We start from the raw sequence: 54167 nt of genomic DNA on the forward strand, positions 1-54167 counted from the left end.
AACGACCGCAAGATGCGCATCGAGGTCGGCTACGGCCTGGAAGGCACGCTGACCGACCTGCACACCAAGCTGATCATCGAAAACGACATGGTGCCGGCCTTCCGCGCCGGCGATTTCCCGGGCGGCATAACCAAGGCCGTCGACGACATGGTCATGGTGCTGGAAGGCAATCCAGAGGAACTGGAAGCGCGCGGCGCCCGTAACCCGGCTGACGACAATTCCGTCGATCCCATCGTCGTGCTGTTCATTATCGTGTGGGCGACGCTGTTTTTTGGCGGCCTGGCGATGGCGTTCCTGCCGCCGATCTTCGGCACAAAGCTGTCGCCGGGCGTGTATAAATGGCTGGGCATGACATTCCGTTATGGCCAAAGGCGTTCCTCGTCCTCGGGCGGCGCCTGGACAACCGGTACTGGACGCGGCTGGTCATCGGGCCGTTCCGGCGGCGGCTGGTCGTCGGGCGGTGGCGGCGGGTTTTCGGGCGGCGGCTCGTCCGGTGGCGGCGGTTCTTCAGGAAGCTGGTGAGACACGACATGGCAACACGACCGATCAGCCCCGAGGATCATGACCGCATCGCCGAAGCGATCCGCGTCGCCGAATCAAGGACGGACGGCGAAATCTACTGCGTGGTGGCGCATGCCAGCGACGGCTATTTTTTCCCGGCCGCCTTCATGGCGACGCTGGCCATGTTCTTCGTCAGCCTTGCCGTCGCCTATGGGCTGGAAGCCTGGTGGCTGTCTATCCGCGTGCCGCATTTCGTCATCGCCCAGCTTCTGGCGCTGGTCAGCGTGCTTGTCCTGTTGTGGGCAGTGCCCGGCTTGCGCATCCACCTCGTGCCGAGGCGGCTGCGCTACCGGGCAGCACACGCCAATGCGATAAAGCAGTTCCTCGCCCGCAACGTCCATCGCACGACAGCACGCACCGGCGTGCTGGTCTTTGTCTCGATTGCCGAGCGCTACGCCGAGGTGGTCGCCGACAGCGGCATCGACGCCCAAGTTGGCCAGGATGTCTGGGACGGCGTCGTCCGCGACCTGACCGCCCATGCCGGTGACGATCGTCTCGCCGACGGCTTCGTCAAGGCGATCGAAACGACGGGCGCGGTGCTGGCCGAGCATTTCCCGGTCTCGTCCAACGACAGCAACGAGCTCGACGATCATCTGGTCGAGATTTGAGTCGATCCCAAACGTGCCCTGACAGCATCTCTGCGGGCCTGTCGATCGCCTGTGCGAAAGCACCGCACCGGCTGACCGGACTCTTGCATTCGGGCGGCGCCGGTTTATGGTTAACCAATTATGAACACGCTGAGCATCGACATCAGGAAAGCCGAGCCGCGCGACGCGGATGCAATAGCCGACGTGCACCAGCAGGCCTGGCGCGGCGCCTATGCCGGCATCATTCCGCATCGCACGCTGACGTCGATGATCAACCGCCGTGGCGCCGCCTGGTGGGCGAATGCCATCCGTCGCGCCGCCACCGTCCTGGTCGTCGAGATCGGCGGCAAGATCGCCGGCTACGCCACGATCGGCAAGAACCGGGCCCGCGAACTCAGGCAGCAGGGCGAGATCTACGAACTTTACCTGCGCCCGGAATATCAGGGCATTGGGCTCGGCAGCCGGCTATTCTCAGCCGCACGGGCGCGACTGGCGGATCACGGCCTGAAAGGCATGGTGGTGTGGGCGCTGGAGGACAACCAGGGCGCGCTCGCCTTCTATGCCGGTGCCGGCGGCCGCGACGTAGCCGAGGGCGTCGAAATTTTCGAGCAGAAGGCGCTGAAGAAGGTCGCTTTCGTCTGGGAATGATGGCCCGGCATTCCTCTCCATAGGCTCTCAGTCTGCCTCAGCACCATTCGCCGCATTGCACCATGCGCCGCCGCCCGCTATCGATCTCCAATCGAAAGAGGGACAAAGCCATGCGTATCCAAGCCATAGCCACCGGAAAGAACCCGCCGGAGGACGTCAACGTCATCATCGAGGTGCCGATCGGCGGCGAGCCGATCAAGTACGAGATGGACAAGGAGGCCGGCACGCTGTTCGTCGACCGCTTCCTGCACACCTCGATGCGCTATCCCGGCAATTACGGCTTCGTGCCGCACACGCTGTCGGGTGACGGCGATCCGATCGATGTACTGGTCTGCAACACGCGCGCGCTGGTGCCGGGTTGCGTCATCAATGTGCGGCCGATCGGCGTGCTGGTGATGGAAGACAATGCCGGCCTGGACGAGAAGATCATCGCGGTGCCTTCACCCAAGCTGACGCTACGCTACGAGAACATCACCGAATACACGCAACTGCCTGACATCACGCGCGACCAGGTGCAGCATTTCTTCGAACACTACAAGGATCTCGAACCCGGAAAATGGGTCAAGATCGAGGGCTGGCACGGTGCCGCCTACGCCAAGAAGATGATCGTCGAGGCGATCGAGCGGGCCAAGGCGAGCAAGTAGGCAAAGCACCCAAAGTCGGCGGGACAGCGCCCCCCTCTGCCCTGCCGGGCAGAGGGGGGCGTGAAGGATCGCCGAAGGGCGGCCGTTGCCGCGCACTTCCTCAGCACCACTAATTGTCGACGCGGCCGAAATCCGGTGCCTTGCCGATGACGACGCGCTTGTCCTTGCCGCAGGCAAAGGTCCGCGCCTTCTCGTCGGCGAGCCTGCGTGCCTGGTCGTTGGCACTGGGGTCGCCGGTGGCCAGCACCAGGCCGACGGTGCAGCCCTCGTAGGTCTCCGGCTGGGCTACCTTGGCGACGATCAGCACTTCGGTCGGTTTGTTCTCGTCTTCGGGGTTGCTGATCGAGCGACGGTGGATGACCGCGAAAGGAACGGCGCGATCACCGTTTGTCTCGATGCGCCATTCGATTTTGGGGCCAGCCGAATTGAAACCGATAAAGCTTTCCCAGACAGTGGTCATGTCGCTGGGCGGAAATCCGTAGAACAGCGATTCGCGGGCATCGTCGTAAGCGATCAGCACCGGGTACCCGCGATAGCCCGAGCAGGCGAGACTGGCCCAGTCGCCGTCGCCTTCCTCCGCCTGCGCGTAGGTCACGCAGTCCTTCTTCCCGTCGAGATCGGTGTAGGCGCTGGAAATGTCGCCGGCCTGGGCCGCCTGGCAGAGGCCGGCAAGGGCTAGCGGGATCAACAGGGTACGCATGGCGGGCATCTCCATTCTCGGGCTGCCCAGCGTATCGTCTAACGCTATTTCTTCAAGCTCGCCCCGATCAGCAGATCGGCATTCCTGGCCACCGATTGCGCCGGCCCGCCGAGCCCGAACAACTGGCCGCTGATATAGGCGCCCTCGATCAGGAGCAGCAGCCCGTCGCCCAGCGTGTCGGCGTCGGCGGCGCCCATCGCGGCGGCCATGGCGCGCAGGCGGCGGCGCAATTCCTGTTTGTTGGCCTCGCTCACAATGCGGGCCGGGTGGCCGTGCTCAGGATATTCGACGGCCGCGTTGGTCATGCCGCAGCCGCGATAGTTGGCTTTTTGCGTGCGCTTGCCGATGCGGGTCAGGAAGGCGGCGATCTGCGCGCGCGGATCACCGGGATGGGCAGCCACCGCCTCATCGAAGCGGCCCCAGAACTCGAGGTCGTATTGCCGGAGATAGGAGGCGGCCAGCTCGTCCTTGGACGGAAAACTGCGGTAGAGGCTGGGCTTGGTGACGCCGGCACGCCGCACGATCTCGTCGACGCCGATCGCCCTGATGCCTTGCCGGTAGAACAGGTCACGCGCCACGCCAAGGATCTTCTGAGCGGCCCGGGGTGGTGACGCCACATCATTCGCGTTGATCGTCGGTTCAATGCTTTTCATTCTCGACATAGTGTTGTCCGGTTGACAATGTTACCGAGCGGTACGTATACCTTTGATCCATCTGCAACGTACCGGTCAGTAACATGATAGCCCACTCCCGTCCGTTTGGCCAGCGCTACGCTTTCGTCGTGGTCGCCGTCATTTTCCTCTGTCTGCTGATCGCGGCGGGCCTCCGGTCGGCGCCGGCGGTCATGATGCTGCCGCTGGAGGAGAGCTTCGGCTGGCGGCGCGACGTCGTCTCGCTCGCCGCGGCCATAGGCATCTTCCTCTACGGTCTGACCGGGCCGTTTGCCGCGGCCTTGATGGAACGGGTCGGGCTGCGCCGCACGCTGCTGGCGGCGCTGGTGCTGATGTCGGGTTCGACGGCGCTCAGCCTGATGATGACCGAGCCATGGCACCTGCTTCTCACCTGGGGCGTGTTTTCCGGTGTCGGTTCCGGCGCGGTCGCCACGGTGCTTGGCGCCACCATCGTCAATCGCTGGTTCAAGACCAATCGCGGCCTGGTGATGGGACTGATGTCGGCCTCCGCCGCTACCGGCCTGCTGGTGTTCCTGCCGCTGCTTGCCGCGCTCGCCCAGTCGGGCGGCTGGAAGCCGGTCGCCATCACTATCGCGGTCGCCACCGCCAGCCTGCTGCCGCTGGTCTATCTGCTGGTGCCGGAGCGCCCGGCCTCGATCGGCATGGTACGCTACGGCGCTGAGGCCGACGACGTGCCGCCGGTTCCGCCGGCCTCGCAGGGCAATTTCCTGATGCACACGCTCAACACGCTGCGCCGCGCCGCCGGCACACGCGTGTTCTGGTATCTGTTCGCCACCTTCTTCATCTGCGGCTTCACCACCAATGGACTGGTTGGCACGCACCTGATCGCGTTTTGCGGCGACATGGGCATCGGTGAGGTGCAAGCCGCCGGCCTGCTGTCGCTGATGGGCATCTTCGACCTGATCGGCACGACGCTGTCGGGCTGGCTGACCGACCGCTTCGATCCGCGCAAGCTGCTCGGCGTCTATTATGCGATCCGCGGCCTGTCGCTGATCTATCTGCCTTACTCCGGCTTTTCGTCGACCAGCCTGATCATCTTCGCCGTGCTCTACGGATTGGACTGGATCGCCACCGTGCCGCCGACGCTCAGGCTGTCGAACGAGGCGTTCGGCGACCGCAGCGGGCCGATCGTCTTCGGCTGGATCGTCGCCGGTCATCAAGTGGGCGCTGCGACCGCAGCCCTCTTCGGCGGCACCATGCGTGAATTGCAGGGCAATTACGAACTTGCCTTCCTCATCGCCGGTATGACCGCGATAGCCGCAGCCTGCATCTCGCTGTTGATCAACACCAGCCGGCCGGCCTTCGAGCCGGAACCGCAGGCGGCGTAGGGCACGCGACGGCTGAGCGCTAATCTCCCCCCTTGAGGGGGAGATGGCCGCGAAGCGGCCAGAGGGGGTCGGTCCGACCGGGCTCGGCCCCTTATCGCAGACGCAGGAGGTCGGCGCTCCACGCGAGACGACCCCCTCTGTCGCCTTCGGCGACATCTCTTCCTCAAGGGGGGAGATTACCTGTCCACTGTTATCAAACCTTCATGATTTCGAAATGCGCCTGAAACATTGACGCTGGAGCTTGGTGGCGACGTTCAACGCCATCCAGGAGACAGCCATGAACAAAATTTCGATGACGCGGCGCGCTTTTGTCACGTCGGCGAGCGCCGTTGGCCTCGTCGGCGCCTCGGGCCTCGCGCTTCCATACTATTCCCGCGCCAATCAGCGGCCGGCTTTCACCCATGGCGTCCAGTCCGGCGATGTCGACGCCACCAGCGGCATGGTCTGGACGCGCACCGATCGCCCGTCGCGCGTCATGTTCGAAGTGTCGTCGACGGAGAATTTCGCCAACGCCGTTCGTCTTGCGCCGCTCGATACGTCGCCTGCCAGCGATTACACGGTCAAGCGGCTGCTCACCGACCTCGCCTCCGACCAGGACATCTTCTATCGTATGATTGCGGCCGATCTCGCCGACGTCAACGCCGTCTCCGAGCCGATCGTCGGCCGCTTCCGCACGGCGCCGGCTTCGAAGCGCGACATCCGGTTCGCCTGGTCGGGCGACACCGCCGGCCAGGGCTGGGGCATCGACGAGACCGGCATGAAGACCTACGCCACGATCGGCAAGCATACGCCCGACTTCTTCCTGCATTCGGGCGACACCATTTATGCCGACGGCGCGATGAAGGACGAGGTCGACCTTCCCGGCGGCGGCAAGTGGAAGAACACCGTCCTCATCGACGAAAAGCGCAAGGTTGCCGAGACGCTGGACGAATACCGGGGTCAGTGGAAGTACAACATGATGGACAGGAACGTGCAGCGGCTCAACGCCATCTGCCCGACCTTCTACCAGTGGGACGACCACGAGGTGGTGAACAACTGGTCGGATTCGAAGGACCTGAGCGCCGACGACCGCTATTCGGAAAAGTCCATCCATGTGCTGACGGCGCGCGCGGCGCGCGCCTTCCACGAGATGACGACGATCCGCTACGAGCCATCGGAACCCGGCCGTGTCTATCGCAAGATCGCCTACGGGCCGCTGCTCGACGTGTTCTTCCTCGACATGCGTTCCTATCGTGGCCCCAATAGTCCGGGTATGCAGGATACGGTGACGCCGCAATCGCGCATTCTCGGCGAACAGCAGACGCGGTGGCTGAAGCGCGAACTGGCAAACTCCAACGCGACCTGGAAAATCATCGCCGCCGACATGCCGCTCGGTCTCATCGTCTGGAACGACGCCACCAAGAAGGCTGGCGCCGAGGCCGTCAGCAATGGCGACAATGGCCCAGCCAAGGGCCGCGAGTTGGAAATTGCCGACCTCCTTCGCTACATAAAGAATGCCGGCATCGACAACACCGTCTGGCTGACCGCCGACGTGCATTACACGGCGGCGCACTACTACAATCCTGACAAGGCGCAGTTCCAGGACTTCAACCCGTTCTGGGAATTCGTCTCAGGTCCGCTCCACGCCGGCACATTCGGTCCCAACGATTTCGACATGACCTTCGGCCCGGAGCTGAAATTCATCAAGGCGCCGACCGCCGAGCAAGGACAGAACGTGCCGCCTTCGGCCGGGCTGCAGTTCTTCGGTCTCGTCGACATCGACGGCGCCACCGAACAGATGACGGTGCGGCTGATGGATCGCGACGACAACGAACTCTACAAGGTCACGCTCGATCCGGTGCAGTCGGCGTGAGGCCGTTCACCCTCCCCCTTGTGGGGAGGGTCGGCGAGGCGGCTTCGCAAAGAAGCCGGCGAGACGGGTGGGGGTGAAGCGCCGGCATAGGTGGGGGACCCCAACCCCGCTCCGCTTCGCGGATCGACCCTCCCCACAAGGGGGAGGGTAAAGTGTCAGTCCAGATAGCAGACGGTTGGAATGTTGGGCCAGACCGCGCTGTCGCAGCCGGCGTTTTTCTGCCTCTGCTTGAAGGCGGCGCTGACCGGCCCGGTCACCACCGGGTCGACGCCATCGGGAGCATCGGCAAAAAGCTGCTCCGCCGAACGCGTATCGGACGGCAGGGCAGGGCGTGCCTCGTTGAGGGTCGCCGCCGATTGAGCGGCGCCTGCTGCAAGGAGCACGCCTAGGGCAGCCCATGCGAAGATTGGCCGGTATCTGATGCCCGTTTTGGTCATGAAATTTGAACTGCCCCGACCGTGAAAGGTTCCGCATTGGTTAATAATTTCATTTCATACCAAGACGCTTAAGATTTGGTGACCATGTATTTGGTGACACGCCTCCTCTTTCGCAATTGCGAAAAACCCTGTATGAGCCGCGCAACCGAAAGAGGCAGCGCCTTTTGGCTTGCTGCCTGCAACGCTCCCGAGACCACAACATGAACCTCCGCAATATCGCGATCATCGCGCACGTCGACCATGGAAAAACCACCCTCGTCGACCAGCTCCTGAAGCAGTCCGGCTCCTTCCGCGACAACCAGCGCGTCGCCGAACGCGCCATGGATTCGAACGACCTCGAAAAGGAACGCGGCATCACCATCCTGGCCAAGGCGACCTCGGTCGACTGGAAGGACACCCGCATCAACATCGTCGACACCCCCGGCCACGCCGATTTCGGCGGTGAAGTCGAGCGCATCCTGTCGATGGTGGATTCGGCCATCGTGCTGGTCGACGCCGCCGAAGGGCCGATGCCGCAGACTAAGTTCGTCGTCGGCAAAGCGCTCAAGGTCGGGCTGAAGCCGATCGTCGTCATCAACAAGATCGACCGGCCCGACGCCCGCCATGTCGAGGTGGTGAACGAGGTGTTCGACCTGTTTGCGGCACTCGACGCGACCGACGAGCAGCTCGACTTCCCGATCCTCTACGGTTCCGGCCGCGACGGCTGGGTCTCGGAAAATCCGGAAGGTCCGAAGGACCAGGGCCTTGCGCCGCTGTTCGATCTAGTCATCAAGCATGTGCCGGCGCCGACCGTCCACCCCGGCCCGTTCCGCATGATCGGCACCATCCTGGAGGCCAACCCCTTCCTCGGCCGCATCATCACCGGCCGCATCGAGAGCGGAACACTGAAATCCAACCAGGCGGTCAAGGTGCTGCACCATGACGGCACCCAGGTCGAAACCGGCCGCATCTCGAAGATCCTTGCCTTCCGCGGGCTTGAGCGCCAGCCGATCGACGAGGCGCAGGCGGGCGACATCGTCGCCATTGCCGGCCTGTCGAAAGGCACTGTCGCCGACACGTTCTGCGACTCGTCGGTGACCGAACCGCTGCATGCGCAGCCGATCGATCCGCCGACCGTGACGATGTCGTTCCTCGTCAACGACTCGCCGCTGGCCGGCACCGAGGGCGACAAGGTGACCAGCCGCGTCATCCGCGACCGCCTGCTGCGCGAGGCCGAGGGCAATGTCGCGCTGAAGATCGAGGAATCGCCGGACAAGGATTCGTTCTTCGTCTCCGGACGCGGCGAATTGCAGCTTGCCGTGCTGATCGAGACGATGCGCCGCGAAGGTTTCGAGATCGCCGTGTCGCGGCCGCGCGTCGTCATGCAGCAGGGCGACAACGGCGAATTGCTGGAGCCGGTCGAGGAAGTCGTTATCGACGTCGACGAGGAGCATGCCGGCGTCGTCGTGCAGAAGATGTCGGAGCGCAAGGCCGAGATGGTCGAATTGCGCCCGTCGGGCGGCAACCGCCAGCGCATCGTCTTCCACGCGCCGACGCGCGGCCTGATCGGCTACCAGTCGGAACTGTTGACCGATACGCGCGGCACCGCGGTGATGAACCGGCTGTTCCACGCCTATCAGCCCTACAAGGGCGAGCTGCCGGGCCGCACCAACGGCGTGCTGATCTCCAACGAACAGGGTGAATCGGTGGCTTACGCCATGTGGAACCTGGAAGACCGCGGCCCGATGGTCATCGACCCGGGCGTCAAGGTCTATCAAGGCATGATCATCGGCATTCATTCACGCGACAACGACCTCGAAGTCAACGTGCTGAAGGGCAAGAAGCTGACCAACATCCGCGCCGCTGGCAAGGACGAGGCGGTGAAGCTGACGCCGCCGATCCGCATGACGCTGGAACGCGCGCTGGCCTGGATCCAGGACGACGAGCTGGTCGAGGTGACGCCGAAAACCATCCGGCTGCGCAAGCTCTATCTCGACCCGAACGAGCGCAAGCGTTTTGAGAAGTCGGCGAAAGTGGTCGGCGCGGCGTAAGCCACTTTTTCTTAGCGATTATGAGGGAGGGAGCACGCGCGTGCTCCCTCCCTTTTTGTTTATCCGCCGGCAGCCGAGATAATGGCTCCCCGATCGGATTCGCCGGCCAGATCGATGCGGATCACCGTTCCCGTTCGGGCCGGCTTGCGCAAGGCTTTGGCATCGTGCGGATCGACAAGCAGCCGCCGCTTCCCTTCCCAAGCCTGAAGCCGCGATCGTGAGATACCGAGTTCGCTGGCGAGCAGCCGGTCGAGCCGTAGCGCTGTCGGCATTTCGAGCCCGAGCTGGAGTTCGAGAGCGGTGGTGTTTTCCGGCCTGTCACCGAGCACCTCCTTATGAACGGCGGCTTCGGGAAACTCCTCGACGCGCCCGATCCTGCTCCGCAGTGCGACAACATCGAAGGCATGCCGACACGCCAGCGCCGAGTCGTTGCTTTCGAGCGCCCGCAGCAGCGCAGGCTCGATGTCGTGGCGGTTGCACCGCTCCAGAATGCCGAAATTCCAGGAATTGTCGCAATCGATGCAGCGGTAGATCAGCCACGCATCGATGCGTTTGCCATTGGCGTTGACGCGGAATTTCCCGCTGCAGCGGTAAGCCTTGAAGGCGCCGCAGCGATTGCAGTTGATGTGAGGTCGAGGCGCGGTTTTGGGCACGATCGCCCAGCGGATACGCAGTATCGAAGACATGCCGAAAAGCCCTTCCCGTCGGGAAGTTCGTCAGATCGGCGATGTCGAGATGCCCATGCGGGCACGGCGTGGCGAGAGGCTGCGGTGGTCGGAAATCAGGCGTCGCGGGTGATTGCGCGACAGCGGTTCAGCGGTGCCAAACCGGTCTCGAACCGCCACCCTGAGGAACACGTGAAATGAAACAGACGTCGCCAATGCGGCGCCATGCAATGTGTCGGGGGAGTTGACGAGACCGGCGGTTACGTTGGCAAAGTGAAGCTCGAAATTGTGTCGGGGGCGAAACTACTAGCCGTGAGGTGCCGGGCCGGCAAGACTCTTATTTCTCGAACGTTGGCGCCGCCCCTCATCCGCCTGCCGGCACCTTCTCCCCGTGAAGGACGGGGAGAAGGGATCAGCCGCAACGCTGGCGACCCCCCTCTCCCCGTTTTTCACGGGGAGAGGGTAAGGGTGAGGGGCGGCATCAACACAAGCGATTGTCTTGCCTTTGCCAAAGCTTCCGCTGTTGGGCTAATATTGAGCGGTCAACGTCCCAACCAAAGATCCCGGTCATGCACTTCACGTCGCTTCTGATCTTCGCCGCCGCCCTTTTCGTCGCCGCCGGCTCGCCAGGCCCCTCGATCGCCGCGCTGGTGGCGCGGGTCATCGCAAAGGGCTTTCGCGACGTGTTCCCGTTCCTGCTCGCCATGTGGATCGGCGAGGGCATCTGGCTGTCGCTGGCGGTGTTTGGGCTGGCGATGGTGGCGCAGACCTTTCATCTCGCCTTCGTCGTGTTGAAATGGGTCGGCGTCGCCTATCTCGGCTACCTCGCCTGGAAGATGTGGACCGCACCGGTCGAGGCGCGCGAGGGCGAGATGCCGCGCGAGGAGTCGGCCGTCAAGCTGTTCTTTGCCGGCATGGCTGTAACGCTCGGCAATCCCAAGATCATGATGTTCTATCTGGCGCTGCTGCCGACCATCATCGATCTCGCCTCGGTCAGTGTCATCGGCTGGGTCGAGCTGACGGCGACCATGGCCGTGGTTCTGGTCGCCATCGATCTGGCCTGGGTGCTCGCGGCAGCGCAGGCGCGAAAACTGCTCAGGAGCAAGCGGGCAATGAAGATCGCCAATCGCGTCAGCGCCACCACCATGGCCGGTGCCGCGGCGGCGATCGCGGCGAGATCCTGAGCGATCACATCATCTCGATGATCGGCGCGATCTCGACGCTGAAAGCCGGGTCCGTCAGGATAGGACAATCCTTGGCCTTGCCGACGGCATCGTCGATGTCTTTCGCTTCGATGATTGTGTAACCGGCGGTCGGATTACTGCCGCCATTGTTCTCGACTTTGCCGCCGGGCAGCACGGTCTTCGACATGCCGACCGGATTGCCACCGTCGACCACGGCCGAGCCAAGCTTGCCGTACCAGCCGTTCCAGGCATCCATCGCTGCTTTCCGTTCGGCCTCCTCGGTCGGCATCTTGCCGGAGCCGTGATAGACATAGAGAAACTTCGCCATGTTCTCCTCCCTTGATCCGCGGCATCGAACCGGCATGCGGCCACGCCGCACACCGATCATCGGATCAAACCGGTAAACAAGCAACGAAAATGCGAAGCAGCTAATATAAGGCGCGGTTGGTTCGCACCTCACCTTGCCATCGCGTGGTATTCATCGTTCGGCCGCATGTCGACTGCCGCCGCCACCCGGTTCGACATGTTGAAGAAGGCGGCGGTCGAGGCGATGTCCCAGATGTCGCGGTCGGAAAAGCCGGCCTCACGCAGCGCTGCCCGGTCGGCCTCGACGATCTTTGCCGGCTCTTCGGTCAGCTTCACCGCGAATTCGAGCATCGCCTTCTGTCTGTCGGAAAGGTCGGCGGCGCGGAAATTCATCACCATCATCTCGCCGAAGGCCGGGTCCTCTGAAAGCTGGCGCACCGCCGCGCCATGGGCGGTCAGGCAATAATAGCAGTGGTTGATGGAGGAGACGGCCACCGCGATCATCTCGCGCTCCAGCTTCGACAACCCCGACTCGCCCAGCATCAGGTCATTGTACATGTCGGTGAAGGCACGCAGCTTCTTCTCGTCGAAGGCGTAGGCCAGAAGCACATTGGGAACGAGGCCGAGCTTCTCCTCGCATTTGGCGAAATAGGCTTTCGTCGCTTCGCTCAGTTCCGCGGGTGCGAGATCGAGTGCGGTGATTTTTCCGGCCATGGGGTGTTTTTCCTCGTTCGTCGGTGATTTGCTGCCGAATTCCGACATTTCGTCGCTACCGTCAAACCTTTGTCGCCAAATAACGGTCATCTGCTACCATAGTCGCAAAAGCATGTGACGGGAGGGAATTAGCGCCATGGCCAGCCTGAAATCAGCAAGCCAGTTGAAAAAGATGAGCACGGCCAAGGGCAGCGAAAAGCCCGGCAGGCTTGCCGATTACCTGCTGGCCCGAGCGCCGGCTGAAGATGTCGCCGCCTATGATGTCGGCGACCTCGAACGCGCCGCCGATCTCGCCGGACGCGCCGTCGCCCGGCACAGGAAGGGCGATTGCGTCGTCGCCATAGACGTCGATTCCGGCGTTGTCCGCCAGGGCAGGGCGATGACCGTGATCACCGTCGTCAACGACAACATGCCGTTCCTGTTCGATTCCATCCTCGGCGAGATCACCGAGAGCGCCGGCGAGCCGCTGGTCGTCACCCATCCGGTCATCGTCGTGAGGCACGGCAAAAGCGGGGTCGACGAAATCCTCGGTGATGGCGGCTTTGCCAAGGGCGATCACAATTATGAACGGCTGAGCGTCATTCACGTCCATATCGGCCGACTTTCGGCCGAGCAGGCCGAGGCCTTGGCAGGGCGGCTGAAGAAAATATCGGGCCAGGTGCGCGCCGCCGTCACCGACTGGAAGCCGATGCTGGCCCGTCTCGACCAGGCGATCTCGGAGTTCCGCTACGCTCCGGTGCCGCTCGACAAGGCCCACGTCACCGAGGCGATCGCCTTCCTCGAATGGCTGCGCGACGACAATTTCACCTTCCTCGGCATGCGGGAGTTTAAATACACCGGCGGCGAGAAGAGCGGCACCCTGGAGCGCACCGAAAAACCCGGCCTCGGCATCCTCTCCGATCCCGACGTGCTGGTGCTGCGGCGCGGCACCGAAGCCGTGACGACGACGCCGGAGATTCGTGCCTTCCTATACGGGCCGGAACCGCTGATCGTCACCAAGGCCAATGCCAAGTCGGCGGTGCACCGCCGCATCTATCTCGACTACATCGGCGTCAAGACCTACACAGCCAAGGGTGCGCTTGCGGGTGAGCTACGCATCGTCGGCCTGTTCACCTCGACCGCCTATACGCGCTCGGTGATGAAGATTCCTTACCTCAGGTCGAAGGCCGAAACCATCATCGCCAAGTCCGGTTTCAACCCTGAAGATCATTCCGGCAAGGCGCTGATCAACGTGTTGGAGAGCTACCCGCGCGACGAGCTGTTCCAGGTTCCGGTGCCAATCCTGCGCAAGCACGCCGAAGCCATTCTGGGGCTTGTCGAACGGCCGCGTGTCAGGGCATTGGTGCGTGCTGATCAGTTCGACCGCTTCGTCTCGATCCTCGTCTTCGTCCCGCGCGACCGTTACGACAGCGTGGTGCGCGAGAAGATCGGCGCCTATTTGAAGACCGTGTTCGAAGGCCGGCTGTCGGCCTACTACCCGGCCTTCCCGGAAGGCGGGCTGGCTCGTGTCCACTTCATCATTGGCCGTTCCGGCGGCAAGACGCCGAAGATCGACCAGGCGACGATCGAGGCGGCGATCCGCGCCATCGTGCGGACCTGGGACGATGCGCTGCGCGAGACCGCGGCCGAGACCGGCGCCGATGCAGCGCTCACGGCGATCGCCGCGCGCTTCTCGGAAAGCTACCGCGACAGCTTCTCGCCGGCCGTCGCGCTGGCCGATGCCGGGCGTATTGCCAAGATCGATGCGGCCAATCCGATCGCCATCGACTACTACCGTCATGCCGACCAGGAGCCGCATCAGGCGGCGCTGAAGATCTATCACCATGGCAGCCCGGTGGCGCTGTCGCGACGGGTGCCGGTGCTGGAGAACATCGGTTTCCGCGTTATCAGCGAGCGCACCTTCGAGGTCGGCGACGAAGCATTCGGCATGGTCTTCATCCACGACATGGAGCTCGAAAACAGCTACGGCCAGCCGATCGACCTTGGCAATGGCGGCGCGCTGTTCGAGGACGCGTTCCTTTCCGTCTGGCGCGGCGACATCGACAATGACGGGTATAACTGCCTTGCCCAGACCGCCGGCCTGTGGTCGGACGAGGTTACCATCCTGCGCGCCTATGGCCGCTATCTGCAGCAGGCCGGCATCCCGCAGAGCCAGGATTTCATCGCCGCCGCGCTCAACCGCTATCCGGAGATCGCGCGCGGCCTGCATGCGCTGTTCGTTGCACGCCTCGGACCGACGGCCGAGACGGAAGGCGTGGTCGCGGCCAAGCATCTCAAGGCCAAGATCAAGGATGCCTTGGAAGAGGTTCCCAATATCGACGACGATACTATCATACGCCGCTATCTCAACCTGATCGAAGCCTCGCTGCGCACCAATCATTTCGTTGCCGATACGAAGGAGAAGGGCCAATCGCTGGCGATCAAACTCGATTCGCAGGCGGTCGACGGTCTGCCGGCGCCGCGGCCGTGGCGGGAGATTTTCGTCTACGGTTCCGAGGTCGAAGGTGTGCATCTGCGCTTCGGCCCGGTCGCACGTGGCGGCCTGCGCTGGACGGACCGCGCCCAGGACTACCGCACCGAGGTGCTCGGCCTGGTCAAGGCGCAGCAGGTCAAGAATGCGGTGATCGTACCGGTCGGCGCCAAGGGCGGTTTCTATCCGAAGAAGCTGCCGACGGGCGCCGGTCGCGATGCCATCTTCGAAGCCGGCGCATCCGCCTACAGGAACTACGTCTCCAGCCTGTTGTCGATCACCGACAATATCGGCATCGACCAGGTCATCCCGCCGGCCGGCGTGATCAGGCGCGACCAGGACGATCCCTATTTCGTCGTCGCCGCCGACAAGGGCACGGCGACCTTCTCCGACACCGCCAATGCCATCAGCGAGAAGCATGGCTTCTGGCTCGACGACGCCTTCGCCAGCGGCGGCTCGGCCGGCTACGACCATAAGAAGATGGGCATCACCGCCAAGGGCGCCTGGGAAGCGGTCAAGCGGCATTTCCGCGAGATGAACCGCAACATCCAGACCACACCTTTCACCGTCGTCGGCGTCGGCGATATGTCGGGCGACGTGTTCGGCAACGGGATGCTGTTGTCCGAGCAGACCCGGCTGATCGCTGCGTTCGACCATCGCGACATCTTCATCGATCCCGACCCCGACATGGCCGCTTCGATGGCCGAGCGCCGGCGCATGTTCGCCCTGCCGCGATCGAGTTGGCAGGACTACGACAAGACGAAGCTGTCCGAAGGCGGCGTCATCGTCTCGCGCAGCCAGAAATCGATCACGCTGCCGCCGGCCGCGGCCGCGGCGGTCGGCCTTGGCAAGACGACCGCCTCGCCGGTAGAGATCATGAATGCCATCCTCAAGGCGCCGGTCGACCTTTTGTGGTTCGGCGGCATCGGCACGTATCTGAGGGCATCGACAGAAACCAACCAGGATGTCGGCGATCGCGCCAACGATGCCATTCGGGTGACCGCGCTCGACGTGCGCGCCAAGGTCATCGGCGAGGGCGCCAATCTCGGCGTGACGCAGCGGGCGCGCATCGAGTTTGGGCTGAATGGCGGGCGCTGCAATTCCGACGCCATCGACAATTCGGGCGGCGTCAACTGCTCCGACGTCGAGGTCAATATCAAGATCGCGCTGGCTTCCGCCATGCGCAAGGGGGCGCTGACCCGCCCAGTACGCAACAAGCTTCTTGCCGAGATGACCGACGAGGTGAGCACGCTGGTGCTGTCCAACAATTACGAGCAGACGCTGGCGCTGTCCCTTGCCCGCAAGCGCGGCCTCGCCGACATCGCCCATCAGAGCCGATTCATGACGACGCTCGAAGCGCGCGGGCTGCTCGACCGCGCGGTGGAGACGCTGCCGTCGCCGGCAGCCCTTGCCGAGCGCGAGGCGCGTGGCGAGCCGTTGACCAGGGCCGAGCTCGGCGTGCTGCTCGCCTATGCCAAGATCGTGCTGTTTTCCGACATCGTCGCCAGCGACGTGCCGGACGATCCGCATTTCGACCGTGACCTGATGGGCTATTTTCCAGACCGTATGGCGAAGAAATACGCGGCCGAGATCCATGGCCATCGCCTGCGCCGCGAAATCATCGCCCGTGTCGTCGCCAACGATCTGGTCAATCGCGGCGGTCCGACCTTCGTCGACCGGCTGCAGGAAGCGACCGGCCGCAGTGTCGCCGACGTGGTTCGGACCTTTGCCCTGGTGCGGGACGGCTTCGGCTTGCCGGCACTCTATCGCGAGATAGACGCGCTCGACAACCAGATCGACGGGCAGGTGCAGCTCGACCTTTATCAGACCGTTAGCCGGCTTATCTATGTGGCCAGCGGCTGGTATCTCAAGAACGATGGCAGCACCGCACCGCTCGGCCAACGGATCGCCGAATTGCAGGACGCGCGCAAGGCACTGGAGCCGAAGCTCGTTTCGCTGCTGCCGGCCTTCTCTCGCGAACGGATCGAGGAGCGGCGGCACGGCCTGTCCAAGGGCGGCGCGCCCGAAAGGCTGGCCGAACAGCTGGCGCTGACCGACGTGGCGGGCCTCGTCCCCGACATCGCGCTGACGGCCCGGACCGCGAATGCCGATATCATCGCGGCCGCGAAGGCTTTTTTCGCGGTCAGCGATGCCTTCCGCATTCCGCGCGTCGAGGACGCTGCGCGCTCGATCATGCCGTCCGACTACTACGATCAGCTGGCTCTTTCCCGCGCCACCGACACGATCGGCGCCGCCAGGCGCGGCATCGCGGTGGCGGCGCTCACCGGTCATGCCAAGGCGGCGGACCCGGTGGCGGCATGGCTGGATGCCGGCGGCGACCGGGTCGGGCGTATCCGCGAGCAGCTGCAGGCGCTGACCGAGGGCGGCGACATCACTGTGTCGCGGCTGGCGGTGGCATCGGGGCTGATGAGCGACCTGACGGCGCTGTGAGAAGTCTTCCACATCGCGCAGGATTGCCGGCAAGAACTGCGCTATAGAGCGAAGCGGTTCCCCGCTTCGGGGCGCCGTTCGTGGGAGGGCAAATGGCCGAGGTAGCAGTGCAGCGAGCGCCCGAACGCGGCATCTGGGGGTGGATGCTATTCGACTGGGCAGCGCAGCCGTTCTTTACGGTCATCACCACCTTCATCTTCGGTCCCTATTTCGTCTCGCGCATGGCGAGCGATCCGGAGACAGGCCAGGCGGCATGGGGTTACGGCATCGCCGCGGCGGGGCTGGCCATCGCCGTGCTGTCGCCGATACTCGGCTCGATCGCCGACCAGACCGGCCCGCGAAAACCGTGGATCGCGTTCTTCGCCGCGATCAAGATCAGCAGCCTTTGCCTGCTGTGGTTCGCTGCTCCCGGTTCGAACCTCTTTCTGGTCGTGCTGCTCTTCTCGCTGGCCTCGGTCGCGGCGGAATTCTCGACCGTATTCAATGATTCGATGATGCCGCGCCTGGTGCCCAAGAGCGAAATCGGCCGAATCTCGAACATCGCCTGGGGGCTTGGCTATCTCGGCGGCATGATCGCGCTGATCTTCGTCGTCGCCTTCATGGCGGGCTCGCTGGAGACCGGCAAGACGATTGTCGGCCTCGACCCTATCCTCGGGCTAGACCCGAAACTCGGCGAGGACGCGCGGGCGACCGGGCCCCTGTCGGCGGCCTGGTATTTCCTGTTCATCCTGCCAATGTTCTTTTTCACACCGGATGCGATAAAAGGCCTTCCGATCGGTCCGGCGGTACGCGAAGGGCTGTCGGAACTGAAATCGACGCTGGGCGAAATACGCAAGCGCAGCGGCATCTTCCGCTTTCTCGTCGCCCGCATGATCTATCAGGATGGCGTCAATGCATTGCTTGCGCTGGGCGGTGCCTTTGCGGCGGCGATGTTCCACTGGTCGATCACCGAGATCGGCCTGTTCGGCATCATCCTCAATGTCGTCGCCATCGTCGGCTGCCTGGTTGCCGCGCGCCTCGATACGGCGCTCGGCTCCAAGACCATAGTGATGATTTCGCTTGTCCTGCTCAGCGTCGCCACGATCGGCATCGTCTCGACCGGGCCGGGCTATACGCTGTTCGGCGCCTGGATGATGCCCGGAGCGGATAGCGGCGGGTTGTTCGGCACACCGGCGGAAAAAGCCTACATCTTCTTCGGTCTGCTGATCGGGCTTGCCTTCGGGCCGGTGCAGGCATCGTCGCGCTCCTATATGGCGCGCAGCGTCACCGCCGCCGAATCGGGCCGCTATTTTGGCATCTATGCCCTGGCCGGACGCGCGACCAGTTTTGCTGCACCATTCATGGTGGCCACGATCACCTTGGCCAGCGGCTCGTCGCGGCTGGGCATGGCGGCAATTGTGCTGTTCCTCGGCGTCGGCCTGGCGATCTTGGTCAGGACACCGTATCCGGCGGACAACCGGTCGGCGGAGTGAGCTTATCCTCCCTCGATCCGCGAAGCGAAGCGGGTGGAGGCGCGGCGCTGCCCCTCCGTCTCACTTGCTTCGCAAAGATCGTTCGCCGACCCTCCCCACAAGGGAGGTAAGGCGCTCAATGCCTGAAGTGCCTCACGCCCGTAAACACCATGGCGATGCCGTGAGCGTCGGCGGCGGCAATGACGTCGTCGTCGCGCATCGAGCCGCCCGGCTGGATGACGGCGGTTGCGCCGGCTTCGATCGCCGACAGCAGCCCGTCGGCGAACGGGAAGAAGGCATCCGAGGCGACGACGGACCCCTTGGTCAGCGGCTCGGCCAGGCCGGCGGCTTCGGCTGCGTCGAGCGCCTTGCGCGCGGCGATGCGCGAGGAATCGACCCGGCTCATCTGGCCGGCGCCGATGCCGACGGTGGCGCCATCTCTGACATAGACGATGGCGTTCGACTTGACGTGCTTTGCAACGCGGAAGGCGAATTTGAGATCGGCCATTTCGGCCGGCGTCGGCGCGCGCCTGGTCACCACTTTCAGGTCGAGGTCGTCGACCACCGCATTGTCGCGGCCCTGGACCAGCAACCCGCCGGAAACGGATTTCACGGTAGTGCCGGCCGCGCGCGGATCGGGCAGGCCGCCGGTGACAAGCAAACGCAGATTCTTCTTGGCGGCGACGATGCGGGTCGCGTCTTCCGAGGCATCCGGCGCGATGATGACCTCGGTGAAGGTTTTGACGATCTCTTCGGCGGCCTCCGCATCGAGAATACGGTTCATCGCGACAATGCCGCCGAAGGCCGAGACCGGGTCGCAGGCAAGCGCCTTGGCATAGGCGGCCTTCAGCGAAGCGCCTTCGGCGACACCGCACGGGTTGGCGTGCTTGATGATCGCGACGGCGGCGGAGCGGGCCGGATCGAACTCACCGACCAGCTCGAAGGCGGCGTCGGTGTCGTTGATGTTGTTGTAGGAAAGCTGCTTGCCCTGAAGCTGGCGCGCCGTCGCGACGCCCGGCCGCTTGTCGCCATCGACGTAGAAGCCGGCGCTCTGATGTGGGTTCTCGCCGTAGCGCATCACCTGGTCCAGCCTGCCGCCGAAGGCGCGCCAGGTGGGATGCTCGATCTCCAGCGCTTCGGCGAACCAGCCTGAGATCGCCGCATCATAGGTGGCGGTGCGGGCGAAGGCCTTGGCCGCCAGTTTCCTGCGGAAATCCAGCGAGAGCGAGCCGAAATTCATCTCCAGTGCGTTGAGCACCGAGGCATAGTCCTCGGGGTCGGTGACGATCGCGACGTAGGCATGATTCTTGGCCGAGGCGCGGATCATCGCCGGCCCGCCTATGTCGATGTTCTCGACGATCGAGGCGTATGCGGCGCCGGAGCGGCGGACATCCTCAAAAGGGTAGAGATTGGAAACGACGAGATCAATCGGCTCGATGCCGTGATCGCGCATCGCCGCGGCGTGTTCGGGATCGTCGCGCACGCCAAGCAGCGCGCCATGCACGGACGGATGCAGCGTCTTGACGCGGCCGTCCATGATCTCTGGGAAGCCGGTAAGGTCGGAGACGTCGCGCACGGCCATGCCTGCCTCGGCGATCGCCTTTGCCGTGCCGCCGGTGGAGACCAGCTCGACACCGGCCAAGGCGAGGGCCCGCGCGAGATCGATGAGGCCGGTCTTGTCGAAAACAGAGAGCAGCGCGCGACGGACGGGAACGAGGTCGGGCGCGGGAATGTTCTTGGCGGCGACGGCCATGGGCTGGCGGCCTTTCACGGCTGGTTGGAAAGCGTCCGCGCGCCGTAGCACATGAGGCCCGGAAATCAAGCTGCAAGGCCAGCCGCAGTCTCAGCTTTTTTCCGGATGACCGGCGATCACCGTTCGGGTCAGCTGCCAATGGACTTCGGAAACCTCCGATGCCTTGAACGCAAGCACGATCTGACGGCTGCGGCGCGGGCCGCCAAGACCGGCGAAGTAGATGGATTCCTCGACCTCGGGCGCCACCTCGGCGCAAGTGAACACCCAGGTGTCGGCCTGGTCGGCGGTCAGCAGCAGGCGATCGTGCTCGTCCTGGAGCAGGCCTATGTCGGGATGGATGTGAAAGCGCACCGTGACGAAATCGCGGCCGTTGTTGCGGATCGCCGCGCCGCCGGGCCGCTGAAAGCGGTCCCGACCGGCAAGCACGTTGCCGTTGGCCGACAATTTCAGCTCGCGTTCATGCAGCAAGCCGAAGCGCGCGACATAGCCGTCGTGACGAGCCAGAAAACCCTGGCTGCCCTGCTGGTCGGTGCGCTTGCATGGCACCTGCTGCGGACCGCCGACCAACGGCGTACCAAGCAGATCGTTGACACGCAGCGAATGGCTGAAGCGCGCCGACGAGGTGTCGTTGATGGTGGCGGTCGAGTGGGCGGCCGTGGCGCGGGCAAGCGGCCGGAATTCAGCGGCGCCATAGGTGTCGACGCCAGCGTTGACGATATAATGCTGGCGGCCGGAGGACAGCTCGAAGGCCAAGCATCCGGCGTGCGCCGCGTTGGAAACATCGACGGGGGGCGGCGGGCCGGTATCGGCGATCACGGTGACGCCGCCCATGGAGAGGCGCTCATAGCCCGAATGCGGCGCGTGCAGCACCGGTGCACCGGCGGTGTCGTCATGGCGCAGAATGGTGGCGATGCGGTCGTGGATGGTCGCGCCCATGCCGTTGAAGCGGGCTAAGCTGCCGTCCTGGTGGCGGAAGAAGCGCAGCGCCGGCAGCATGCGGTCGATGGCGCCCATCAGCGCTGCTGGCGGCGTTTCGGCTTGATTGGCATAGGTCTGGCGCAGCGGCAGAAGGTCGGCGAGGATTTCGAGAACGGTCATTGGATTGCGGGAAATATGGCCACCATCCGGCAGAATCTGACGGTCGAGCTCCTCGGCGAGGTTGCGGGTCGCACCGCGCAGCGCCGATGCCGGCGCCGGCAGCGACAAGGCGGCGAAGGCGAGCGCGATGCGGGCGCGCAGCCTGTCCTTGCCGTTCGGCATCTCGCGTGCCATCGCCCTGAGATAGCGGATCTGCATGGCAAGCGATTTAAGGAAAGCCCGGTAGAAGGGAAATTCAGCGCCCTGCAGCACCACCGAGGAATGTTGCAGCCAGGCAATGACGCGCTTGGCCGTCGTTCCGGGCTCCCAAGCGACGCCGGAAATGTGGTTGCCGTGCATGGCGATCCAGTCGGAGACCAGCGCGCGGGCATTGGCGGCGGCGAGCTCGGTGCCGGCGGCGCGCATATGACGCAGCCAGCGAAAGCCGTGCAGGGTCTTCTGCCAGCCGGGATTGGGCACGGCGATCTGGAAGGGCGACTTGCCGCCGGTCTCGACCAGATGTCCCGACAGCGGATAGCGGCCATAATAGATTTCGAGCGCGATCTGCGGGTCAGCCAGGCGCAGGTCCGGCGGCGCGATCAAAACGCGTTCCGGCGTGCGGCCGGAATAGCGCCAGCGATAGATCGGCCCGGCACGCAGGCGCCGGCGCGTCTTGCGCCAGAACTCCTTCGCGACAAGCGCCCACAGACGCGTCGTGCTGCCCGCCGCGATCGCCAAAAGCCCTCCTCATCGCCCTCAACTCAAGTGACAAGTTTATGTGATTCAAGAACTTATGCGAAGGCGAATTCAACGGAAGCCCTGGAGTTCAGCCTGTTTTCCGCAGGATTCTCCCTAAAATAGTCGTCAAATTTTCAGCGTCAGCCGGCTCTGCGCATGCGGGCGGCGAAGAAGCCGTCCAGGCCGGACCGTTCCGGTGAGCCAAGTTCGAGATCGGCGGGGGTGGTGCGCAGCGTGCCTTGCGGCGTCAGGAAGGAGTCGATGCCGGCGATCTCGCCTGGGCGGAGCGGATCGTCGACGATATCAGCCGTCCCGGCGAGGAAGGCGCGGTGAAGCGCCTCGCCCTCGAGCGGGTCAAGTGAACAGTTGGAAAAGACGATGCGCCCCCCGGGCCTGACCAGGATGACGGCGCGGGCGAGCAGCCTTGCCTGCAGATCGGCGAGCTTTTCGACGTCGGCGGCCGTCTTTGTCCAGGGCACGTCGGGATGCCGCCGCACCGTGCCGGTCGAAGAGCAGGGCGCATCAATGAGAACGGCATCGAACAGCTCCTCCGGCTGGTATTTGAGCAGATCGGCCTGGACGATCTCCGCGGACAGACCGAGGCGTTCGAGATTCCGCGAGAGCCGCGCCAATCGGTTCTTCGAGGTATCGACGGCGGTGACCTCGGCGCCGCCAAGAATTAGCTGGGCGGTCTTGCCGCCGGGGGCGGCACAGAGATCGGCGATGCGCAAACCCTTCATGTCGCCGAAGAGCCGGGCCGGAAGGCTGGCGGCGGCATCCTGAACCCACCAGGCGCCGTCCTCGAAGCCGGGCAGTTCGGTGACGGAGGCGCCGAGTTTTTCCACGCGCACGGTGCCGGTCGGCAGCACGATGCCGCCGAGGCGCTCGGCCCACAACGCCGGATCGGACTTGACCGTGAAGTCGACCGGCGCCTCGTGCCGATGAGCGGCGAGAATTTGCCTGGCCTTGTCAACGCCATAGGTGACTCTCAGCCGGTCGGAAAACCATTTTGGCGCTTCGTCGGTGGCAGCAAGCGCTGCGGTTAGCTCGACCTCTTTGGACCGCGCCAGCGTGCGCAGCACACCGTTGACGAGGCCGGAGAAACGCAGTGTGCGCGGATCGGACTTGGCGTGGGTCACGGCAAGGTCGACGGCGGCGCTGTCGGGAATGTCGAGGAACAGGATCTGTGCCGCCGCCACATGCAGAATATGCGAAAGCACGGTGGCGTTTGGCGGCAGCGGCTTTTCCAGGCGGCGGGCCAGCAGCCCGGCAATGGTCATGCGGAAACGCAGCGCAGTGACCAGTATGGCGCGCACCAGCGCCCGGTCGCGCAGGTCGAGCGCCTTGTATTGCGGATGGCCGTTCTCGTGGTCGGTCAGCCCGTCGAGCGGCGTTCTCGCGTCGATGACGGCGGCAAGCAGCCGTGCCGCCGCCTTGCGCGCGGCAAGGCCGGCAATGGGCTCGCCGGGACTCACGGCATTGTTTTCATGATCGCCTGAAATTCGGTGCCGGCGTTTCGCGCCGCTCACGACCACCGGCCCTTGGGTCCGGTCGGATTGCGGCCCCAGGGATTGGATTTCGGCCGGGCCGGTTCAGCCGGCGGCTGCTCAGGCTGCTGGGCTGCCTTCTCCCACGGGCCCGAAGGTCGCTGCTCGCCGGCCTGCTCTGGCATCGGGGCTTGCGGCCGCGCCGGGGCGGATGTGCCACCGGCCATGTCGCGCGCCATCGCCTGCAAGGCCGCGATGCGGTTGTCGGTGTTCGGGTGGGTGGAAAACAGGCTGTCCATGCGCTCGCCGGAAAGAGGATTGATGATGAAGAGGTGGGCGGTCGCCGGATTGCGCTCTGCATCCGGGTTGCGGATGCGTTCGGCGCCACGGGCGATCTTGTCAAGGGCCGAGGCAAGCCAAAGCGGGTTTCCGGCTATTTCGGCGCCGCGCCGGTCGGCCTCATATTCACGGGTACGGCTGACCGCCATCTGCACGATCATGGCGGCGAAGGGCGCCACGATCATCGCCACCAGCACGCCGACAATGCCGAAGGAACTGTTGCTGTCGCGGTTGCCGCCGAAAAAGAAGGCGAAATTGCCGAGCATCGAGATCGCGCCGGCAAGCGTGGCGACGATCGTCATGGTCAGCGTGTCGCGGTGCTGCACATGGGCGAGCTCGTGCGCCATGACCGCCGCGACTTCTTCATGCGACAGTCGTTGCAACAGTCCGGTGGTGGCGGCGACCGCGGCGTTCTGCGGGTTGCGGCCGGTAGCGAAAGCGTTGGGCTGCGGGTTGTCGATCAGATAGGTTTTCGGCATCGGCAGGCCGGCCCGTTTGGCGAGGCCCTGCACGATGGCGTAATATTCCGGCGCGTTCCTTTCGTCGACCTCGACGGCGCGGTTCATCGACAGCACCATCTTGTCGGCGTTCCAATAGCTGAACAGGTTCATGCCGGCGGCAATCAGCAAGGCGATCACCATGCCGACCGATCCGCCGATCAGATAGCCGACGCCCATGAACAGCGCGGTCATCGCGGCCAAAAGCATGGCGGTCCGAAGTGTGTTCATTGTCTGCTCCGTTTCTGCCAGCGCTGCGTAAAAGGGGTCGATCCTTGTCGGTTCATCGCTATATGATGGGAAACGTGTGGCCCTGTTTCAATCGGGCCCTGTTTCAATTGGGGCCTGTTTCAATCGGCCGGGAATATCGCATGATCGACGAAACCAGCAAAACGGGCGAAACCAGCAAAACAAATGCCGGCCCCGGTCACGACGCGCCGCAAAAGACGCTGACGCCGGCGGCCCGCCGCGCTTTGGCGGAGGCGGAAGCACGGCGCGAACACTATCGCCAGCAGGAAGCCGCGATGCCCCGGGAGATCGGCGGCCGTGGCGGCAAGGAACCCGGCCGCTATGGCGACTGGGAGGTGAAGGGCCTGACCAGCGATTTTTAATCCAGGCAGGCTGTCGCGATGCACTTCGCTTCGAACGCGATCCAGCCGCGATCGTCAACAGCGATGCCGATCGCGTCATAACCGGCGATCGCGGCGTGCGGCGTTTGCAACGGATGCCGGTGCGTGGCGCTGATCACCACGACGGCAGCCCCTGCCGCCTCGGCCGCCGATATGCCGGCGGGCGCATCTTCGAAAACGAGGCAGTCGCGCGCATCGACGCCCAGCCGCTCGGCGGCCAGCCGGAAGCAATCCGGCGCCGGCTTGCCGCGGGAAACATCCTCCGCCGCGACAAGAATGGCGGGAAGCGGGATGCCGGCGGCCGCGATGCGCAGCAGAGCCAGTTCGCGCGGCGCTGAGGTGACGATGGCCCAGCGCTCGGGCGGCAGCGACGCCAGAAACGCCGCGGCGCCGGCGATCGGAAGGATGCCGTCGACGTCGGCCGCCTCGGCCTGCAAAAGCGCATCGGCTTCGCGCATCGGATCGACGCCTGGAAGAGCCAGCCCAGCGATGGTCTCGATCGCCCTCACGCCGTGGATCGTCGGCAGGAATGCGGCAACGTCGAGACCTTGCCGATGTGCCCAATCCGCCCAGACCCTTTCTGCCGCGGCAATCGAATTGACCACCGTGCCGTCCATGTCGAACAGGAAGGCTGCGAATTTTTTGCCTGCGAACATCTGCTATCCTGGGGATCGTTTCGGAGGGATCAAAGCATGTCGACAGACCGTAGCGTCGCGTCGTCTGCATGGGAAGGCGCGAGATCGCCTTTTTGACAATCCCAGGGAACCACGGCCCGCCGTCTCGCGTTGACCAAACTGTCTTCCACAATGACCAAAAGGGGGGAACCGCGATGCTGATTCGGCTCGGCTACGAAATCGCCATCGACTGCGTTGAAGCCACCCCGGTGATTTCGCTGCTCGAGATCCACAAGGACCGGCAGGCCGACATCAAGCGGCAGACGCGCGTGCTGACCTCGCCTTCGGTCCCGACCAGGCTCTATCGCGATCTTTATGGCAACACCTGCCGCCGCTTCACGGCGCCTGGCGGCGGCTTTCGCATTCTTTACGACGCGGTCGTCGAGGACAGCGGCGAGCCCGATGAGGTCAACACGCTGGCCAGGGAAGTGCCGGTGGCGGAGTTGCCGGACGACGTGCTCGGCTATCTGCTCGGCAGCCGCTATTGCGAGACCGATCATCTCAGCGATCTGGCTTGGCAGGTTTTCGGCCCTGTTCCATCCGGCTGGGCGCGGGTGCAGGCGATCGTCGACTATGTCCACAACCGTCTGTCGTTCGGTTACGGCTATGCGCGCCCGACCCGCACGGCGGCGCAGGCGCATGAGGAGCGCGTCGGCGTCTGCCGCGACTTCGCTCATCTGGCGATCACGCTTTGCCGCTGCATGAACATCCCCGCACGCTACGTGAACGGCTATCTCGGCGATATCGGCGTGCCGGTCGACCCGGCACCGATGGATTTTTCGGCGTGGCTGGAAGTGTTCCTCGACGGCAAATGGTACACATTCGACCCCCGCCACAACATGCCAAGGATCGGTCGCGTCGTCATCGCGCGCGGCCGTGACGCCACCGACGTGCCGCTGCTGCACAGTTTCGGCCAGCACCGGCTCGGCCTGTTCAAGGTCTGGACATACGAGCAGGAAAGCAATCTGTTCAACCCGCCCCATCGCGGCGTCGACAGGACCGTCAGCGCGCAGATGCTGGCGTAGAGGCGCCAAGCGCGAACGGCGTGCGTCCGTGTAATGGTCATCCGGGTCTTCCTACGGGTTTGATGCGCCTGATTCGCTTCGGCACAGCGCGCCTGTGCCGGTTCGGGACCGGTTTCTTGTGCTCCATGGCAGACGGCGCGATCATGGTAAGCGCCTCGTAAACGAAACTGCCGCAGCGGCTTCTCGTTTACCGGTTGTTCACCTTGCCGCATTTCGAAACCAAGCAGAAACAAGGGTTTGATGGTGAGCCGCCGGCTTTTGATCCCTTGCCGGCGCCATCCGGCCGGAATCCTGCACTGCGCCTTCACACACGGCCTCGAGGTCGTGGCGAATGGAGGCGGAAGCATGCGGCATTTTGGGGGTCTTGTTCACGCGATTGGTGGCTTTGCCGGGGATCGAAGCGGAAACTTCGCGGTTCTGCTCGGCATGGTCGCGTCGGTTCTGGCGCTGGGCGTCGGCTTTGCCGTCAATGTTTCCCAGCTCTACAACGCCAAGTCGAGCCTGCAAGGCGTGGTCGACGCGGCGGTGACCTCGACGGCGCGCGACCTGACGACCGGCGTCATCAAGGAGGCCGATGCCAACGCATCGCTGCAGGCGTTCCTCAACGCCAACAGCCAAGCAGGCATCCTGAGCGCCGACCAGATCGTCCTCGACAAATTGACCGTCGACAGGACCGCCAACACGGTTCAGGCTGACGTCCATCTCGATGTCGGGTTTTATTTCCCGCTTTTCAGCATGGGCGACATGCAGCGTGTCACGGCATCGACGACGGCACTCTATTCGGACAAGACGATCGAAGTGGCGATGATGCTCGATGTCACAGGGTCGATGGACGGCCAGAAAATCAAGGATCTTAGAACCGCTGCGGCGAACGCGGTCGACAGTTTCCTGGATGGTCAGGACCCCGCCAAGCCCCGAGTGCGAGTCTCCATCGTGCCATACGCCAATTCGGTGAATGCCGGCGCGCTTGCCGCCAGCAGCGTCTATGTCGAAACCTCGACCAGCCAGCGCAAGCAGGCGCCCGGCAATGGCGCCGTACAGTATGTCTCCGGCTTTACGCGTCCGGACAATTGTGCCACCGAGCGCAAGGGGGCCTATCAATATTCGGATGCAGGTCCCGGCGCCAGCATGGTCAATCGCGACTACCTGCTGTCGCCCTTCGCTTGGAAGAAAAACACGGCCACCTGCCCGACTGCCGCGTTGAAGCCGCTGACGGCGGACGCCGCGGCGCTCAAGAACGTCATCAAGAATTTCGTCGCGTCGGGCGGCACTGCGGGCCATATCGGCGTACAGTGGGCTTGGTACATGCTTTCGGAAAACTGGGGCAGCGTGATGAAAGCTTCGGAGCGGCCGGCCAAGATGGATCCAAAGAAGGTCGCCAAAATCGCGATCCTGATGACCGACGGCGAGTTCAACCTATCCTATTTCGACGCGAGCGCCGTCGATGACGTCTACAACGGCACGGGCAAGGAGCCGCCCCGCACGGCGGCCAAGAAACTCTGCGCTGCCATGCGAGACAAGGGCATCGAAATCTTCACCGTTGGCTTCGACCTCAAGGAGACGAATGCCAAGGCGACGCTTCAGGACTGCGCGAGCCCGGACACCGCCAAGATCAAGCACTTTTATCAGGCGGCCAATGGGATTGAGCTCAACCAGGCTTTCCAGGACATAGCGCGCAACATCGAAAGCCTGGCATTGACCAAGTAGAGGGCATTGACCAAATGGGGTCCAGGACAAGGAAAAGGCCGCCGCTTCTTGCGAAGCCGGCGGCCTTCCGTGTTTCCGTCCATGGCGCGGCTCATGGCGGCGACCTCCAGGTCGCCAGCCGCGCATCTCGCGCCTTAACGGGAAGACTGCTTCCCGAAAGTGCAATCCGCTGAGGCCACGTTCTGGAAAACGAAATCACTCGACATCGGATCACCTCCTTTCGATTTGTTGAACACGCCCTCATGATGGGGTGCCGATCCGCAAATGGCAAGGCGGCGCGCTGAAAATCTCGCGCGGCGCCTGCTTGCGGATCGGACTGGGTTGCGACCGGCCCGTCGGACGGGCAAACTCCTGTCGGACCGTGCCAGCATTCGAAGCATGGGAGGAGCGGGCATGGAGGCAGCCGACAGAGCCGCACGGATCGTTCGAACGGTCATCGAAACGCTGAAGCCGGGTTTCGCGGTCAGGCTGTGGACCGGCGAGCGGATCGGGCCCGCCACCGGCCCCGTGCTCACCATCAACGACCAGGACATCGTCTGGCAGGTGATCCGCCGGCCCTCCTTCTCGACGCTGATCGAGATGTGGATTTCCAAGACCATCGACGTGGAAGACGGATCGCTGTTCGATTTCTACGCCCTGCCTTCGCAGGGCAAGCTCCGGACGAAGCTCAAATCGTTGCCGAAGCTGGCGATCCTGCGCGACCTGCCGACCGTGCTGTTTTCGAGAAAACAGATGACGGCGCGGACCGACCTTTCCGGACACAACCCCTTCGTCAGCGGCTCGAACAGGCAGGCGATCCAGCACCACTACGACATTTCGAACGCGTTCTACCGGCTCTTCCTTGATGAGCGCATGGTCTATAGCTGCGGCTATTTCACCGATTTCGCCAACAGCATCGACCAGGCGCAGAAAGACAAGCTCGATCATATCTGCCGCAAGCTCCGGCTGAAGCCCGGCGAAAGGCTGCTCGACATCGGTTGCGGCTGGGGAGCCATGCTCATCCATGCCGCGAAAAACTACGGCGTCGTCGGCCACGGCGTCTCGCTGTCGGAAGCCCAGACCCAGCTCGCCCGCAAGCGCATCCGCGCCGAGGGGCTGGAGGACCGCATCACCATCGAGATAAAGTCCTATGCCGAGCTGTCCGGCTCCTTCGACAAGATATCGTCGATCGGCATGTTCGAGCATCTGGGGCTCGCCAACCACGCCGCCTATTTCTCGGCCATCCACCGCCTGCTCGAACCGGGCGGCATCTATCTGCACCACGCCATCACCCGGCGCGACAAGGGCAGCATGAAGAAGACCTTGCGTAAGGGTCCGGAATTCAAGGCGCTGATCAAATACATCTTTCCCGGCGGCGAGCTCGACACGATCGGCATGACGCTCGGCAATCTCGAGGCGCACGGCTTTCTCGTCTACGACGTCGAGAATTTGCGCGAGCATTACGCCCGCACCTGCCGTCTTTGGGCCGAGCGCCTCCACGCACGCTTCGATGAAGCGATCGCCGAGGTCGGCGAAGCCAAGGCGCGCCTCTGGTTGCTTTATCTCACCGGCTGTTCGATCACGTTCGAACGCGCCTCGGCGCAGATATTCCAGACCGTCGTCACCAAGCGCGCGCGTGGGCCGAGCGGCCTGCCGCCGACGCGGGCAGACCTTTACCGGTAGTTGGTTCAGGTCATGAACTCATAAACGCAACGGCCAAACGGCCAGCCTTGGTTGCTGCGAGAAGCGCTGCGAAGTCTGCTGGGGTCATTGTGGAGAGAGCGTCGCCAGCGGCGTCTCTAGCGTTCGAGGATATCGAACTCCGCATTGGCCCGCTGCTTTTCGAGTAGCAACTCGGCCGACGACAGCCGACTGCAGCCACCGGCCAAAAGCGTGTCGTGAGGCTGCGCGCCAGACACGGTGGCGCGTCTGTGACGGCAACGCTGGCGACTAATGGGTGCCCTGATCTGATCGAGGGTGTTTGGCACATCACAAGCCCGCCCGCTGGTGTTATGCTGCCTTTGCCTCCGAGGCTTGGTCAATGCTGACGTGCGACGAGGCTGAGGAGGAGGACATGGCAGCGACGGAACTTCAAAACCGCAGTGGCGTGCGGATTGGCACCGATCTTATCGATGAGTTCGCCGTCGGGCTGGCTGGACGCTTAATCCGGCCTGCTGATGCCGACTACGACGAGGCGCGCCGGATTTGGAACGCGGCAATCGACCGGCATCCGGGATTGGTTTCACGCTGCCTCGGTGTCGCCGATGTAATCCATGCGGTGAAATTCGCCGCTAGAAACGACCTTCTCGTCGCGGTGCGTGGGGGCGGTCACAATGTCGCCGGGCGGGCACTATGCGACAACGGCATTGTTGTCGACCTCTCCGCCATGCGTGGCGTGCTGGTTGAGCCCAAGACGCGCACCGTGCGGGTGCAGGGCGGCGCGACGCTTGGCGACCTCGACCGCGAGACACATCTGCATGGGCTGGCGGTGCCGGTCGGCGTCGTGTCGAAGACCGGCGTTGCCGGGCTGACACTCGGCGGCGGCGTAGGCTGGCTGGTGCGCAAGCACGGGCTGAGTTGCGACAACGTGATCTCGTTTGAGCTGGTGACGGCGGAGGGACGCCTGCTGACGGCCAGCGCAGAAGAACACCCCGACCTCTTCTGGGCCTTACGCGGCGGAGGCGGCAATTTCGGCATCGTCACCTGCTTCACCTTCCGCGCGCAGCAAATATCCTCGGTGTTCGGCGGCTTGATCGTTCACGGCCGCAACAAGGCCCGCGAGGTGCTGCGCTTCTATCGCGACTTCATGGCCACGGCACCGGAGGAACTGACTGCCTACGCGGCCATGTTGACGACGCCGGACGGCATGCCGGCGGTCGGTATAGTCGCTTGCTGGTGCGGAGACATGGAAGAAGGCGCACGCGTGCTGGCGCCGCTGCGAGCCTTCGGTCCGCCGCTGCTCGACGCCATACAGCCAATGCCCTACCCGTCGATGCAGAAGCTGCTGGACGGGGCATTCCCGGACGGCACCCACAATTACTGGAAGGCGAGCTTCGTTCCGCAACTTACCGATACGGTCATCGACCTGCTTGTTGAGCATGGAAACCGCATGGAGTCGCCTCTCTCGGCCTGTCTCGTGGAGTTCTACGGCGGCGCGCCAGGCAGGGTCAGTCGCGCGGACTCCGCCTTCGCCCAGCGGAACGCGGAATACAATATCGGGATGACTGCGCAGTGGACGGATCCGGCCGAAAGCGAAAGGCATATAGCCTGGGTGCGGGCCATGTACGATGCGTTCGAGCCGCATTCGAGTGGCATGCACCTCCTCAACTTTCAGAGCGAACCCGCGGAGGACGTGATCCGTGCCTCCTTCGGTGATAATTACAGTCGGCTTGCCGAGGTAAAGCGGAAATATGATCCCATGAATTTTTTCAGCCTCAACCAAAACATCTCGGCCGCAGCACACTAGCTGCCCCTCATTAAAAAACCGCGGGAGGTTATCGACGCGTTCCTCCGGATGTCAGTGTGAATTGGCAGCATATGGATACGCCGACGAATTGCCTCGTCGACGGCGGATAGTCCGGTGCGGTGTTTAGCGGCTGCGAGGTCCGGTTCGGGGGGCACCCCTCGATACGCTGGCGAGCGAAAAAGCATCGAATTGAGCGGCATTTTTCAACGCCTTCTTGGGGTCTTAGACCAACCGCATCGTCTCGCCGATTTCGACGCGGGCCGGCCGGTCGACCGTGCAGTAGACGCCGAGATTGTGCGCGTTGTGGCGGACCAGATTGCGCAGGATCGCCGGGTCGTGATCGAAACCGTCCTGGGCGATGATGGTGAAGCCGCATCGGCGGCAGGGCTCGGAGATGGTCAACACCAGGTCGCCGATCGTCAGCTTGCGACCGATCCATCCCGTCTCCGGGAACGATCCCTCGACAGCCGCCATGTCGACGACGATGTTGGGGCGGAAGCGGCGCGGGTCGGCGGCGCCGTCGGGATGCAGCGCCTTCAGGCGCGCCAACGAAGCGGTGGTCAGGAGGTGGACCGGAGCCTTGCGGTAGCGCTCCGCGGTCAGGGAACCGGCGTAGTTCGGCGCGGCATCTTCCCGGCGAAACGGCCGGATCGAGGCCTCGAAGCCGAGAAAGGCAGAAACAGTGCGGTCGCTTTCGACGCCCGGCGCCGTCAGCCACTCGCCGCCGGGAATGGCGATCTCAAGCTCGCGGTCACTGGTCAGCCGTGTACGAATGAGCGGCACCTTGTGCCATTTCGCCTCGCGGTCAGGCCGCGCGATCTCACCGTCGGAGGCATCGACAAGGCCGAACAGGCGGTCGCCATCGATGCTTTCGACACCGACCGAGATCACTTCCAGGCGTTCGCCGGCGAGCGAACTCGCCGGATAGCGCCAAAGCTCGGCGACGGAGCCCAGCGCGGCCATGAACTGCGTCAGCCTCTCTTGTTCTGCCGGTTGGCGACGAGATCGTCGACGACAGCCGGATCGGCCAGCGTCGAGGTATCGCCGAGCGTCGAAAAATCGTCCTCGGCGATCTTGCGCAGGATGCGCCGCATGATCTTGCCCGAGCGGGTTTTCGGCAGGCCCGGCGCGAACTGGATCTTGTCGGGTGTGGCGATGGCGCCGATATCCTTGCGGACATGGGCGACGAGTTCCTTGCGCAACTCCTCGCCCGGCTGCTCGCCGGCCATCAGCGTGACGTAACAGTAGATGCCCTGGCCCTTGATGTCGTGCGGATAGCCGACGACGGCGGCTTCCGAGACTTTCTCGTGCGAAACCAGCGCGGATTCGACCTCGGCCGTGCCCATGCGGTGGCCGGAGACGTTGAGGACGTCGTCGACGCGGCCGGTGATCCAGTAGTAGCCATCGACGTCGCGGCGGCAGCCGTCGCCTGTGAAGTACTTGCCCTTATAGGTGGAAAAATAGGTCTGCACGAAGCGCTCGTGGTCGCCGTAGACGGTGCGCATCTGGCCCGGCCATGAGTCAGTGATACAGAGATTGCCGTCGGTAGCCCCTTCCAGCACCTTGCCGTCGCCGTCGACCAGTTGCGGCTTGACGCCGAAGAAGGGCCGCGTCGCGGAGCCTGCCTTCAGGTCGGTGGCGCCGGGCAGTGGCGTGATGAGGATGCCGCCGGTCTCGGTCTGCCACCAGGTGTCGACGATCGGCACCTTGCTGTTGCCTACGACGTTGAAATACCATTCCCAGGCTTCCGGATTGATCGGCTCGCCGACCGTGCCGAGCACACGCAGCGATTTGCGCGACGTTTTGGCGACATGGGCGTCGCCGGCGCCCATCAGGGCGCGCAACGCCGTCGGCGCGGTGTAGAAGATGTTGACCTTGTGCTTGTCGATGACGTCCCAGAAGCGGGACTGCGACGGATAGTTCGGTACGCCTTCGAACATCAGCGTGGTGGCGCCGTTGGCGAGCGGCCCGTAGACGATATAGCTGTGGCCGGTGACCCAGCCGACATCGGCGGTGCACCAGTAGATATCGCCGTCATGGTAGTCGAAGACATATTGGTGCGTCATCGAGACATAGACGAGATAGCCGGCGGTGGTGTGCAGCACGCCCTTCGGCTTGCCGGTCGAGCCCGACGTGTAGAGGATGAACAGCGGATCCTCGGCCTTCATCTTCTCCGGCTCGCATTCCGCCTTCACCGAAGCGATCTCGTCGTGGTACCAGACGTCGCGCCCGGGAGCCCAGCCAACCTTGCCGCCGGTGCGGCGCACGACCACGACCTTGTTGACCATCACGAAATTCTTCGCGGCGATGTCGATCGCCTTGTCGGTGTTTTCCTTCAAGGGGATGGACTTGCCGCCGCGCAGGCCTTCATCGGCGGTGATGACGAAAGTCGATTCGCAGTCGACGATGCGGCCGGCCAATGCATCCGGCGAAAAGCCGCCAAAGACCACCGAATGGATGGCGCCGATGCGCGTGCAGGCGAGCATCGCGTAGGCCGCTTCAGGGATCATCGGCATGTAGATGGTAACGCGGTCGCCCTTCTTGACGCCGTGTTTCTTCATCACATTGGCGAGCCGGCAGACATGCCCGTGGAGCTCGTTATAGGTGATCTTCTTGTCGTCGTAGGGGTTGTCGCCTTCCCAGATGATGGCGGTCTGGTCGCCACGCTTCTTGAGGTGCCGGTCGATGCAGTTCCAGGAAACGTTGGTCTGACCATCCTCGAACCATTTGATCGAGGCCTTGCCGTTGAAGGATGTGTTCTTGACCTTGCTGTAGGGCTTGAACCAGTCGATGCGCTTGCCGTGCTTGCCCCAGAACTTGTCCGGGTTCTTCACGCTGTCGGCGTACCATTTCAAATAGGTGTCATTGTCGATCAGCGCGTTCTTCTTCCACGCCGGCTGGACGCGATGGACATGAACCTCGGACATTTTTTCACTTTCCTCCCGAACCAGGCCGCCCGGCTTGACCGCCGGCGGCATCACGGCGAAGCGGCCGCGAATTCGCGCGCATTATTAACAGTTCCGCGGTGACGGCAACATTAGACGTTGGATTCGCGCGGCGGGATGCCGCAGACGTTTTCGATGCTGCTGTCAGCACTCAGGCAGGATCGCTGCTAACTGCATGATTTTGCGACGTAAACCCGATCTACACCAGAAAAAATCAATAGACGATTAAGCAAATAGCGCGCACAATTTCAAACTGGGAGGAAGGAGAATCAACTGGGGGCTGCAATGCGCGACCATTCCGAAATGGACCTGATGCTCAAGGGCTATGGCTTGACCACGGCCAAGATCCTTTATCATTTTCCCGATCATCCGCATCTGCTGCAGAGCTTCATCTGGCAGGACTACGACATTGCTCCGAAATTTCCGGTGCTGATAAGGTTCATCGAGTTCTGGCAGACCAGGCTCGACGGCCCGCTGCATTCGGTGAGCTATACGCACCAGAAGCTGATCGCGCCAAATGAATGGCAAAAGGTCGACGGCGAGTTCGTGCTGCATTAGGGCGCCGGCGCAGAAAGTTCTGACGGGCTGCTTGCGTGATGGATCGCATGCCTCGGTGATTGGCGGAAACGTCCATCGCTTCGTCATCCCAGGGTCCCCGCGACGGAGCTTCGCTCCTGCTTCGCCCTGGGATGACGAAGTTGGGGAGGCCTCGGCTAATCCCGAATGTTCATGATGGTCGCCCGAAACGAATGATCGCGCCAATCAGACCGCGGGCGGGCTGAGCCTGGCGAAGGCTTCCTGCCGGCGATACGGAAAATACGGATAGGGCGCGGTGACTTCGCTTGCCGCGTCGAGCTTCTTCATCTGGTCTGATGTCAATGACCAGCCGACGGCGCCGAGGTTCTGACGAAGCTGTTCCTCGTTGCGCGCGCCGATGATGACGGAGGCGACGGTCGGCCGCTGCAGCAGCCAGTTGATGGCGATCTGCGGCACGGTCTTGCCGGTTTCCCCGGCTATCGCGTCGAGCGCATCGACAACCCGGTAGAGTTGATCGTCCTCGACCGGTGGACCGAAGCTTGCCGTGTCGTGCAGCCGGCTCTTTTCCGGCAGCGGCTCGCCGCGGCGGACCTTGCCGGTCAGGCGGCCCCAGCCGAGCGGACTCCACACCAGCGCACCGACACCCTGGTCGAGGCCGAGCGGCATCAACTCCCATTCATAGTCGCGCCCGACTAGCGAGTAGTAGACCTGATGGGCGACGTAGCGCGGATAGCCATGCCTGTCGGCCAGGCCGAGCGACTTCATCACTTGCCAGCCCGAAAAATTGGAGACGCCGACATAACGCAGCTTGCCGGCGCGCAGGAGACTGTCCAGCGTCGACAGCACCTCCTCGATCGGCGTTGCGGCGTCGAAAGCGTGCAGTTGCAGCAGGTCGATGTAATCGGTGCCGAGACGCTTCAGCGCGTCCTCGACGGCCTTGATGAGGCGCGAACGGGACGAGCCAGCATCGTCGGGTCCGTCACCCATCGGCAGTGAGGTCTTGGTCGAGATCAGCACGGCATCGCGGCGGCCCTTGACGGCCGCGCCGAGCACCTCTTCGGAGGCGCCATTCGAATAGACGTCGGCGGTGTCGAACAGGTTGACGCCGGCCTCCAGGCAAATGTCGACCAGCCGCCGTGCCTCCTTCGCATCGCTGTTGCCCCAGGCGCCGAACAGCGGGCCTGAACCGCCGAAGGTTCCGGCGCCGAACGAGAGCGCCGGGACCTTCAAGCCCGAGGCGCCAAGACGTCGATAATCCATCTTTTTTCTCCTGTGATGTCTAAAAGGATTCGTCGGGTTGCTACGAGCAGGCGGTTGCCGGTTCACCGAGCGTCGGGCGATCGAAGCGCAGCGCCAGCGCTGCCACGGCCAATGCCGAGAGTGGCAGCAGCGCAGCGACCCAGGTGATGGCGCCGAGGCCGGGACCGTGGGCGATGACCACGCCGCCGAGCCAGGCGCCGGCGGCATTGCCGAGATTGAAGGCGGCGATGTTGAAGGATGAGGCGAGGCTCTGGCCGGCGCCTTCAGCCTTTTCCAGCACCCACATCTGCAGCGGCGCCACGGTTGCGAAGGCGGCGGCGCCGAGCAGGCCGACAAAGATGACGGCCATCGCCTGGCTATGCAGGGCGAAGGTCATCGTGCCGAGCACCAGCGCCAGCACGACGAGGCTGCCGAGAACCGAAGGCACCAGCCAGCGGTCGGCGAACTTGCCGCCGAGCAGATTGCCGGCAATGAGGCCGCCGCCGAAGACAAGCAGGATCGGCGACACTGCTGCTTCCCCAAAACCGGTGATCTCGGTCAGCAACGGGGCGATATAGGTGAAGACGGCGAAGACGCCGGCATAGCCAAGCACTGTGGTGGCGAAACCGAGCAGGACCGGCGCACGGCCGAGCACGGCGAGATCGCCGCGCAGGTCGCTCTTTTCCTGCGCCGCCTTGCCGCGTGGCACCAAGAGCAGAATGATGGCGAAGGCCGCTATCCCGACCAGGGTCACCGCCCAGAAGGTCGCGCGCCAGCCGAAGGCCTGGCCGAGCCAGGTGCCGAAGGGCACGCCGAGAATGTTGGCGATGGTCAGGCCGGTGAACATCAGGGCAATCGCCGAGGCCTTCTTGTTGGGCGGCACCAGTCCCGTCGCCACCACCGAGCCGACGCCGAAGAAGGTGCCGTGGGCAAAGGCGGTGAGCACGCGGGCACCCATCAGCGTCCAGTAGTCGGGGGCGAGTGCACAGGCGAGGTTGCCCAGCGTGAAGATCGCCATCAGCGCCAGAAGCACGGTCTTGCGCGGCCAGCGGCCGGTGGCGATCGTCAGCAGCGGCGCGCCGATGACGACGCCCAGCGCATAGCCAGAAATCAGCTGGCCGGCGGCCGAGATCGTGACGCCGAGATCGGTGCTGACGTCGAGCAGCAGGCCCATGATGACGAATTCGGTGACACCGATGCCGAAGGCACCGGCGGCGAGGGCATAAAGAGCGAGAGGCATGGTGACCTTCCGGTTCGGTTGATGGCCGTTTTGCGACGGGGCGCCCGTTTCCTGCCGCGCCCCGATCCGGAAGATCGTGTCGCGATGTGCTGTGAACCAGCCTTGCGCTGGGCACATTGTCTGTGAAATAGATTCACGAATGGCGAGACCCGACATCAACCGCTCCGGCGAGATCGAAGTGTTCGTCCGCGTCGTCGAAGCGGGCAGCTTTTCGGCCGCCGCCCGCGCGTTGCGGATGACGCCGTCGGCGGTGAGCAAGCTAATCGCGCGGCTGGAAGCCCGTCTTGGTGCACGGCTGGTCAGCCGTTCGACGCGCAAGCTGCAACTGACACCGGAGGGAGCGGCCTTCTTCGACAGTGGCGTGCGCATCCTGGCCGACATGGCTTCAGCCGAGCGCGAGGCGGCGGCGGGCGCAGCACCCCGCGGCCGGCTGCGCGTCAACAGCTACGTGCCTTTCGGGCAGCACCGGCTGATCCCGCTTTTGCCGCGTTTCCTCGAACGCTATCCGGAAATCGCCATCGATCTGGTTTTGACCGATAGTGTCATCGACCTGATGGAGGAGCGTGCCGATGTCGCCATCCGCGCCGGGCCGCTCGGCGAATCACGGTTGGTGGCGCGCAAGCTCGGGCAAAGTCCGGTGGTCGTCGTCGCCGCGCCATCCTACCTCAGGACGCACGGCATGCCCCGGACGCCGGCCGATCTCGATCATCACAACCGGATGGGCTTCTGCTTCGTGCGCCATCTCGACGGCTGGCCTTTCGTGGGCGCAACCGGCGAGGCCGTAGTCGTCCCGATCACCGGAAATGCGCTGGTCAGCGATGGCGAGGCGATGCGGCTGATGGCACTCTCCGGGACGGGCATCGCCCGGCTGGCGCGCTGGCACGTGGAGCCCGACATCGCCGCCGGGCGGCTGGTGCCGCTGCTGGAGGACTTCAACCCCGGCGACGAGGAGCTTACCCATGCTGTCTATGTCGGGCAGGGCAAGCATTTGCCGGCACGGGTGAGGGCCTTTCTCGATTTTTTGGTCGAGACTGTCCGGTTGGGCTGAACGGGAATCAACAGGCCTGTGGTCGGGCCTGTCCGCTAACGGCTGCCGAAAATCGCCGAGCCGACCCTGACGCTGGTTGCGCCGAAGGCGATCGCCGTCTCGTAATCGCCTGACATGCCCATCGAGAGCTTTTCGAGACCGGCCTCGCGCGCAAGTTTCTCCAGCAGCGCAAAATGCGGGCCGGGATTCTCGTCGGCCGGCGGAATGCACATCAGGCCCTCGATGACGAGGCCATGAACAGTGCGGCAGCGGGCGACGAAGGCGACGGCCTCGCGCGGTTCGATGCCGGCCTTTTGCGGTTCCGAGCCTGTGTTGACCTGAACGTAGAGGCCTGGTGACCGGCCTTGTCTGGCGATTTCCTTGGCGAGTTCGGCCGCGATCTTCTCGCGATCGACCGTCTCGATGACGTCGAACAGCGCGACCGCTTCCTTCGCCTTGTTCGATTGCAGCGGACCGATCAGATGCAGCTCGATGCCGGGGAAGGCTTGCTTCAACGCCGGCCATTTGGCTTGTGCTTCCTGCACGCGGTTTTCGCCGAAGATGCGCTGGCCGGCCTCGATGACCGGGCCGATATCGGCGGCGTCGAACGTCTTCGAGACCGCGACCAGCGTCACAGCGCCGGCTTGCCGCCCCGCCTCGCACTCGGCGGCGGCGATCTTCGCCTTGACCGTGAAAAGCTCTTCGACGGGGCTCGCCATGCCTATATCCTGACTCTGGTTTTAATCACGGGCGGGACGCTGCAGTTGACGGTTCCGGCAATCCATGGTGAACACCGCAACGACATTTCCCTCGGCCGCCGGGCACTGACCGGCGGTTCGCGCATGCTTTTAAGTGAAAAACATCCGATGGCAACCGAACGATACAATCCACGCGCGACAGAGCCCAAATGGCAGAAGGCCTGGGACGCCAAGAAGCTGTTCGAGGCTGACAACGACGACCCGCGTCCGAAATACTACGTGCTGGAGATGTTCCCCTATCCGTCGGGGCGCATCCATATCGGCCATACCCGCAACTACACGATGGGCGACGTGGTGGCGCGCTACAAGCGGGCCAAGGGTTTTAACGTACTGCACCCCATGGGCTGGGACGCGTTCGGCATGCCGGCCGAGAACGCGGCGATGCAGAACAAGGTCCATCCCAAGGACTGGACCTACCAGAATATCGCCGCCATGCGCGAGCAGCTCAAGGTCATGGGCCTGTCGCTTGACTGGGCGCGCGAATTCGCCACCTGCGACGTCGACTACTACCACCGCCAGCAGATGCTGTTCCTCGATTTCGTCGAGAAGGGGCTGGTGGCGCGCAAATCCTCCAAGGTCAACTGGGACCCGGAGGATATGACGGTGCTCGCCAACGAGCAGGTCATCGACGGCCGCGGCTGGCGCTCGGGCGCGCTGGTCGAACAGCGCGAGCTGACGCAGTGGTTCTTCAAGATCACCGACTATGCGCAGGATCTGCTGGATTCGCTCGACCAACTCGACGAATGGCCGGAAAAAGTGAAGCTGATGCAGCAGAACTGGATCGGCCGCTCGGAAGGGCTGCTGATCCGCTGGCCGCTGGCCACCCCAGATCCTGGCAAGATGGTTGCTGGCGAGCATGAGCTGGAGGTCTACACGACACGGCCGGACACCATCTTCGGCGCCTCCTTCATGGCGGTCGCCGCCGACCACCCGCTGGCCAAAAAGGCCGCCGAGGACAATCCGGCGCTGGCAAAGTTCATCGACGAAGTCCATCACATGGGCACTTCGGTGGCAGCACTCGAGACGGCCGAGAAGAAGGGTTTCGATACCGGCATCCGTGTCGCCCATCCGTTCGACGAGACGTGGACGCTGCCCGTCTACGTCGCCAATTTCGTGCTGATGGATTATGGCACCGGCGCCATCTTCGGCTGCCCGTCCGGTGACCAGCGCGACCTCGACTTCGCCAACAGATACGGCCTGCCGGTCATTCCGGTGGTGATGCCGGAAGGCGAGAACCAAGGAAGCTTCCAGATCATCGACGAGGCCTATGCCGGCGACGGCGTGATGATCAATTCGCGCTTCCTCGACGGCATGAAGCCGGATCAGGCTTTCGACGAGGTGGCGAAGCTGCTGGAACAAAAGACCATCGGCAACCGGCCGATGGCCGAGCGCAAGGTGAACTTCCGCCTGCGCGACTGGGGTATTTCGCGCCAGCGCTACTGGGGCTGCCCGATCCCGATGATCCATTGCGAGGATTGCGGCGTGGTGCCGGTGCCGAAGGCGGACCTGCCGGTCAGGCTGCCTGATGACATCGAGTTCGACCGGCCGGGCAATCCGCTCGACCGCCATCCGACATGGCGGCATGTCAAATGCCCGCAATGCGGCAAGGACGCGCGGCGCGAAACCGACACGATGGACACGTTCGTCGATTCCTCCTGGTATTTCGTGCGCTTCACCGCACCATGGGCGAACGATCCGACCGATCCCAAGGCAGCCACTGAATGGCTGCCGGTCGACCAATATATCGGCGGTATCGAGCATGCCATCCTGCATCTGCTCTATTCGCGTTTCTTCACCCGCGCCATGCGCGAGACCGGCCATGTCGATCTCGCCGAGCCGTTCAAGGGCCTTTTCACGCAAGGCATGGTGGTGCACGAGACCTATCGGGTCGGCAGTACCTCGAGCGGCCGCTGGCTTGCGCCCAGCGAGGTGCGGCTGGAGGACGTCGACGGCAAGCGCCGCGCCATCGAAATCGCGACCGGCGAAGAGGCGGTGATCGGTCCGCTCGAAAAAATGTCGAAGTCGAAGAAGAACACGGTGAGCCCGGAAGAGATCACCGACGGCTACGGCGCCGACACCGCGCGCTGGTTCATGCTGTCGGACTCGCCGCCCGAGCGTGACGTCGAATGGACCGACGAAGGTGCGGCCGGCGCGCATCGCTTCATCCAGCGCATCTGGCGCCTGGTGTCGACGGCCGCCGAATCGCTCGCCGGCACCCGGCCGGCGCCGGCAAAGGAGGGCGAGGCGGGCGTCGTTTCCAAGGCTGCGCACAAAGCATTGAAATCGGTCGGCGAGGATATCGAAAAGCTCGCCTTCAACCGCGCCATCGCCCGCATCTACGAGCTCGCCAACGCGCTCGCCACGCCGCTCAACGAGGCGGCTGAAGGCAAGGCCGATCCGGCGCTCGAGGCCGCTTGTCGGCAAGGCGTCGAGATCCTCGTCCATCTGATCGCGCCGGTCATGCCGCATCTGGCGGAAGAATGCTGGCATACGCTCGGTGGCAGCGATCTGGTAGCCGAACGGCCCTGGCCGGCCTATGACCCGTCGCTTGTCGTCGACAGCGAGATCGTGCTGCCGGTCCAGGTCAACGGCAAGAAGCGTGGGGATTTGACAATTTCCCGTGACGCAGACCAAGGTGCGGTCGAAAAAGCGGTTCTGGCCCTCGACTTCGTGCAGAAAGCGCTCGAAGGTAAGGCGCCGCACAAGGTGATCATCGTCCCGCAGAGGATCGTCAATGTCGTTGCCTGATCCGAGGAAGACAGAAGTGACGCATTTGCTGCGCCGTGCAGCGCTCTGCGGCCTGATCGCTTCCGTTGCGCTGGTTTCGGCCTGCACGGTGCGCCCGCTCTATTCGAGCGCGCCGCTGTCCGCCGGCTCGCAAGCCGGGGCTGCCGCCGAGCTCCGATCCATCTCGATCAAGCCGGTCGAGACCCGCTACGCCCAGCAGGTCCGCAACAATCTGATCTTCGCGCTCGGCCAAGGTGCGGGCGAGCCGGGTTCGCCGGCCTATTCGCTCGATCTCGGCGTCACCGAACTTGTCGAGTCCGAGGCATTTGTGCGAACCCAGACCGATGAAAACGAGCCGACGGCGGGCACGGTGACACTGACCGCGTCCTATGCGCTGACCGACGCCAAGACCGGCTCGACCATCGCGACCGGCAGGCGCTCGATAACCTCGTCCTTCGACAAGCCGCGTCAGGAGTTCGCCTCCTACAGGGCGCAGATCGACGCCGAGAACCGCGCGGCGCGCGAACTGGCGGATCTGTTGCGCCTGTCGATCGCCCAGGATCTGGTCAAGCACGGCAAGACAGCGGCAGGATAGCTGCCGCTGCGTACTTTTGAGCGACATGCACTGATTGCATGGCGCAAAAAAAGGCCGGTTGCCCGGCCTTCTCTAGCAGCATTTGGATTTCAACCAATCTTCTGGCCGGTCTTGGCCCAATCGGCCAGGAACTGCTCCAGGCCCTTGTCGGTCAGCGGGTGCTTGACCAGCGCCTTGAGCGTCGCCGGCGGCGCCGTGATGACGTCGGCGCCGATGAGTGCAGCCTGCTTGACATGGTTCACCGTGCGCACCGAGGCGGTCAGGATCTCGGTCTGGAAATCATAATTGTCGTAGATGGTGCGGATGTCCGAAATCAGCTCCATGCCGTCCCAGCCGGTGTCGTCGATGCGGCCGACGAAGGGCGAGATGAACGAGGCGCCGGCCTTGGCGGCGAGCAGCGCCTGGGTCGCCGAGAAGCAGAGCGTGACGTTGACCATGCGGCCTTCCGACCGGATATCCTTGCAGGCTCTGAGGCCGTCCAGCGTCAGCGGCACCTTGATACAGACATTGTCGGCGATCCTGGCCAGGATCTTGGCCTCCGCCATCATGTCCTTGTATTCGGTGGCGACGACTTCGGCCGAGACCGGACCCTTGACGATGTCGCAGATCTCTTTGGTGACGTCGGCAATCTTGCCGCCGGATTTGAGGATCAGCGAAGGATTGGTGGTAACGCCGTCGAGCAGCCCCAGATCGTTCAGCTCACGGATTTCCTTGACATCGGCGGTGTCGACAAAAAATTTCATGGGGGTCTCCTGAAGATTTTCATGTGCATGCCATGCACATTCGGGGTCGGCCTTTGCTCTAGACGAAAGTCGGGGCAAGGTCACGCCTCATGATCGAAGATTCGCCCTTTGTCGCAGCCGCACCGGTGCTGGTGCCGATGCCCGCCGAACGCCCCTACACCTATGCCGTGCCAGCCGGCATGTGTGTGGTGCCGGGCTCGATCGTGCGTGTGCCGCTCGGTCCGCGCCAGGTTGCCGGCATCGTCTGGGACGGCGCCGTCGAAAAGGTCGATGCCAAAAAACTGCGCCCGATCGAGCAGGTCTTCGACTGCCCGCCGATCGACCGCACCATGCGCCGTTTCGTCGACTGGGTCGCGCAGTACACGCTGTCGCCGCCCGGCATGGTGGCGCGCATGCTGCTGCGGGCGCCGGAGGCGTTCGACCCGGAACCGTGGATCGAAGGGCTGCAACGCACCTTCGCCAAACCCGACCGGATGACGGGTGCGAGGATGCGCGTGCTGGAAACCGCGGAAGGCGGGCTCGCCTGGACGCGATCCGGACTGGCGCATGCGGCTGGCGTGTCGTCGACCGTCATCGACGGGCTGAAAGCGCAAGGCGTGTTCGAGACCGTCATGATCCCGCCGCGACCGGTGGTCGCAGCACCCGATCCGGGTTACGCCCAGCCTTCGCTGATGCCGGACCAGAACGATGCCGCCGAGATGCTGCGCACCAATGTGGCGGCCGGCGCATTCGGCGTCACTCTGCTCGACGGGGTGACCGGATCGGGCAAGACGGAGGTCTATTTCGAGGCGGTGGCGGCGGCGCTCGACCGGGGCAAGCAGGTGCTGATCCTGCTGCCGGAGATCGCGCTGACCCACGCTTTCCTCGAGCGCTTCCAGGAACGGTTCGGCGCCAAGCCGGCGGAATGGCACTCGGACCTGCCGCCAAGGATGCGCGAGCGTGTCTGGCGGCAAGTGGCGGAAGGTGGGGTGCTCGTCGTCGCCGGGGCGCGCTCGGCGCTGTTCCTGCCGTTCAGGGAGCTCGGGCTGATCGTCGTCGACGAGGAGCACGACCCCGCCTACAAGCAGGAGGACCGCGTCTTCTACAATGCGCGCGACATGGCGGTGGTGCGCGGCCATATCGGCGGCTTTCCGGTCGTCCTCGCCTCGGCGACGCCGTCGGTCGAAAGCCGGGTCAACGCAAGCCAAGGCCGCTATCATCGGGCAGTGCTTTCGGCGCGCTTCGCCGAGGCGGCGCTTCCAGACCTGAAGACGATCGACATGCGCCGCGCCCCGCCTGCGCGCGGCGGCTTCCTGTCGCCGGTGCTGCTTGGCCATATGCGGCAGACGCTGGAGAGACACGAACAGTCGTTACTGTTCCTTAACCGGCGTGGCTATGCACCGCTGACGCTGTGCCGCGTCTGCGGCCATCGCTTCGGTTGCCCGGTCTGCTCGGCCTGGCTGGTCGAGCACCGCTTCCGCGGCCAGCTCGTCTGCCACCATTGCGGGCACAATGAACGCCGACCCGAGGCCTGCCCGGAATGCGGCACGCTCGACCATCTGGTCGCCTGCGGGCCGGGCGTCGAGCGCATCGCCGAAGAGGTCGTCGCGCATTTTCCCGACGCTCGAACCATCGTGCTGTCGTCCGACCTGACGGGCGGCGTGCGGCGGCTGAGGCTGGAGCTCGAAGCCATCGCCAATGGCGAGGCCGACATCGTCATCGGCACGCAGCTCGTCGCCAAGGGCCACAACTTCCCCAACATGACGCTGGTCGGCGTGGTCGACGCCGATCTCGGCCTCGCCAATGGCGACCCGCGAGCCGCCGAGCGCACCTTCCAGCTGCTCAGCCAGGTGACCGGCCGCGCCGGTCGCACCGGCAAGAAGAGCCTCGGGCTGCTGCAGACCTTCCAGCCCGACCACCCGGTGATGCGTGCGATCGTCTCCGGCGACGCCGAGGCTTTTTATGAGCGCGAGATCGCGGAGCGCGAGCGGGCGGCGCTGCCGCCTTTCGGCCGCCTCGCCGGCGTCATCGTCAGCGCCGCGACGCGCGCGGAAGCCGAAGCGCACGCCCGCGGCCTGCGGCGTGCAGCACCCCAGGCCACCGACCTGTTCGTGCTCGGCCCGGCCGAGGCGCCGCTATCGCTGATCGGCGGGCGTCATCGTTTCCGCTTGCTGATCCAGGGCGAGCGGCGCGCCGATATGCAGGGCTTCATCCGCGTCATGCTGGCCGAGGGACCGAAGATACGCGGTTCGGTCCGTGTGCAGGTCGACATCGACCCGCAGAGCTTTTTGTGAGGAATCGATTTCGGCTATAGCGCCTCAACGCGAGCGAGAAACGGGAGACGACATGAAAACCCTTGGCCTCATCGGCGGCATGAGTTGGGAATCGACCGCGATCTATTATCGGCTGCTCAACGAGATCGTGCGCGAGCGGCTTGGCGGCCTGCATTCGGCAAAGCTGCTCCTGTGGTCGTTCGATTTTGCCGAGATCGCCGAGCGGCAGCACGGAGGTGACTGGGAAGGCGCGGGTGCGCTTCTGGTGGAGGCCGCGCGCAAGCTGGAAGCAGCCGGTACGGAAGGCCTGCTGATCTGCACCAACACCATGCACAAGCTGGCCGATGCGGTGCAGGCGGCGGTGTCGATCCCGCTCATCCACATCGCCGATGCAACGGCCGTCGCGGTCAGGCTGGCCGGCGTCAACCGCCCGGCGCTGTTAGCGACGCGCTTCACCATGGAACAGGACTTCTACAAGGGCAAGCTCATCGAGAAGCATGGGCTACAGCCCGTGGTGCCGGATGAAACCGGGCGAGACATGGTTCATCGCGTGATTTACGACGAACTTTGCCAGGGCATCGTCAGGGAGGGATCGAAGGCGGCCTACATCGATGAAATCGTTCGAATGCGGCGCGATCAAAAGATCGACAGCGTCATCATGGGTTGCACCGAGATCACCATGCTCATCGGTCAAGAGGATTTCGATATTCCGGTCTTCGACACGACGCGCATCCATGCCGAGGCTGCAGTCGCGTTCGCGCTGGGCTGACGGATTTCAACCCGCGCTCCGAAATCGCCGACCGCCATCTGGTGCATGTCGCTTCCTTCGTTAGAATGTCCGAAATTTCGAAACAGCCATTTACGAGGGGACAATATGGAATTTGCATTTCCATGGCCGATGAGCCAGGGCGAGTGGCTGGCATGGTCGAGCGCCGTCGTGACCTTGCTGTTCGGCCTGCTGCTGTTCCTGGCGCCGGTGCTGGCTTTCCGGATCCTGCGGCTGCAGGTCAAGCCCGAGAAGACCGCGGCGATTGCCGAAGGGCGCGGCAGGATGTCGGGCTTCTATCTCGGTGTCGGCCTGTGCTGTATCCTGCTGGCGCAACCGCTGCTCTACATGGCGCTTGGCTTTTCCTGGCTGTTCACCGCCTTTGGCCGGCTGCTGTCGATGATGTCGGACAATGCCAACACGCCTTTCAACTGGGTTTCCATGGTGGTGGAATTGGTGCTGGCGGCCCTGCCGCTCGCCTTCGCCTTCGGCTTTTTGCCCTGAATCCAAAGGCTAATCCAAAGGCTTCGACTGAACTCCGCCGCCGGATGCGACAATAGTGCCTAAAACCAAGCAGGACGACGCATTGCGGTCTTAAAATGCCTGTGCTAGACGGCAATCGACTTTCGGCCGGGGATAGCGGAAGCCGCACCTCCGTGCTTGGAAAAATGCAGTAAGGTCAAAGATTTAGCCAGAGTTTTCGCTCGCGCCAACAATCTGCGGCCTGTCAGACAAGAGAAAAGACGGTCCGTGGCCCAATCGTCATCGCCAATCTCAGGTGTCGCAGAACGCTACGCGGGTTCGCTGTTCGAGCTCGCGCTGCAGGCAAATTCGGTCGCCAAGGTCGAGGCCGACCTCAACAGTTTCGCGGCGATGCTCGAAGGCAGTGCCGACCTTACCCGTCTGATCAATAGCCCGGTGTTCTCCAGCGAGGACCAGGCCAAGGCCATCGCGGCGATCGCCGACAAGGCAGGGATCACCGGCCTCACCGGCAATTTCCTGCGCGTCGTCGCCCATAACCGCCGCCTGTTCGCAGTGCCGGGCATGATCAAGGCGTTCCGCCAGATCGCGGCCGAGCATCGTGGCGAGACCGCCGCCGAGGTAACCTCGGCGCATGCGCTGACGGCGGCTCAGCAGACCGAGCTGAAGGCGGCGCTAAAAAGCGTTGCCGGCAAGGATGTCGCGATCACCGTGACCGTCGATCCGTCGCTGCTCGGCGGGCTGGTGGTCAAGATGGGCTCGCGCCAGATCGATACGTCGCTCAAAACCAAACTCAATTCGCTCAAGCTTGCACTGAAAGAGGTCGGCTGATGGACATCCGCGCCGCGGAAATTTCCGCAATTCTGAAAGACCAGATCAAGAATTTCGGCAAGGAGGCCGAGGTCTCCGAAGTCGGACAGGTTCTGTCCGTCGGTGACGGCATCGCCCGCGTCTATGGCCTCGACAATGTCCAGGCCGGCGAGATGGTCGAGTTTCCCGGCGGCATCCGCGGCATGGCGCTCAACCTCGAAGCCGACAATGTCGGCGTCGTCATCTTCGGCGCGGACCGCGACATCAAGGAAGGCGACATCGTCAAGCGCACCGGCGCCATCGTCGATACGCCCGTCGGCATGGGCCTACTCGGCCGCGTCGTCGACGCGCTCGGCAATCCGATCGACGGCAAGGGCCCGATCAAGGCGACCGAGCGCAAGCGCGTCGACGTCAAGGCGCCCGGCATCATTCCGCGCAAGTCGGTGAACGAGCCGATGTCGACCGGCCTCAAGGCCATCGATGCTCTGATCCCGGTCGGCCGCGGCCAGCGCGAGCTGGTCATCGGCGACCGCCAGACCGGCAAGACCGCGATCATCCTCGACACGATGCTCAACCAGAAATCGGTGCACGACAACGGCCCGGAGAAGGAAAAGCTCTACTGCGTCTACGTCGCCGTCGGCCAGAAGCGCTCGACCGTCGCGCAGTTCGTGAAGGTTCTCGAAGAGCGCGGCGCGCTCGACTATTCGATCATCATCGCCGCCACCGCTTCCGATCCGGCGCCGATGCAGTTCCTGGCACCGTTCACCGCCTGCACGATGGGCGAGTATTTCCGCGACAACGGCATGCACGCTCTGATCAGCTACGACGATCTGTCGAAGCAGGCCGTCGCCTATCGCCAGATGTCGCTGCTGCTGCGCCGCCCGCCCGGCCGTGAAGCCTATCCGGGCGACGTCTTCTACCTGCATTCGCGCCTTCTGGAGCGGGCCGCCAAGCTCAATGACGACAATGGCGGCGGCTCGCTGACGGCGCTGCCGATCATCGAGACCCAGGCCAACGACGTGTCGGCCTACATCCCGACCAACGTCATCTCGATCACCGATGGCCAGATCTTCCTGGAAACCAATCTGTTCTTCCAGGGCGTCCGCCCGGCGGTCAATGTCGGCCTGTCGGTGTCGCGCGTCGGCTCCTCGGCGCAGATCAAGGCGATGAAGCAGGTCGCCGGCTCGATCAAGGGCGAGCTTGCGCAGTATCGCGAAATGGCGGCCTTCGCCCAGTTCGGCTCCGACCTCGATGCCGCCACGCAGCGCCTGCTCAACCGCGGCGCGCGCCTGACCGAGCTCCTGAAGCAGCCGCAGTTCTCGCCGCTCAAGGTCGAGGAGCAGGTCGCGGTGATCTTCGCCGGCGTCAACGGCTATCTCGACAAGCTGGCGATCGACCAGGTCGGCAAGTTCGAGCATGGTTTGCTCAGCCACATGCGCTCGGCCGGCAAGGACGTGCTCGACGGCATCCGCAAGGAGAAGGCGCTGTCGGACGACCTGCGCGCCAAGCTGAAGGCGGAGATCGATACCTTCGCCAAGACCTTCGCTTGAACGAAGCCGGACGGGATCAGGTTTGAAGCATGGCTTCGTTAAAAGACCTTCGTAACCGTATCGCCTCGGTCAAGGCGACGCAGAAGATCACCAAGGCGATGCAGATGGTCGCCGCGGCGAAGCTGCGCCGTGCGCAGGAGGCGGCGGAAGCGGCGCGCCCCTATTCGGAGCGCATGGGTGCGGTGCTGGCCAACATCACCCAGGCGATCGGCGATGGCAGCGATGCCCCCGCACTGATGACCGGCACCGGCAAGGACGACGTGCATCTGCTCGTCGTCTGCACCGCGGAACGAGGCCTGTGCGGCGGCTTCAATTCGCAGATCGCACGCCTTGCGCGCGACCACATCCGCAAGCTTTTGGCCGCCGGCAAGAAGGTCAAGATCATCTGCGTCGGCAAGAAGGGTTTCGACATCCTGCGCCGCGACTATGCGGAGCTGATCATCGACCGCGTCGACCTGCGTGAAGTGAAGACGCTGGGCTTCGTCAATGCCGATGCCATTGCCAAGAAGGTCATCCAGCTCTTCAACGAGGGCGGCTTCGACATCTGCACGCTGTTCTATTCTCAGTTCAAGTCGGTGATCAGCCAGATCCCGACGACGCAGCAGATCATTCCGGCAGGCGTGGCTTCCGCTCCCGCCGCGGTGACGGACGGCGGCAACGCAGTCTATGAATACGAGCCGGAGCCGGGCGAAATCCTCTCCGACCTCATTCCGCGCAACATCTCCGTACAGGTCTTCCGTGCGCTGCTCGAAAACGCGGCCGGCGAGATGGGTGCCAAGATGAGCGCCATGGACAATGCGACGCGCAATGCCGGCGACATGATCAACAAATTGTCGATCACCTACAACCGCCAGCGGCAGGCGCAGATCACCAAGGAATTGATCGAAATCATTTCGGGCGCCGAGGCGCTCTAGGCGCTCCCACGAAGGTCGCCGACCTTCAGCGGATCGCGTGAGAAACAAAGAGACGAAAAGGGTAAAGACGATGGCGAAAGCAGCGACCTCCCAGAAGGCGGCCCCGAAGACCGCCGCGAAGGCGGCAGCACCGGCAAAGGCTCCGGCAGTGGCAGCGAAGGCCGCTCCGGCCAAGAAGGCGGCCGCGCCCGCCAAGGCCGCCGCAGCGAAGGCGCCGACCGTTGCCATCAAGAAGACCGGCTTGGCGGGCAAGGTTCGCCAGGTCATCGGCGCCGTTGTCGACGTGCAGTTCGGCGAACATCTGCCGGCGATCCTGAACGCGCTGGAAACGTCGAACGTCGGCAATCGCCTCGTGCTCGAGGTGGCCCAGCATCTCGGCGAGAACACCGTGCGCTGCATCGCCATGGACTCGACCGAAGGTCTGGTTCGCGGCCAGGAGGTTTATGACACCGGCGCGCCGATCACCGTGCCGGTCGGCCCGGGCATGCTCGGCCGCATCATCAACGTCATCGGCGAGCCGGTCGACGAGGCAGGCCCGGTCGACGGCATCGAGATGCGCTCCATTCACCAGCCGGCTCCGACCTATGTCGAGCAGTCGACGGAAGCGCAGATCCTGGTCACCGGCATCAAGGTTCTCGACCTGCTCGCGCCCTATGCCCGCGGCGGCAAGATCGGCCTGTTCGGCGGCGCCGGCGTCGGCAAGACCGTGCTGATCCAGGAACTGATCAACAACGTCGCCAAGGCGCATGGCGGCTTCTCGGTGTTCGCCGGCGTCGGCGAGCGCACCCGCGAAGGCAACGACCTCTATCACGAGTTCATCGAGTCCGGCGTCAACAAGAAGGGCGGCGGCGAAGGGTCCAAGGCGGCGCTCGTCTATGGCCAGATGAACGAGCCGCCCGGTGCGCGCGCCCGCGTCGGCCTGACCGGCCTGACGGTGGCCGAGTATTTCCGCGACCAGGGTCAGGACGTGCTGTTCTTCGTCGACAACATCTTCCGCTTCACGCAGGCAGGCTCCGAAGTGTCGGCGCTGCTCGGCCGTATTCCCTCGGCCGTGGGCTACCAGCCGACGCTGGCCACCGACATGGGCGCGCTGCAGGAGCGCATCACGACGACGACCAAGGGTTCAATAACCTCGGTGCAGGCGATCTACGTGCCGGCCGACGATCTGACCGACCCGGCGCCGGCGACCTCCTTCGCCCACCTTGACGCGACGACCGTGCTCAACCGCGCGATTTCGGAAAAGGGCATCTACCCGGCCGTCGATCCGCTCGACTCGACCTCGCGCATGCTCGACCCGATGGTCGTCGGCGAAGAGCACTACCAGGTCGCCCGCCAGGTGCAGTCGATCCTCCAGCGCTACAAGTCGCTGCAGGACATCATCGCCATCCTGGGCATGGACGAGCTGTCGGAAGAGGACAAGCAGACGGTTGCCCGCGCCCGCAAGATCGAGCGCTTCCTGTCGCAGCCCTTCTTCGTCGCCGAAGTGTTCACCGGCTCGCCGGGCAAGTTGGTCGACCTCGCCGACACCATCAAGGGCTTCAAGGGCCTCTGCAATGGCGACTACGACCACCTGCCGGAAGCTGCCTTCTACATGGTCGGCGGCATCGAAGAAGCGGTCGAGAAGGCACAGCGCCTGGCGGCCGAAGCGGCTTAAGCAAGCGAATAAAGAAGCGAATAGCGAATAGGGAGTAGCGAATAGGGCGTATGAGCAGGCGAAGTTCCTTGGACTATTCGCTACTCGCTATTCCCTACTCGCTAAATTGGCATGGCTGAAGCTTTCAAATTCGAACTGGTCTCGCCGGAGCGCCTGCTGGTTTCCGAGCAGGTCGAGGCCGTCGTCATTCCGGGCGCCGAAGGCGAGATGACCGTGATGGCGCATCACGCGCCGGTCATGACCACGATCAAGCCAGGCGTCGTCACGGTGAAGACCGCCGCCGGCAAGGAAGAACGCTACGTCGTGTTCGGCGGTTTTGCCGACATCGTTCCGGCCGGCTGCACGCTGCTCGCCGAATCGGCGGTCGCCGTCGGTGACATCGACCGCGCCGACCTTGCCCGCCGCATCCAGGAGGCCAGGGAAGACGCCGCCGACGCCAAGGACGATCAGACCCGTACCAAGGCCGAGCAGTTCCTTAGCCAGCTCACCACGCTCGAAGGCGCCATCCTGCCTGCTTGAAGCAAAGATCAATCCGGCAATTGCAAAGCGAGGCTTGCCTCGCTTTTTTGTTTGAGGGACAGTCCGACTTTGCTTGCCTTGGGGGCGGTAGCCGGTGACTGAAGACACAAAGTCGAGATCCAGATGGTCGGCGGCCCTGGTGTCGGCCTTTGGCGGCCCGTTCGGCGGATTTCTTTGGATCGGAAGCGGCAAGCTGGCGGTCATCGCGATCAGTGCCGCAAGCATCGCCCTTTGCTACATCGGGTTCCCGGTGCTTCCAGGCATGGAAGATGATAGGGATGCCGCGGGGCTGGCCAATTTTTCAAGTATCGGCATAGCGATCTTGTCGGCGGTGCTCGTTGTTCCCTTCGCGCATCGATTCAAGCCGGACAAGTGGTACTCACATGGGCTTTCGGTTCTGGTGCTGGCGTTTCTGGCCTCATCTCTGGCTGCGTTTTGCGATCCGGTCGTTCCTGTTTCAGCCATTCTCAATACCGGCCAGCAGCATGGTGCCAACGCTTGAGGTCGGCGACTATCTCTTCGCCTCCAAATTTGCTTACGGATACAGCCGCTACAGCGTCCCCTTTGGCTTGCTGCCGATCGAAGGGCGGACGTTCGGCACGGCGCCGGCGCTGGGCGATGTTGCAGTTTTCAGGCGGCCGTCTGATCCCGGCACCGACTACATCAAGCGCATTGTCGGCCTTCCTGGCGACAAGATCCAGATGATCGACGGCGTCCTTCACCTCGACGATCAGGCGGTGAAGCTTGAAGAAACCGGTTCCTACTCCTCCGATGAGATCCGGTCGGCCAAAGTGCAACGCGAAACATTGCCGAACGGCCTCTCTTACTCGGTCCTCGACATGATCGACGGATCAATGGGCGACAACACGCAGCCTGTTGTCGTCCCGGCCGGCCGCTACTTCATGCTTGGCGACAATCGCGACAGTTCCGCCGACAGCCGTTTTGATATGGGTACTATTCCGTATGAGAATCTAAAGCGTGTCGCGATTAATCGGCCTCATATCCAGCAGCTTTGAAGAAGTTTCGGCACTGAGTGGGGTCGAAGAGGTCGCAGATGTCGCCGAGCGCATGGCAGAGCGCCTCGAAGGTTCTGGCCGCCTTCTTGCGCAGCAGCGTCTTGAGCTTCGAGAAAGCCATTTCGATCGGGTTGAGATCAGGTGAGTATGGCGGCAGGAACAGCATCCATGCGCCGCGTCGGCGCACCAGTTCGTGGGCCCGCTCGCTCTTGTGGAACCCGACATTGTCGAGGATGACGACATCGCCGGGCTCAAGTTCGGGCGCCAGTTGCGTCTCGACCCAGCTCTCGAAGCGCCGGCCGTT

The 54167-nt window shown here is 63.8% G+C and carries 47 protein-coding genes; 29 read left to right on the plus strand and 18 right to left on the minus strand.

Features of this window, described 5'->3' with window-relative positions; genetic code table 11:
* The 4 genes from IQ26_RS28560 to ppa form a co-directional block, all read left to right on the plus strand.
* On the plus strand, positions 1–522 hold a 522-nt coding region (locus IQ26_RS28560; RefSeq protein WP_208760231.1), incomplete at its 5' end, for a TPM domain-containing protein.
* 8 nt (positions 523–530) lie between these two features.
* Complete coding sequence (locus IQ26_RS28565; protein WP_145721698.1) at positions 531–1169, plus strand: TPM domain-containing protein; 639 nt, start codon at positions 531–533, stop codon at positions 1167–1169.
* A 120-nt stretch (positions 1170–1289) separates the two neighbouring features.
* Complete coding sequence (locus tag IQ26_RS28570; protein WP_145721699.1) at positions 1290–1796, plus strand: GNAT family N-acetyltransferase; 507 nt, start codon at positions 1290–1292, stop codon at positions 1794–1796.
* A 110-nt stretch (positions 1797–1906) separates the two neighbouring features.
* Positions 1907–2440 (plus strand): inorganic diphosphatase, encoded by a 534-nt coding sequence (ppa, locus tag IQ26_RS28575; RefSeq protein WP_145721700.1) that lies wholly within the window; start codon positions 1907–1909, stop codon positions 2438–2440.
* Between the two features lie 109 nt (positions 2441–2549).
* Here the strand turns inward: ppa and IQ26_RS28580 are convergent, their stop codons facing one another.
* Entirely contained in the window at positions 2550–3140 is a 591-nt protein-coding gene (locus tag IQ26_RS28580) for a hypothetical protein (protein WP_145721701.1), read from the minus strand.
* A 44-nt stretch (positions 3141–3184) separates the two neighbouring features.
* Entirely contained in the window at positions 3185–3802 is a 618-nt protein-coding gene (locus tag IQ26_RS28585) for a TetR/AcrR family transcriptional regulator (protein WP_145721702.1), read from the minus strand.
* Positions 3803–3876: 74 nt separating this feature from the next.
* Here IQ26_RS28585 and IQ26_RS28590 point away from each other — a divergent pair, with 74 nt between their 5' ends.
* Both IQ26_RS28590 and IQ26_RS28595 read left to right on the plus strand, forming a co-directional pair.
* Entirely contained in the window at positions 3877–5160 is a 1284-nt protein-coding gene (locus IQ26_RS28590; protein ID WP_145721703.1) for an MFS transporter, read from the plus strand.
* A gap of 277 nt (positions 5161–5437) precedes the next feature.
* Positions 5438–7012 (plus strand): alkaline phosphatase D family protein, encoded by a 1575-nt coding sequence (locus IQ26_RS28595; RefSeq protein WP_145721704.1) that lies wholly within the window; start codon positions 5438–5440, stop codon positions 7010–7012.
* 155 nt (positions 7013–7167) lie between these two features.
* On the opposite strand, the gene IQ26_RS28600 is transcribed toward IQ26_RS28595, so the two are convergent.
* Complete coding sequence (locus IQ26_RS28600; RefSeq protein WP_145721705.1) at positions 7168–7449, minus strand: hypothetical protein; 282 nt, start codon at positions 7447–7449, stop codon at positions 7168–7170.
* A gap of 200 nt (positions 7450–7649) precedes the next feature.
* Between IQ26_RS28600 and typA the strand changes: the two genes are divergently transcribed.
* Positions 7650–9479: a translational GTPase TypA gene (typA, locus tag IQ26_RS28605; protein ID WP_145721706.1), complete on the plus strand. Its 1830-nt coding sequence runs from the start codon at positions 7650–7652 to the stop codon at positions 9477–9479.
* Positions 9480–9538: 59 nt separating this feature from the next.
* Here the strand turns inward: typA and IQ26_RS28610 are convergent, their stop codons facing one another.
* A complete protein-coding gene (locus IQ26_RS28610; RefSeq protein WP_145721707.1) occupies positions 9539–10165 on the minus strand; it encodes a DUF1062 domain-containing protein in 627 nt (208 codons plus the stop codon).
* Positions 10166–10713: 548 nt separating this feature from the next.
* Here IQ26_RS28610 and IQ26_RS28615 point away from each other — a divergent pair.
* Positions 10714–11328 (plus strand): LysE family translocator, encoded by a 615-nt coding sequence (locus tag IQ26_RS28615; RefSeq protein ID WP_145721708.1) that lies wholly within the window; start codon positions 10714–10716, stop codon positions 11326–11328.
* 4 nt (positions 11329–11332) lie between these two features.
* Here IQ26_RS28615 and IQ26_RS28620 read toward each other — a convergent pair whose 3' ends face one another.
* Entirely contained in the window at positions 11333–11656 is a 324-nt protein-coding gene (locus IQ26_RS28620) for a YciI family protein (RefSeq protein WP_145721709.1), read from the minus strand.
* A 128-nt stretch (positions 11657–11784) separates the two neighbouring features.
* Positions 11785–12348: a peroxidase-related enzyme gene (locus IQ26_RS28625; protein WP_145721710.1), complete on the minus strand. Its 564-nt coding sequence runs from the start codon at positions 12346–12348 to the stop codon at positions 11785–11787.
* A gap of 136 nt (positions 12349–12484) precedes the next feature.
* On the opposite strand from IQ26_RS28625, the gene IQ26_RS28630 reads away from it, so the two are divergent.
* On the plus strand, positions 12485–17269 hold the full coding sequence (locus IQ26_RS28630; protein WP_145721711.1) for an NAD-glutamate dehydrogenase: 4785 nt from the start codon (positions 12485–12487) through the stop codon (positions 17267–17269).
* A gap of 92 nt (positions 17270–17361) precedes the next feature.
* Complete coding sequence (locus IQ26_RS28635) at positions 17362–18741, plus strand: MFS transporter (RefSeq protein WP_145721712.1); 1380 nt, start codon at positions 17362–17364, stop codon at positions 18739–18741.
* 115 nt (positions 18742–18856) lie between these two features.
* On the opposite strand, the gene purH is transcribed toward IQ26_RS28635, so the two are convergent.
* From purH to htpX, 4 genes are all read right to left on the minus strand, one after another.
* Positions 18857–20473 carry a bifunctional phosphoribosylaminoimidazolecarboxamide formyltransferase/IMP cyclohydrolase gene (purH, locus tag IQ26_RS28640; RefSeq protein WP_145721713.1) on the minus strand — a complete coding sequence of 539 codons (1617 nt, stop codon included), beginning with the start codon at positions 20471–20473 and terminating at the stop codon, positions 18857–18859.
* A gap of 90 nt (positions 20474–20563) precedes the next feature.
* On the minus strand, positions 20564–22288 hold the full coding sequence (locus tag IQ26_RS28645; RefSeq protein WP_145721714.1) for a heparinase II/III family protein: 1725 nt from the start codon (positions 22286–22288) through the stop codon (positions 20564–20566).
* Between the two features lie 140 nt (positions 22289–22428).
* Positions 22429–23823 (minus strand): RsmB/NOP family class I SAM-dependent RNA methyltransferase, encoded by a 1395-nt coding sequence (locus IQ26_RS28650; protein ID WP_162458098.1) that lies wholly within the window; start codon positions 23821–23823, stop codon positions 22429–22431.
* Positions 23814–24842: a zinc metalloprotease HtpX gene (gene htpX / locus IQ26_RS28655; protein WP_145721716.1), complete on the minus strand. Its 1029-nt coding sequence runs from the start codon at positions 24840–24842 to the stop codon at positions 23814–23816. Before htpX ends, IQ26_RS28650 begins: the two co-directional genes overlap by 10 nt.
* Positions 24843–24982: 140 nt before the next feature.
* Here htpX and IQ26_RS28660 point away from each other — a divergent pair, with 140 nt between their 5' ends.
* Positions 24983–25222 (plus strand): DUF1674 domain-containing protein, encoded by a 240-nt coding sequence (locus IQ26_RS28660; RefSeq protein WP_145721717.1) that lies wholly within the window; start codon positions 24983–24985, stop codon positions 25220–25222.
* Here IQ26_RS28660 and IQ26_RS28665 read toward each other — a convergent pair.
* A complete protein-coding gene (locus tag IQ26_RS28665) occupies positions 25219–25896 on the minus strand; it encodes an HAD-IA family hydrolase (RefSeq protein WP_145721718.1) in 678 nt (225 codons plus the stop codon). The genes IQ26_RS28660 and IQ26_RS28665 overlap by 4 nt on opposite strands.
* 173 nt (positions 25897–26069) lie before the next feature.
* Between IQ26_RS28665 and IQ26_RS28670 the strand changes: the two genes are divergently transcribed.
* The 4 genes from IQ26_RS28670 to IQ26_RS28685 all read left to right on the plus strand — a co-directional run bounded on the left by IQ26_RS28670 (position 26070) and on the right by IQ26_RS28685 (position 32091).
* The gene (locus IQ26_RS28670) at positions 26070–26939 is read left to right on the plus strand and encodes a transglutaminase-like domain-containing protein (protein ID WP_145721719.1); all 870 of its coding nucleotides are present in this window, start codon (positions 26070–26072) and stop codon (positions 26937–26939) included.
* A 345-nt stretch (positions 26940–27284) separates the two neighbouring features.
* Positions 27285–28646 (plus strand): pilus assembly protein TadG-related protein, encoded by a 1362-nt coding sequence (locus tag IQ26_RS28675; RefSeq protein ID WP_145721720.1) that lies wholly within the window; start codon positions 27285–27287, stop codon positions 28644–28646.
* A 393-nt stretch (positions 28647–29039) separates the two neighbouring features.
* Complete coding sequence (locus IQ26_RS28680; RefSeq protein ID WP_145721721.1) at positions 29040–30308, plus strand: SAM-dependent methyltransferase; 1269 nt, start codon at positions 29040–29042, stop codon at positions 30306–30308.
* Between the two features lie 391 nt (positions 30309–30699).
* On the plus strand, positions 30700–32091 hold the full coding sequence (locus tag IQ26_RS28685; protein WP_145721722.1) for an FAD-binding oxidoreductase: 1392 nt from the start codon (positions 30700–30702) through the stop codon (positions 32089–32091).
* A gap of 222 nt (positions 32092–32313) precedes the next feature.
* Here IQ26_RS28685 and IQ26_RS28690 read toward each other — a convergent pair whose 3' ends face one another.
* Both IQ26_RS28690 and acs read right to left on the minus strand, forming a co-directional pair.
* Positions 32314–33054 (minus strand): MOSC domain-containing protein, encoded by a 741-nt coding sequence (locus IQ26_RS28690; RefSeq protein ID WP_145721723.1) that lies wholly within the window; start codon positions 33052–33054, stop codon positions 32314–32316.
* 8 nt (positions 33055–33062) lie between these two features.
* Entirely contained in the window at positions 33063–35018 is a 1956-nt protein-coding gene (gene acs, locus IQ26_RS28695) for an acetate--CoA ligase (RefSeq protein ID WP_145721724.1), read from the minus strand.
* 303 nt (positions 35019–35321) lie between these two features.
* Here acs and IQ26_RS28700 point away from each other — a divergent pair, with 303 nt between their 5' ends.
* Positions 35322–35594, plus strand: a complete 273-nt coding sequence (locus IQ26_RS28700; RefSeq protein ID WP_145721725.1) for an usg protein — start codon at positions 35322–35324, stop codon at positions 35592–35594.
* Positions 35595–35798: 204 nt separating this feature from the next.
* Here the strand turns inward: IQ26_RS28700 and IQ26_RS28705 are convergent, their stop codons facing one another.
* Positions 35799–36833 carry an aldo/keto reductase gene (locus IQ26_RS28705; protein ID WP_145721726.1) on the minus strand — a complete coding sequence of 345 codons (1035 nt, stop codon included), beginning with the start codon at positions 36831–36833 and terminating at the stop codon, positions 35799–35801.
* A gap of 40 nt (positions 36834–36873) precedes the next feature.
* Positions 36874–38052: an MFS transporter gene (locus IQ26_RS28710; protein ID WP_145721727.1), complete on the minus strand. Its 1179-nt coding sequence runs from the start codon at positions 38050–38052 to the stop codon at positions 36874–36876.
* A gap of 139 nt (positions 38053–38191) precedes the next feature.
* Here IQ26_RS28710 and IQ26_RS28715 point away from each other — a divergent pair, with 139 nt between their 5' ends.
* Entirely contained in the window at positions 38192–39100 is a 909-nt protein-coding gene (locus IQ26_RS28715) for a LysR family transcriptional regulator (RefSeq protein ID WP_145721728.1), read from the plus strand.
* Between the two features lie 35 nt (positions 39101–39135).
* On the opposite strand, the gene IQ26_RS28720 is transcribed toward IQ26_RS28715, so the two are convergent.
* A complete protein-coding gene (locus tag IQ26_RS28720; protein ID WP_145721729.1) occupies positions 39136–39798 on the minus strand; it encodes a YggS family pyridoxal phosphate-dependent enzyme in 663 nt (220 codons plus the stop codon).
* A gap of 147 nt (positions 39799–39945) precedes the next feature.
* On the opposite strand from IQ26_RS28720, the gene leuS reads away from it, so the two are divergent.
* Together leuS and IQ26_RS28730 are read left to right on the plus strand one after the other, a co-directional pair.
* Entirely contained in the window at positions 39946–42585 is a 2640-nt protein-coding gene (leuS, locus tag IQ26_RS28725) for a leucine--tRNA ligase (protein WP_145721730.1), read from the plus strand.
* On the plus strand, positions 42572–43159 hold the full coding sequence (locus tag IQ26_RS28730) for an LPS assembly lipoprotein LptE (RefSeq protein ID WP_145721731.1): 588 nt from the start codon (positions 42572–42574) through the stop codon (positions 43157–43159). The genes leuS and IQ26_RS28730 overlap by 14 nt, the downstream gene beginning before the upstream one ends.
* 89 nt (positions 43160–43248) lie before the next feature.
* Here IQ26_RS28730 and fsa read toward each other — a convergent pair whose 3' ends face one another.
* Positions 43249–43902: a fructose-6-phosphate aldolase gene (fsa, locus tag IQ26_RS28735; protein ID WP_145721732.1), complete on the minus strand. Its 654-nt coding sequence runs from the start codon at positions 43900–43902 to the stop codon at positions 43249–43251.
* An 89-nt stretch (positions 43903–43991) separates the two neighbouring features.
* On the opposite strand from fsa, the gene IQ26_RS28740 reads away from it, so the two are divergent.
* The 10 genes from IQ26_RS28740 to lepB all read left to right on the plus strand — a co-directional run bounded on the left by IQ26_RS28740 (position 43992) and on the right by lepB (position 53863).
* Positions 43992–46175 (plus strand): primosomal protein N', encoded by a 2184-nt coding sequence (locus tag IQ26_RS28740; protein WP_145721733.1) that lies wholly within the window; start codon positions 43992–43994, stop codon positions 46173–46175.
* A 52-nt stretch (positions 46176–46227) separates the two neighbouring features.
* Positions 46228–46923, plus strand: coding sequence for an aspartate/glutamate racemase family protein (locus IQ26_RS28745; RefSeq protein WP_145721734.1), 696 nt, complete (start codon positions 46228–46230; stop codon positions 46921–46923).
* A gap of 105 nt (positions 46924–47028) precedes the next feature.
* A complete protein-coding gene (locus IQ26_RS28750) occupies positions 47029–47424 on the plus strand; it encodes an AGROH133_08824 family phage infection protein (protein WP_145721735.1) in 396 nt (131 codons plus the stop codon).
* Positions 47425–47670: 246 nt separating this feature from the next.
* A complete protein-coding gene (locus tag IQ26_RS28755) occupies positions 47671–48231 on the plus strand; it encodes a F0F1 ATP synthase subunit delta (RefSeq protein ID WP_145721736.1) in 561 nt (186 codons plus the stop codon).
* Positions 48231–49760: a F0F1 ATP synthase subunit alpha gene (atpA, locus tag IQ26_RS28760; protein WP_145721737.1), complete on the plus strand. Its 1530-nt coding sequence runs from the start codon at positions 48231–48233 to the stop codon at positions 49758–49760. Before IQ26_RS28755 ends, atpA begins: the two co-directional genes overlap by 1 nt.
* 29 nt (positions 49761–49789) lie before the next feature.
* On the plus strand, positions 49790–50674 hold the full coding sequence (locus IQ26_RS28765; protein WP_145721738.1) for a F0F1 ATP synthase subunit gamma: 885 nt from the start codon (positions 49790–49792) through the stop codon (positions 50672–50674).
* 70 nt (positions 50675–50744) lie between these two features.
* Positions 50745–52328, plus strand: a complete 1584-nt coding sequence (atpD, locus tag IQ26_RS28775; RefSeq protein ID WP_162458099.1) for a F0F1 ATP synthase subunit beta — start codon at positions 50745–50747, stop codon at positions 52326–52328.
* A gap of 111 nt (positions 52329–52439) precedes the next feature.
* Positions 52440–52847 carry a F0F1 ATP synthase subunit epsilon gene (locus IQ26_RS28780; RefSeq protein WP_145721739.1) on the plus strand — a complete coding sequence of 136 codons (408 nt, stop codon included), beginning with the start codon at positions 52440–52442 and terminating at the stop codon, positions 52845–52847.
* A gap of 139 nt (positions 52848–52986) precedes the next feature.
* Positions 52987–53349: a hypothetical protein gene (locus IQ26_RS28785; RefSeq protein WP_145721740.1), complete on the plus strand. Its 363-nt coding sequence runs from the start codon at positions 52987–52989 to the stop codon at positions 53347–53349.
* Positions 53231–53863: a signal peptidase I gene (gene lepB / locus IQ26_RS28790; protein ID WP_145721741.1), complete on the plus strand. Its 633-nt coding sequence runs from the start codon at positions 53231–53233 to the stop codon at positions 53861–53863. Before IQ26_RS28785 ends, lepB begins: the two co-directional genes overlap by 119 nt.
* On the opposite strand, the gene IQ26_RS28795 is transcribed toward lepB, so the two are convergent.
* The coding region (locus tag IQ26_RS28795; RefSeq protein WP_145721742.1) for a transposase at positions 53835–54167 on the minus strand (333 nt) is incomplete at its 5' end. The two genes, lepB and IQ26_RS28795, sit on opposite strands and share 29 nt — an antisense overlap.

Origin of the sequence: Mesorhizobium tianshanense, from assembly GCF_007830515.1 — a bacterium.
Taxonomy (GTDB): Bacteria; Pseudomonadota; Alphaproteobacteria; order Rhizobiales; family Rhizobiaceae; genus Mesorhizobium; species Mesorhizobium tianshanense.

Coding starts and splice junctions, on each gene's coding strand:
- IQ26_RS28565 (WP_145721698.1), top strand. CDS start 531: ATGGCAACACGACCGATCAGCCCCGAGGATCATGACCGCATCGCCGAA.
- IQ26_RS28570 (WP_145721699.1), top strand. CDS start 1,290: ATGAACACGCTGAGCATCGACATCAGGAAAGCCGAGCCGCGCGACGCG.
- ppa (WP_145721700.1), top strand. CDS start 1,907: ATGCGTATCCAAGCCATAGCCACCGGAAAGAACCCGCCGGAGGACGTC.
- IQ26_RS28580 (WP_145721701.1), bottom strand. CDS start 3,140: ATGCGTACCCTGTTGATCCCGCTAGCCCTTGCCGGCCTCTGCCAGGCG.
- IQ26_RS28585 (WP_145721702.1), bottom strand. CDS start 3,802: ATGTCGAGAATGAAAAGCATTGAACCGACGATCAACGCGAATGATGTG.
- IQ26_RS28590 (WP_145721703.1), top strand. CDS start 3,877: ATGATAGCCCACTCCCGTCCGTTTGGCCAGCGCTACGCTTTCGTCGTG.
- IQ26_RS28595 (WP_145721704.1), top strand. CDS start 5,438: ATGAACAAAATTTCGATGACGCGGCGCGCTTTTGTCACGTCGGCGAGC.
- IQ26_RS28600 (WP_145721705.1), bottom strand. CDS start 7,449: ATGACCAAAACGGGCATCAGATACCGGCCAATCTTCGCATGGGCTGCC.
- typA (WP_145721706.1), top strand. CDS start 7,650: ATGAACCTCCGCAATATCGCGATCATCGCGCACGTCGACCATGGAAAA.
- IQ26_RS28610 (WP_145721707.1), bottom strand. CDS start 10,165: ATGTCTTCGATACTGCGTATCCGCTGGGCGATCGTGCCCAAAACCGCG.
- IQ26_RS28615 (WP_145721708.1), top strand. CDS start 10,714: ATGCACTTCACGTCGCTTCTGATCTTCGCCGCCGCCCTTTTCGTCGCC.
- IQ26_RS28620 (WP_145721709.1), bottom strand. CDS start 11,656: ATGGCGAAGTTTCTCTATGTCTATCACGGCTCCGGCAAGATGCCGACC.
- IQ26_RS28625 (WP_145721710.1), bottom strand. CDS start 12,348: ATGGCCGGAAAAATCACCGCACTCGATCTCGCACCCGCGGAACTGAGC.
- IQ26_RS28630 (WP_145721711.1), top strand. CDS start 12,485: ATGGCCAGCCTGAAATCAGCAAGCCAGTTGAAAAAGATGAGCACGGCC.
- IQ26_RS28635 (WP_145721712.1), top strand. CDS start 17,362: ATGGCCGAGGTAGCAGTGCAGCGAGCGCCCGAACGCGGCATCTGGGGG.
- purH (WP_145721713.1), bottom strand. CDS start 20,473: ATGGCCGTCGCCGCCAAGAACATTCCCGCGCCCGACCTCGTTCCCGTC.
- htpX (WP_145721716.1), bottom strand. CDS start 24,842: ATGAACACACTTCGGACCGCCATGCTTTTGGCCGCGATGACCGCGCTG.
- IQ26_RS28660 (WP_145721717.1), top strand. CDS start 24,983: ATGATCGACGAAACCAGCAAAACGGGCGAAACCAGCAAAACAAATGCC.
- IQ26_RS28665 (WP_145721718.1), bottom strand. CDS start 25,896: ATGTTCGCAGGCAAAAAATTCGCAGCCTTCCTGTTCGACATGGACGGC.
- IQ26_RS28670 (WP_145721719.1), top strand. CDS start 26,070: ATGCTGATTCGGCTCGGCTACGAAATCGCCATCGACTGCGTTGAAGCC.
- IQ26_RS28675 (WP_145721720.1), top strand. CDS start 27,285: ATGCGGCATTTTGGGGGTCTTGTTCACGCGATTGGTGGCTTTGCCGGG.
- IQ26_RS28680 (WP_145721721.1), top strand. CDS start 29,040: ATGGAGGCAGCCGACAGAGCCGCACGGATCGTTCGAACGGTCATCGAA.
- IQ26_RS28685 (WP_145721722.1), top strand. CDS start 30,700: ATGGCAGCGACGGAACTTCAAAACCGCAGTGGCGTGCGGATTGGCACC.
- IQ26_RS28690 (WP_145721723.1), bottom strand. CDS start 33,054: ATGGCCGCGCTGGGCTCCGTCGCCGAGCTTTGGCGCTATCCGGCGAGT.
- acs (WP_145721724.1), bottom strand. CDS start 35,018: ATGTCCGAGGTTCATGTCCATCGCGTCCAGCCGGCGTGGAAGAAGAAC.
- IQ26_RS28700 (WP_145721725.1), top strand. CDS start 35,322: ATGCGCGACCATTCCGAAATGGACCTGATGCTCAAGGGCTATGGCTTG.
- IQ26_RS28705 (WP_145721726.1), bottom strand. CDS start 36,833: ATGGATTATCGACGTCTTGGCGCCTCGGGCTTGAAGGTCCCGGCGCTC.
- IQ26_RS28710 (WP_145721727.1), bottom strand. CDS start 38,052: ATGCCTCTCGCTCTTTATGCCCTCGCCGCCGGTGCCTTCGGCATCGGT.
- IQ26_RS28715 (WP_145721728.1), top strand. CDS start 38,192: ATGGCGAGACCCGACATCAACCGCTCCGGCGAGATCGAAGTGTTCGTC.
- IQ26_RS28720 (WP_145721729.1), bottom strand. CDS start 39,798: ATGGCGAGCCCCGTCGAAGAGCTTTTCACGGTCAAGGCGAAGATCGCC.
- leuS (WP_145721730.1), top strand. CDS start 39,946: ATGGCAACCGAACGATACAATCCACGCGCGACAGAGCCCAAATGGCAG.
- IQ26_RS28730 (WP_145721731.1), top strand. CDS start 42,572: ATGTCGTTGCCTGATCCGAGGAAGACAGAAGTGACGCATTTGCTGCGC.
- fsa (WP_145721732.1), bottom strand. CDS start 43,902: ATGAAATTTTTTGTCGACACCGCCGATGTCAAGGAAATCCGTGAGCTG.
- IQ26_RS28740 (WP_145721733.1), top strand. CDS start 43,992: ATGATCGAAGATTCGCCCTTTGTCGCAGCCGCACCGGTGCTGGTGCCG.
- IQ26_RS28745 (WP_145721734.1), top strand. CDS start 46,228: ATGAAAACCCTTGGCCTCATCGGCGGCATGAGTTGGGAATCGACCGCG.
- IQ26_RS28750 (WP_145721735.1), top strand. CDS start 47,029: ATGGAATTTGCATTTCCATGGCCGATGAGCCAGGGCGAGTGGCTGGCA.
- atpA (WP_145721737.1), top strand. CDS start 48,231: ATGGACATCCGCGCCGCGGAAATTTCCGCAATTCTGAAAGACCAGATC.
- IQ26_RS28765 (WP_145721738.1), top strand. CDS start 49,790: ATGGCTTCGTTAAAAGACCTTCGTAACCGTATCGCCTCGGTCAAGGCG.
- atpD (WP_162458099.1), top strand. CDS start 50,745: ATGGCGAAAGCAGCGACCTCCCAGAAGGCGGCCCCGAAGACCGCCGCG.
- IQ26_RS28780 (WP_145721739.1), top strand. CDS start 52,440: ATGGCTGAAGCTTTCAAATTCGAACTGGTCTCGCCGGAGCGCCTGCTG.
- lepB (WP_145721741.1), top strand. CDS start 53,231: ATGGGCTTTCGGTTCTGGTGCTGGCGTTTCTGGCCTCATCTCTGGCTG.